A 57,671-nucleotide genomic window follows, 5' to 3' on the forward strand; every position below is an offset into this window, starting at 1 on the left:
ACGCTGGTGCAGTCGCTGGTTGTGCCGGTGGGGAAAGTGCGTGCAGCGGCTTTGAGTTTTTGTTCTAGCAGGCTAGGGCGGGTGGCGGCGGGGATGCTGCCATCGGTTAAATGTTCGTTGGCGGCTAACATTAACGCCAATACGCCGGAAACGTGCGGTGCTGCCATGCTGCTGCCGCTGTAACTGGCGTAGGCATTGTCGTTGAGGGGCGTGGTTTTGCCGCCATCCAATGTGGAATAGATGCTGACACCGGGGGCAGCAATATCCACCAGTGCGCCGCTGTTAGCAAAGTCGGCTTTGCTGCCGGTTTGCGTCAGCGCGGTTACGGCGACGACGTTTTGGCAGTTGGCGGGGCGGTGATTGCTGACATTGGTATTGGTATTGCCTGCCGCGCTGACGACGGTTGTGCCGCGTGCGGTGGCGGCATTAATGGCATCTTGATACGTGAACCCACATGCGCCCGTGCCGCCTAAACTGAGGTTGATAATGTGTGCGGGGGTGGGGTTAGTGACACCGTTCACGGTTTCGCCTGCCGCCCAACGGATGGCATCGCTAATATCCGATAAATAACCGCCGCATTTGCCCATCGTGCGGGCAACTAGCAACCGCGCATTCCAATCAACGCCGGTGACACCGATGGCATTGTTGCTGATTGCGCCAATCGTGCCCGCGACATGCGTGCCGTGCCAGGAGCTGTTACGCAAACTGCAATTGCTGAATTGACTGGTGGCAGTGTCTGTACTGCTAACCCAATCGCCTGTGTCAGACGGGTCGTTGTCACGCCCGTCACCGTCATTGCCATTGAGGGCATTGCTGATGAAATCATAACCCGCGAGTGTGGTTGTGCCGCCGGTCAAACGCGGGGCAAGGTCACGGTGATTGAGCACGCCCGTATCGACGACGGCGACAACGACATTGGCTGCACCCGTGGTTTCGCCCCACGCGCTCGGCAAGTTGGCTGAACCGGGAAACAAGGTGGGGGAGGCGTATTGCCATTGTCGATCAAACGCGGTGTCGTTGGGGATGAGATCCGCATCCAGAAACATTAATTGGTCGGGTTCGGCGTATTCCACCGTGGGGTCAGCCCGCAGAATCGTGGCGTAATCGCTGGCTTCTTGTAAAGTCATTGGAGCGGGCAGTTGGATAATATGCGCCCCGTTAGCCATGCTGCGTTTGTAGGTGGAATGAATGCCCATGCCAACGGAATCCACGGCTGCTTGTACCGCGCGGCGCGTATTGCTGGTGGTGGTGGGTTTTAGTTTGACAATGATCTGATCGGTGGTTTGCAGCGCCTGTGTCGGCGTGGGTGACGTTGCCGCCACCGTACCAGACGCGATACAGGACAAAAGTAGGCTGGGTAGAATCTTCTTTAGCATGGTTATCATCCTTGTGGAGAAGTTGTCATGCACATAGGATAAGAAGATGTTGTAAAGAAAGATTGCCAGCTATGGATAACTGAGTTTTATCCGCTGATCAGGTACTTTGTCGTATAAAAAAAACGGATGAATGGTTTTAGAAAAATGCGCTGTCTTGTTCCCACATCACATTCTTTTGTTTGGCGATGGCGGCTTTGAGCAATTGCAACAGCGGGTAGGCGCGAACATTGGGGCTAACGGCTTTGTCTTCGGCATCATCCACGGCGGTTTTGTTGGGGGCTTCTGTTTGGGCAGCTTCGGCTTTTAGGGCGGCTTCGAGGTGTTGCAGGGCGGTGGCAACGTCTTCAGCGCGGATGGCGCTGGGAATTGTGCCGCTATGTCCCATCAGGCGGATGAAGGTTTTCGCATCCTTTTCAAACATGGAAACGCTGGCGGCAGCAGGGCTGGTGAAGCGGATCATGGCTTGCTCCTTGTCAAAATCAGAAATATTGTGTGCCAATCATATACCGAAAGCGCGTCACACTGGCAGGTTTGTCACCCACTGACGTGATACCTGTCGTTTTCTGACAGCATTGCTAGGATACCAAGCTAATAGTGGCTAGAGTAAAACTTGTAATTGCCTATTTATCAATGGCTTGTTTTTGTGGTGTGCGTTGGCACAGGGGTTGCAATAGTTCTCTCAGTCAGAACAGCGAAACAACATAAAGCATTTATCAGCAAGCCCCAAGAGGCAGAGAGCAGGCTTAACTATCAATAACAATAAATTGCCTGACCATGCTTCGACTCCTCTAACCCCCGGCTCAATAGCGGGGGTATTTATTTTTCAGCTTCCAAAAAACCAACAAATCCCACCCTGTGATGACTTTTATCAAGTTCGATGTGATCGCTTTTATCGTTAAAGGTGAAAGCAGACTACACTGGAATTGTGGTGAGTCAGTGTGAAGTTTACGTTATGATGTGTGGCAACTCACTGATTAACAATGCTTATCTATAAGGGTGAATACAGGTGGACAGGTTTCGGTGGGGAATTTTTGGCACAGGTTTTGTTGCGAGCAAGTTTGCCTTGGGTCTTAAAGTGCTGGGTAATCACGAGGTAGTGGCGGTCGCTTCTCGGTCTCAAGAGAAAGCTAAAGCGTTTGCAGCAGGCTTAAAGGTGGATGCCGTGTGTGGCAGTTATGCAGAAATTGTCGGGCTTACAAACGTCGATGCGATTTACATCGCCACACCCCCCAACGTACATAAGCTACATGCGCTCATGTGTATTGCAGCCTCGAAAGCCGTGCTGCTTGAAAAACCCTTTGCGATGAATGCAGCCGAAGCGCAAGCGATTCGTGCAGCGGCGCAGGCAAACGGTGTTTTTTGCATGGAAGCGATGTGGACACGTTTTAACCCGGCTGTTCAACAGCTCAAAAACAGGGTGGATGCAGGTGAGTTGGGTGAAATACACCTACTCAATGGCAGTTTTGGCATACAGGAAGTGCATTCAGAATCCAATCATTTATTTAATAAAAGCATGGGCGGCGGTGCCTTGTTGGATCGTGGTGTTTACCTCTTGTCGCTAGCAATCTATTTATTGGGCAAACCGGATTACGTGAGTGGTGTACTTCGCTGTGTAGAGGGTGGGGTAGATGAGCAGGCCGCCATTACCCTCGGCTGGCAAGGTAAAACCACGGCGCAGTTCAGTGTAAGCCTTATTGCTGACCTGCCCAATAACCTGAGTGTTTCGGGAAGCAAAGCCCGCATTGAGTTGGATGCCCCGATTTATCGTCCTTCCCGCTTGAGGGTTTTTGCTTCACGCGCCAGTGTCCGTACACCTGTACAAGCACCCAGTAACAAGGATCACATCAGGGAATCGGGTGCATTGCACCAAATTCATCAGCATTTATTGCCACTGTTAATGGCAAAAGCAGGCAAAAAAGTGAATGCGCTTTATGCAGGTAACGCCTATCACTACCAAGCTGAAGAAGTCCGCCAGTGTGTGCAGAGTGGCAAGCTTGAAAGTGCCATCATGCCGCTGGCAGACAGTGTTGCAGTGATGGAAGTCGTTGATCGTTTGCTTGCTCAGTAGCGCCTTCCATTTTTAACTTAAGCGGGAGAGATACAGGTGAACATTGCCATCGTTGGTTGCGGTTACGTAGCAGACCCCTATATGGAGACACTGCATTATCACGCTAATTTAACCCTGTTGGGTGTTGCCGATTTGCAGCGCGAGCGTGCCGATATTCTGGCTAATTACTACAAAACCAGCGTGTACGACTCTACCGAAGCGCTAATGGCTGATCCAGCGGTACAGATTGTTGTCAATCTTACCGAACCTAAAAATCATCATCGCGTGAATATGATGGCGCTGAATGCGGGTAAGCACCTGTATTGTGAAAAGCCACTGGGCATGAATCTGGATGAGGCAAGGGAAGTGCTTGCATTGGCGGAAGAAAAAGGGCTGATGGTATCGGGCGCACCTTGCAGCGTGTTGAGTGAAACAGCGCAAACCCTGTGGAAAGCAGTAGAGGACGGCGCGATTGGTAAGCCGCGTATTGTGTATGCCGAACTCGATGACAACCCCATTTACCGGATGCACCCCGAAGGTTGGAAGAATGCCCGTGGCATTCGTTGGCCTTATTTGAACGAGTATGAAACAGGTTGCACACTGGAACATTCTGGGTATTACCTTACTTGGCTTTGCTCGATTTTCGGGCCAGCGCAGAGCATCAGCAGTTTTTCTTCCTGTGTTGTTCCCGATAAAACCGATCTACCTCTGAATCCAGCCAATACCCCTGATCTCGCTATTGCCTGTATCGTATTCGCATCCGGTGTGGTGGCACGCCTGACATGCAGTATCGTGGGTACTTATGATCACCGCATTCAAATGGTCGGCGATGAAGGTGTGTTAACTGCCAATGAGTGTTGGCACTACGCCGCGCCAGTTTATCTTGAGCGATTTTCTCAGTTGAGCCTGAATGCCCGTAAATTGCGCAGTGTGCGCGGCAGTAATTGGCTGAAGTGGGTGTTTGGCGTAGGCGGTAAGCAACAAAAACTGGTGACTAAACCCCTTTCGCAATATCCCGATCGTATTCGAGAATTTAAAAATAAAGAGCGTGGGATGTTGGGCTTACTCGTAAAAATGTTGAGTAAGCGAGAACTGGTATCGATGGATTTTTTCAGAGGCGTTGCTGAACTTGCGGAGGCTATAGAAAACAAGCGGCGTTGCCACCTTCCCGCTGATTTTGTCCTGCATGTGAATGAGCTGGCACTAGCGATGCAAACGGCGGGAGAAACCAGTGAACCCTACAAGCTGACCACTACGTTTGAGCCAGTGCGTCCTTTACAGCGTACTTTGGATTCTCAACAAAAATACGGTGGCGATTCACGCAACTTGTTAGCGTCCTTAATCGAAAAAATGATTGAACGCTTGCATAAGCATTAAGTTTGCTTGTCAGTTCTGTCACTCTCTGCCGTTATCCCTGTCGTTTTCTGACAGCATTGCTATGCCAATGTCTGTCAGTCTTGTCTGCTGAAAACAATAAATATTAAGTTTATTAATAATTTAGTTCTGGCTGTCAACGTTGGCACACCCATTGCAATATGTCTCTCAGTCAGAACAAGCGCAACAACATAAAGCATTTATCAGCAAGCCCCAAGAGGCAGAGAGCAGGCTTAAATATCAATAACAATAAATTGCCTGACCATGCTTCGACTCCTCTAACCCCCGTTCCGAAAGCGGGGGTATTTATTTGGGCAACTTTTCTAGTATCCTGCACACCTTGAAACCGTGCCATCCACGCCAGCAGGAATACCATGTATACCCACAACACTTGGAACATTGAAGCCGCCCGCCGTCTGTATAGCATCCAGCATTGGGGTGATGGCTATTTCGACATCAATAACGCTGGCAATGTTGCCATGTGTGTCCCCGGCAATCCTGCGCAACAAGTTGATTTACATGCCCTCGCCATGCGCGTCCACAACGAAGACGGAATGCGTTTCCCACTGTTAGTACGCTTCGTCAATGTATTGCATGATCGGGTGCAACGCTTACAAGGTGCTTTCAACCAAGCGATTGCCGATTGCGGGCAAAGCAGCCAATACACCGCGATTTACCCCATCAAAGTCAATCAGCAACGCAGTGTCGTCCAAGAAATCCTCAAGGGCGGCGGCGCACAAGTCGGTTTGGAAGCAGGCAGTAAACCCGAACTCATGGCAGTCCTCGGTTCAGCCCCCACCGGTAGCACCATTATTTGCAACGGCTACAAAGACCGCGAATACCTGCGCCTCGCCTTGATCGGGCGGCAAATGGGGCATCGCATTTTCATCGTCATCGAAAAGCCGTCTGAATTGCCGGAAACCCTCGAAGAAGCCGCCAAACTGGGTATCGAGCCGTTACTCGGCATTCGCACGCGTTTGTACACCCTCGGCAAAGGCAAGTGGCAAAACACGGGCGGCGAAAAATCCAAATTCGGTCTATCCGCCGCGCAAGCCTTGCACATGATCGAATACTTGCAAGCGGCGGGCAAACTCGATTGCTTGCAATTACTGCACTTCCACATGGGGTCGCAGATTGCCAATATCCAAGACATCCAACGTGGGATGCGCGAAGCCAGCCGTTATTTCGCGGAACTGCATCGCTTGGGTGCAAACATTCGTGTGGTCGATGTGGGCGGCGGTTTGGGCGTGGATTACGACGGCTCACGCTCGCGCAACGAATGCTCAATCAATTACAGCTTGCAGGAATACGCGAATACCATTGTGCGCAGCGTGCAGGATGTGTGCGAAGAATACGAACTGCCATTCCCCGATTTCATCTCCGAATCGGGGCGCGGGTTGACGGCGCATCACGCGGTATTAATTACCAACGTCATCGACACCGACCCCGAACAGCCGGAAACTGTGCCGGAATTGCGCGAACCCGATGATGCTGATCCGATGATCTTGCACAATCTGTTCCGCCTGTACCACAACCGCAAGCGCTTGCCGCCCTCGGAAATCTACCACGATGCGGCGTATTGGTTGGATGATGCCCACGGCATGTACGCGCACGGTTCAATCGACCTCAACCAACGGGCGCGTGCGGAAGAATTCCACCGCGCCATTTGCCGTAAACTGCTCAGCCAGCCTGAACTGTTTGAAGCCTTAGAGCCGGAAATTCAAACCAGTTTGCAGGAAAAACTTGCCGATAAATATTTCTGCAATTTTTCACTATTCCAGTCAATGCCGGATGCATGGGCAATCGAACAGATTTTCCCGATCATGCCGCTACACCGTTTGCAGGAAAATCCTGATCGGCGTGTCACGCTGCAAGATTTAACCTGCGATTCCGACGGTACAGTGTCGAATTACGTGGAAAGCGGGCGCTTAGAAACGACTTTAGCGCTGCATTCGCTGCAAAAAGGGCAGCCGTATTTGCTGGGTATTTTCATGGTAGGGGCGTATCAGGAAATCCTCGGCGATTTGCATAACTTGTTTGGTGACACCGATTCGATCAATGTGGAATTGTTGCCGGATGGTAGCTACAAGCTGTCCGAGCCGGAACGCGGTGACACCATTGATGAGTTATTGCGCTACGTGCATTTCGAGCCGAAAGATTTGCTGGCACAATGCCGCCGCAAACTGGCTGCCGCCGTGGAGAATCCTGAGCGACAAAAAATGCTATTGCGTGAAATAGAAGCAGGTTTAATCGGTTATACTTACCTCGAAGATTAATGTGGGGCGGATAGGAAAGTCATGGAATACGTATTGTTAGGCGTGCTGTTATTGGGCGCGGTGTTATTTTTATTGGGGTGGTTGGTAATGGCGGGGATTTGTTTCCAGCGTCATCCGGTCACGGGTTTGGTGGCGTTAATACCGGGGGTTAATCTGCTGACCTTACCTGCGATGTGGCATCGGGTCGGCGGTTGGGTTATTACTAGCTTTATCGGCGTGTTATTGGCAGCGGTAGCATGGTTTGCGGGTGCTAATCAGCATGTTTATCGCCATGCGCAAGCGATGGGCATTCCTATTACTGCCTCTGCGCCGTCAACAGAGCCAACAGCGCGGCAACCAGCGGACGCGGCACAGCCGATGGGTGTAACACACACGATTGAGATTCCACCTGCTGCGCGAACGACACCCGCTGGGGCGGTAACTGCCACAGCACCGGTAACACCTGTGGTTGCTTCTGCTCAACCTGCTGCGCCTAACCCAGCGGAATTGTTAGTCGGTGCGAAAGCATTGCCGAGCAGTGCGTTGTATCACGTCGTTTTCAATAGCATTGCCGTCAGTAAATTGGCTGATAATGCTGAGCAGTATGTGCGCATTGTGCAAAAAGACGGGCATCGCCGCGAAGGCAAGCTCATGACCGCCACTGCCAATGAAATTGGTTTGGAAGAGCGTATGGAAGGTGGGGCGGTCACGCGCACGATCAAATTATCCGAGATCCGTGAAGCTTTCCTCATGATGCACGAAAAGGGCAAGGAATAATCTTATGCAATGCTATGTATACCGTAGTCGCCGCAAACCCGGCTCGTTTTTATTGTTACCCGAAAAAGATAATTTTGCGCCTGTCCCGGACGTGCTGATGACTATCTTTGGTACACCGGAATTTTCGTTCGATTTCGATTTGAGTGCTGAACGCAAGTTGGTGCTCAAGGTCGAGGCTAGTGAGTTACAGCGCGTTATTACGACTAACGGTTTCTTTTTACAGTTGCCGCCCAGTGATGAACGCGTTAATCAGGATAAGGTGTGTTAGGTAAGCAAAGCTAACCTGCGACGCGAGAAAATCTCGCTTGTTGCAATGCAGCATTGCGGCTAACCTTGCCTCATTACATAACGATGAATGAGGCAAACACCATGAAAAGTATTATCAATATTGTGAACGATTTGTTTCACGCCAACAGTCCCGCTGCGAATACCGATGATGTCAAGAACGTCTCTGAGTTTGAAATTCGCCGTGCTATCCGTGAATTGGAAGCGTTAAGCGACCGTGATCTGAGCGATATGGGCTTGGCTCGCAGCGAAATCAAACACGCGGTGCGTTACGGTCGCAAAGCGGCGTAATGCGTGAGTTTTAAGGCGAGCATCGGTATATTGCGGTTTTAGCTGCGATACCGATGCTTGCATGAATACAACCCCTTGGCGCTGCCCACTCTGCCAGCAACCTCTCCACGCCGTTGCGCGTCAATTCACTTGTTCCAATCGCCACAGTTTCGACCAAGCCAAAGAAGGCTACGTGAACCTGTTGCCAGTTAATCGCAAACATTCTGCCGACCCCGGCGATAATAAAGCCATGTTGGACAGCCGCCGCTATTTTCTGCAACAGGGATTTTACGCCCCGCTTGCCAGCGCGTTGGCACATACCATTCGCACCTATTTTCCCGATACCCGCCAGCCGTTAACGCTGTTGGATGCGGGTTGTGGCGAAGGCTATTACCTCAACCAACTCGCGCAAGTCTTGGGTGAGAATGTGCAGTATTGCGGAACGGATATTTCGCGTTCCGCGATGCGGTTGGCGGCGAAACAATACCCTGCTATGCCGTTTGCGGTCGCGTCCAGCTTTGAGCTGCCGCTGGCGGACGCGTCGGTGGATGTGTTGGTGCGCGTGTTTGCGCCTGCGTCTGAAGCGGAGATTGTGCGGGTGTTGAAACCGGGCGGGTTGTATGTGTGGGCATACCCTGCCGCGCAGCATTTGTTTGAGTTGCGCACGCTGATTTATGACGACCCCAAACCGCACAGCGTGGAAGATTTACCACCGATGGTGGGGATGCTTGAACGTGAGCCAGTGCGCGTGAATGATGCGGTGACGTTGCCGAATCAGGCGAGTGTCGCGGCATTGCTGCACATGACCCCGTATTACTGGTCGGCGAGTGCCGCAAAACAAGCGCATTGCCAGCAATTAGACGCGCTGACAGTGACGCTCGATTTCGAGGTGCGGGTGATGTGTAAACAAGCAGAAGAGGCATAGCAGCATGAGCAGTATTCACGAGGTGATCGCGACGGTGCAACGCCGCAATGCGGGTGAACCAGAGTTCCAGCAAGCGGTACAAGAAGTCTTGGCATCGTTAGCCCCTGTTTTGGAACGTCGCCCTGAGTTGCGCGAGGCACGAATTTTAGAGCGCATGGTCGAGCCAGAACGCCAAATGATGTTCCGCGTGCCGTGGGTGGATGATGCGGGGCAGGTGCAGGTAAATCGCGGTTTTCGCATTCAATTCAATAGCGCGATTGGCGTGTACAAAGGCGGCTTGCGCTTTCACCCTAGCGTGAATGCTAGCATTTTGAAGTTTTTGGGATTTGAACAAGTCTTCAAAAATGCGCTAACGACGTTGCCATTGGGCGGTGGGAAAGGTGGGGCGGATTTTGACCCGAAAGGCAAATCGGATGCGGAAGTGATGCGTTTTTGCCAGTCGTTCATGACCGAATTGCAGCGGCATATTGGTGCGGATACCGATGTGCCAGCGGGTGATATTGGCGTGGGGGCGCGTGAAATTGGCTTTTTGTTTGGGCAATACCGCCGCATCCGCAATGACTTTACGGGGGTGTTGACGGGCAAAGGGGTAGGCTGGGGTGGTTCGTTGCTTCGCCCTGAAGCCACGGGCTACGGGGCCGTGTATTTCGCCGAGGAAATGCTCAAGACCCGCCAACAAGGTTTGGCGGGCAAAGTCTGCGCGGTATCCGGTGCGGGCAATGTCGCGCAATACACCGTGGAAAAACTTAACCAGTTGGGTGCAAAAGTGGTTACGCTGTCTGATTCCGGCGGCACGATTTACGACCCAGCGGGGATTGATGCCGAAAAGCTGGCATGGGTTATGGCGCTGAAAAATGTGCGGCGCGGGCGCATTAGTGAATATGCGCAAGTGTTCAACGCGGAATATTTGGCGGGAAAACGCCCGTGGGGGATTCCGTGCGATTGCGCATTCCCCAGTGCCACCCAGAATGAGATTGACGGTACGGATGCACAAACTTTGCTGGCAAATGGCTGTACGCTGGTTTGCGAAGGGGCAAATATGCCTTGTACCCCTGCTGCATTTGCACTGTTTCAGGCTGCGCATACGTTGTTAGCACCGAGTAAGGCGGCGAATGCGGGCGGGGTTGCTACCTCTGGCTTGGAGATGAGCCAGAATGCATTACGCATGGGCTGGACGCGGGAAGAAGTCGACGCTAAATTGCACGGCATTATGGTCAATATTCATCGAACTTGCTTCGAGACGGCAGCGGCTTACGGGCAAGCGGGCAATTACGTGGTGGGGGCGAATATTGCCGGTTTTGTGAAAGTAGCCGACGCGATGTTGGCACAAGGGATTATTTAATGTCGAAGAAACGTGAAATTCCGGTGTTTGCTCACCCCATCATCGAAACCCATTGCCATCTGGATTATCTGGAAGGCGACGCACTGGATGCAGCCTTGCAAGCTGCCCGCGAGGTCAATGTCGAGCGCATCATTACCATTGCGGTTTCCCCCGATAATCTGGAAAAGGTGATGACGCTGGCGCAGCATTACCCACAGGTGTGGGGTACGCAGGGGATTCACCCGCACGATGCCAACGATTACAGCGATGCGGTGGATGCGCAGATTCGTGCCAATGCCTTGCACGCCAAGATTCTGGCGATTGGCGAAATCGGGCTGGATTACCACTACGACTATTCCGACCGCGCCAAACAGCGTGAGGCGTTTGAGCGGCAGTTACAGATTGCGATTGATTTGGAATTGCCCATCGTGGTGCATACCCGTGAGTCGGATGCGGATATGGAAGCGATTTTGCGCAATTTCGTGGGGCAAATGCCGAAGCGCGGGGTGATTCACAGCTTTACCTCTGGGCAGGCGCTGGCGGAATACTGCCTTGGCGAAGGTTTTTGTCTGGGCTTTAACGGCATTAGCACGTTTAAGGCGGCGGAAAATGTACGCGAAATTATTCGCATCACGCCTATCGACAAAATCCTGTTTGAAACCGATGCACCGTATTTAACGCCGATTCCTTATCGTGGGCATAAGAATGAGCCGAAGTATTTGCCGTTTATTGCCGAGCAGGTGGCGGCGGTGAAAGGTGTGCCGTTGGAAACGTTGTTGCCGCAGGTGTGGAAGAATAGCGTGGAAGTGTTTTTTGGTGGGGTGTGAAAGCGGCGTTAAAAGCGGACATTTTGTTCTCTATTCGTGCGCCATTTTTCGCTTATTCTATTGTTTTTTATGATTCTTTGCCTTAAGTTGAGAGAAAATCAAAGCGGACATTTAAGCGGACATGACAATAGTACAAGACAGGGAGGAAATTCCCACACTCATGGAGCCGCTACGGCTGTCGGAAAGCTCGCGGCATCGCGCCGCACTGTCTGATTTGGCTTTGGAATTGGCGATGCAAGCCGCCAGCTTTCGTAGCAGTTTACCGAAAGTGATTCATGCCGCATTAGCTGATTTGGTACGGTCGATGAATTGCTATTACAGCAATTTGATTGAAGGGCATCACACCCATCCGGTCGATATTGAGCGGGCTTTGCACAATGATTACAGCCTAAATCCTGAAAAGCGCAACCTTCAGCTAGAAGCCAAAGCGCACATTTGCGGCAGCGCATCATCGTTTATTGTGGATTCACCCATTTTTGGATGGTAATGGGCGTGTAGCACGGTTGATGTCCCATGCCATGCTCATGGAAACGCTCGATAGTGGCAGTATTTGGTCGGTTGCGCGAGGGTTGGCGCGTCAGGAGCAGATCTACAAAATGCACTTAGCAAATTGTGATTTACCACGGCGCAATGCCTTGGATGGACGCGGTTATTTGAGTGAGGAAGCCTTGGCAACATTCACACGGTTTTTCCTCGAAACCTGTTTGGATCAAATCACTTTTATGCAAAGCCTCGTGCAACCGGAGCAATTGCGTAGCCGCATCTTGCATTGGGTTGAAGATGAAATGCGCCTCAACCGCTTGCCCAGCAAAACCGAGCGGATCATGGAGGCGTTATTGTATCGGGGCAGTTTGCCGCGCAGTGAAATCCCCACCATTTTGGATACGGGGGAGCGGCAAGCGCGGCGTATTGTGGCGGTGCTGAGTGAACAGGGGGTGATTACTTCGCCGACTTCGCGTGCGCCGCTGGCGTTGGCTTTCCCGGCGAAACTCGCTTCACGCTGGATGCCGGGGTTATTTCCAGCGGCGTAGGTGTAGGTTAAATGCTTTGCGGTCACAATCACCGCTATAATCCCCCCTCCCTCATCGACTGGAAGCGACCCCTTGAACCAAAAGCAAATCAAAGCCCTCGAAACGCAATTGTGGGATAGCGCCAACTCCTTACGCGCCAACTCCAAACTCACCGCTGCGGAGTACAAAGACCCGTTATTAGGTTTGATTTTGTTGCGTTATGCGCAAAACCGTTTTGAGCAAGCCAAGGCACGCATCGAAGCCAATTTACCGCCAGTTGCACCTGGTCGTACTCGCAAAGAACCTACCAAAGATCAATTCTTGAGTGAAGGTGCGATGCTCATTCCGCCACAAGCGCGTTATGACCACCTCGCAGCGTTGCCAGAAGATGAATCCATCAGCCAAGCGGTGAACACCGCCATGACGCTGATCGAAGCGGAATACCCAAATCTGAATGGCGTGTTGCCGAAGAATTACCACGAGCTGGGCGAAAAAGGGCAGAGTGAAACCCTGCTGCGGGAACTGATCCGCGTGTTTAATCAGGATGCGGTGAAGGGGCTGACCGGCGATGTGTTCGGGCGCATTTACGAATTTTTCCTGATGAAGTTTTCGATGGATGGCGCGGGGGCGCAGGAAGGCGGCGAGTTCTTCACGCCTCCCGCTTTGGTGCAATTGATTGTGAACTTGATCCAACCCGATCATGGGGTGATCCATGACCCGGCATGTGGTTCGGGCGGGATGTTCGTGCAGACCGGGCATTTCTTGGAGGAAAATCGGGGGGTGAAATCTGTTAATGCCGCGATTAAATGTTATGGCACGGAATTAAAATCCAACAACGTGCGTTTGGCGAAAATGAACCTTGCGATTCATGGGCTGGAAGGCAAGATTGCCGAGAACAACAGCTTTTACGCTGACCCGCATAATCTGGTGGGGCAATGCGATTTCGTGATGGCGAATCCACCGTTCAATGTGAAAAAGGTCGATAAAGACCGCCCCTATGTGAAAAACGACCCGCGTTTATTCGGTAAGGTCGAGATTGAAAGCGCGGATGAGGAGACGGATAAAAAGAAAAAGCCGGTGCCACGCCTTGGCATTCCTAACGCTGATAACGCTAACTACTTGTGGATTCAGTATTTCTACCACTATTTGAATGCTAAAGGGCGTGCCGGTTTTGTGATGGCGAGTTCGGCTACCGATGCGGGCAATAGCGAGAAGCTGATTCGCCAAGCCTTGATCGAAACGCAGGCGGTGGATTGCATTGTGTCGGTGGGGAATAACTTTTTCTACACGCGCTCGTTGCCGTGCCATGTGTGGTTTTTGGATAAGGGCAAACGGGCGGAGAATAAGCAACGTATTCTGATGATTGATGCGCGGAATACCTTCCGTGTGGTGACGAATACCATTAACGATTATTCGCCGGGGCAGTTGGTTAACTTCAGCGCGATGATGGAAGCGTATCGTGGTAAAGCGGACGCGATTCGTGAGGCAGCCGCACAACATGAAGCCAATATCGCGGATGTGGCAACGACGTTATTGGCAGAGGCTGAAGGGTTGCGGCGGGCGTGTTTGGCGGTGTTGAAAGAAGAGTCCCCCCTAGGGGAAAGTTTGGAGTGGGATATTGCTGAGTTGCAGGCTGAAATTATTGTTGATGAAGCGCTGACGTTGGCGAGTAGTCGTACTTTGTGTGGTGTGTTTGAACAGCCTGTTGCGGTGTTGAGTGGCTTGTTGGAAGGCTATCAAGCGCAGTGGGAACAGGCGCGTAAAGCGTTTGCTGCGTTGGAAAAATCCGCGCAAAACACCGATGACAACAAGGCGTTGAAGAAGCAACTGGATGCGCAAGGCAAGCAGTTAAAAGCGTTGTCCGTTTTGATCAAGGGCTATTTTGAGAAAAACAGCGAAGAGCTGGCGAGCTTGAAACAAGCGGTGAAGGATTGGCAGGCGTTGGAAGACTATTTCCCGGATGGTGTGTATCGGGATGTGGAGGGCTTGTGCAAAATCGTCGATTTGGCGGAAGTCGCCGCGAATGATTACAGCCTCACGCCGGGGCGGTATGTCGGCTACAGCGTTGATGTTAATGAAGCTTTTGATTATCAGAAACGCATCACCGAAATTCACGCTGAACTCTCAAATTTGAATCAACAGGCAAATAGCCTTATGTCATTTATCCAAGGTATAGATTTATGATTGAAAGTCATTCGGAAATAAATCTAGGCAGTGTAATAAGTACATTGAAGGGAAATGCTTTTAAGAGCAAGGATTACGCTGAAAATGGATTTCCCTTAATAAGGGTCTCTGATTTCACAAGTAACTCAGTTGGTAAGCAAGCCATTGTTTATGTTTCATATGAGGTGGCGGAGAAAAATTTAAAATATCAACTAAAAACTGGTGATATTTTAATTCAAACAGTTGGTTCTTGGCAGTATAATCCGGCATCAATCGTTGGAAAAGTTGTCAGAGTTCCGAAGAACTTAGATGGCGCATTACTTAATCAAAATGCTGTTAAACTAATTCCATCTCCATTGATTAATAAAGTATTTCTTTATTATAGATTAAAAGATGAATCATTTAAGTCGCATGTTATCGGTTGTGCGCAAGGTGCAGCTAACCAAGCCAGTATAACTCTTTCAACAATTAATGCTTTTCTGTTCTATTTACCACCGCTGCAAACACAGCAAAAAATCGCAGCGATTCTTTCGGCTTACGACGATCTTATCGAAAATAACCTGCAACGTATCAAGCTCTTGGAAGAAGTGGCGCAAATCACCTACGAAGAATGGTTTGTGCGGATGAAGTTTCCGGGGCATGAAACCGCGCAGTGGAATAAGGCAACGGGATTGCCAGAGGGGTGGGCAAAGATACCATTAGGCAATATGATGATCTTTCATTATGGCAAAGGCTTAAGAAGCCATGAGAAAAGAGAAGGCAACGTACCTATTTACAGTTCTGCTGGTATTTTTGGCTACCATGATACAAGTTTGGTTGATGTTCCCGGTATTATTGTTGGCAGAAAAGGTAATGTTGGCTCAGTATTTTGGAGTCAAGAGCCTTTTTTTCCGATGGATACAACTTACTACATTGAATCCAAGGAATCGCTTTACTTCGCTTATTTCGCACTCAAAGGTGTGGAGTTTATTAATAATGATGCTGCCGTGCCGGGATTAAATAGAAATGCTGCGTATGCCATGAAAATAATATCACCTGTTTCTGAACTCATCGAACTCTTTGAAGAGAAAGTTAAGCCTGCTTTTGTAACCATTTTTAACTTGAAAAAACAGAACGAGTTATTGCGCGAAGCGCGGGAGATTTTGTTGCCGCGTTTGATGACGGGCGTGATTGACGTGGATCAGGTGGAAGTGCCGGAGGCGTTGTTGGCGCGGGTGGCGTAACACCTCGCAAGTTGAGATTTGCTAATGCGTTGGCAGCGCGTTTTTCAAGCCCAAATGCTGATGGAACGGTTCAAAATCCTTATCAGCATGGAGCAGTGGCAACCCCTGCACAATACAAAAAGTCGCAATCAGCACATCGACCGTTTTCCGAACCGTTAGCCCCCGTTTGCGTAAGGCTCTAAAATTATCCGCACTCTGCAAAGCAATGTCAGTACTTAACATGGGTAATTGCTCCAGCGTCAGTAACAAGGTTTTCGCTTGTTGATAGTCCGCGTCATGGCGAAAACCTTGTAACACCTCGGTTAACACCAGCTCACCCGTCGCCACCAGTTGCGCTCCTAGCACGCTGTCCAACCAATCGGTTTGTGGCGTAATTTTGCCGTTGAAATAGTCAATCCACACGCTTGAATCAACAAAAATCATACCGTTGCCTGCCGACTAGCCTCTAAATCACCTTCCCACTGCAATTTACCGCGAAATTCACGGATACGCGCTTGGCGTGACAGACGCAACAGTAATTGCAAGCCCCGTTCGACCGCTTCACGCTTGGTTTTTAAGCCTGTTTCTTGCATTACACTTTGAATCAGCGTTTCGTCGATCACAATATTGGTACGCATCATGTGTATAGTTCCCGTATTTTATACACATGATCATAGGTGAAATAGTTTGGCTAGGCAACACAAGAGGGCTTTTAAGATGAAATGGTCACTATTGGCGCGGGTGGCGCATTAGCCCACCCAATTTTCAGCCACCAATTCCGGTACACGCTCAAATTCACGCAGATTATTCGTCACCAGCGTGATACCCAGCTCACGTGCATGAGCCGCAATCCACAAGTCATTATTGCCGATGGTAGTTCCCGCTTGCTCAAGGTGGCTGCGGATTTCGCCGTAATGTTGACCCACCGTATCGGCAAGTGGCAACGCCGGAATAAATGTCAGCAATTGCGCCAGTTTCTGTAATGCCACCGCCTGATGCTGACTTTTCATTGCGCCATTATACAACTCGCCATACGTCACCACCGACATGGCGACCTCGCCCGCCTCCAGTTCATTAAACCGTGCCAACACTTCAGGCGGTTTATGCTTGGCGATATAGATACAGATATTCGTATCCAGCAAATACTTCAACACCATGCTTCACGCTCTTGTGGCAAGCTGTCGTTACGCCCATCGGACATAAAGTCGTCTGGCATGGACGCTAACAGATGGAATGCATCCGTCAGCTTGCGGTGTAATTTACGCAATACCAGCTCATCCCCGCGCCGAAAAATTTCCACTTCGGCATCGTCCAGTCGAAACTCTTTGGGGATGTGTACCGCCTGCGAGTTCCCACTCATAAAAACCCGTGCAACGATCATATTCCTTGCTCCTGTTATGAATGTAATAACATTGAGTATATACATTTGCATGAAAAACGCAATCATCCAACTTGGTCACTATCCGCTACCATTCAGCACCAGATGCCGATAAAATCATCCTATTCAGCAACCTTGAGCAAGGCTGCACATGACTAGGGGCGGGCATGAGTTACGAGTATTCCGAAGACAAAGCGGTAGAAGATCCCGCCGAAGAGATTTTGCTGGACTTGCATTGGCAGGTTGTCACCGCATGGACTGAGCCGCTTTCCAAACTGCCCGACCGCAGCGACGGCTTATTAGGTCGTGCCAACCTTTCCGAAGTCATTTTGTACCGCCACCTGATGACTGCGCTCAAAGCACTCAACCCCGACTTGCCTCACGCCGCCTACCAAAGCGCGATTGACCAAATCCAACAAGCCGAAGCCGGAAAAAAGCTGGCGGACATCAACAAAACCAAACACGCGCTATTCATTCACGGGGTCGAAGTCAGCTACCAAGACGCAGATGGGATGCTGCAAACCCAAAAGCTCAAAGTGTTCAACTTTAACGAACCGGAACAAAATCACTTTCTAGCGGTGCGCCAATTAACCATCAAAGGCGCGTTGTACGAACGCCGCCCAGACATTATTGGTTTCGTGAACGGCATCCCCTTGGTGTTTTTCGAGCTGAAAGCTCCCGGTGTGGCATTGCGTAATGCCTACGATCAAAACCTCAGCGATTACACAGGCGGCAAAAATCACGATGGCGCGATTCCCACACTGTTTCACTACAACGCTTTCATTATCCTCAGCAACGGGGTGGATGCACGGGTCGGCACGATTACCAGCCCGTTCAAATTCTTTCAGGAATGGAAACGCTACGAAGAAGATGACGAAGGTGTTGTCGATATCGACACCCTAATTCGCGGCACGTGTGAGAAGGGGCGTTTGCTGGATTTGTTCGAGAATTTCCTGTTATTCGATGGTGACGGTGACGACATGGCCAAGATCATGGCGAAAAACCACCAGTTCCTCGGCGTAAACAAAGTGCTGAATCAAGCCCGCAATATTGCCGACCTGCAAGGCAAGCTCGGCGTGTTCTGGCATACCCAAGGGTCGGGCAAGTCGTATTCGATGGTGTTTATGTGCCAGAAATTGCTGCGAAAATTCGGTGGTAGTTACACCTTTTTACTGGTGACAGACCGCAGTGAACTGGAAAATCAGCTTTATGACACCTTCGCCAGTTGCAAGGCATTGCCGACTCAATTACCCAAACGCGGGGTACGTGCCAAAAGCCGCGAACATTTACGCGAATTGCTCACCGAAAACCACCGTTATGTATTCAGCCTGATTCACAAGTTTTCCATCGACCCGAAAAAGGAAACGGCGTACCCGCTGATTACTGAACGCGCCAATATCATTGTGATTTCTGACGAAGCTCATCGTACCCAAGGTGGCACGTTTGCCCGCAATATGCGTTTTCAGGCGATTCCCAATGCGTCGTATCTGGGGTTCACCGGCACGCCGTTGATTGATGAAGAGGTGGAGATTACCAAGAATATTTTCGGTGATTACGTGTCGGTGTATGACTTCAAAAAAGCCATTGACGACTACGCCACTTTGCCGCTGCGTTACCAAAACCGGGGAGAAAAGCTGGCACTGGACAACCCCAAGCTTGATGAACGCATGACTGCCATCATCAACTCGGAAGAATTGGACGCGGATCAACTCGCTAAACTCAAACGTGAGTTTGCCCGTGATTACCCCATCCTCACCGCTGAAGATCGCCTCAACGCCATTGCCAAGGATTTGGTGTGGCATTTCAATGAACGCGGTTATCAGGGCAAAGCCATGTATGTGGCTTTGGATAAACCTACCGCCGTGCGTATGTACAATTTGATCATGGAACATTGGCCTGAGTATGTGCAGACACTCGAACAGCGCCTGAAGCACGCTGAGGATGAGCAACAAGCGCAAAAACTCAAACGCCAGTTACAACGGGTGCAAACCACCGAAGTGTGTGTGGTGGTCAGCCCTGAACAAAACGAGCTGAAAAAATTCGCTGATTGGGGCTTGGATATTGAGCCACACCGCAAAAAGATGGTTGAGCGTGATCTGGAAACCGAATTTAAGGACGATGACAACCCGTTCCGTTTGGCAATTGTGTGCGCGATGTGGATCACTGGGTTTGATGCGCCGTGTGTATCCACGGTGTATCTGGATAAGCCGATTCAAGGTCATACCTTGATGCAAACCATTGCCCGTGCCAACCGGGTGTATGATGATGAAAAGGAAAACGGCCTGATCATTGATTACGGCAATGTCTACCAGCAGTTGGAGAAAGCCTATTCCGTCTACGGCAAAAGTGGCAAAAACACGGGTAAGGGTACAAAAGGCGGTGGTGATAAGCCAGTTGAAAAATTGGAGGAAATGGAAACTGAGTTGCGCAATGCGATTCTGACCGTGCGCAATCACCTACAAGAAGTCGGCTTTGAACTGGATACGTTGGTGAATCCTCCCAGTATATTGCACAAGTTAGCCAAGCTGAAAGAAGCGAGGAACGCCGTATCGCTGAATGCAACCACCCGTACTAAGTACGAGTTTTACGCCCGCGACGTATTCCGCAAATACAGTGCGCTTTGTCTAGAGCCATTGGTGAAACCTTACACGCCCGAATTCAACGCGATTGAAGCTATCTACGACCAGCTTAACCAGAAAAAGGCTGCGGCTGATATTACCGCTGTGATGCGCAGGCTTCAGCAAGAGGTGAACTTGAGCGTTACCACTTTAGAAAAAGCGGGTGATACAGATTGCCCCCACCCCGATGATGATTACGTTGATCTCAGCACCTTGGATTTTGACAAATTACGCGCCGCCTTCGCCAAATCCACCGAAAAGAACACTGTAGTGTTTGACCTGCAACAAGCAATAGCGCAACGGCTGGCGCAAATGATGCAGCAAAACCCCACCCGTTTAGTTTTTTACGAGAAGTACCAAGCCATTATCCAAGCCTACAACGATGGTAAAGACCTGCAAGCCGTGCAAAAAGCCTTTGATGAGTTGAATGTTTTCCTGAAAAAAGAGCTTACCCCAGAAACCGAACGCGCCATGCGTGAAGAGCTGGATGAGGAAACGCTAGCCATTTTTGATTTACTCAAAAAGCCAACGCTCAGCCTTGAGGAGCGCAAAAAGGTTAAGGCGGTCGCCAAAGAAACCCTCGACATCCTGAAAGCCGAGAAACTGAAAATTGAGCGCTGGCGTGAAAGCACCCAAGTTGCCGCGCAAGTGCGGGTGATCATTGATGAGCGCTTGCAGTGGCTACCGGCTGACAGTTACCCCGATGATGAGCTGGAAATCAGAGGCTTTCAGGTTTACCAGCATGTCTACAGCCATTACCAAGGGGGCGGGGTGAGTGCTTACGGACGGTTTTAGATCGTTAAAACCTGATCCTTCATCCAGTAACTGAGTTTTTCACGTAATTGCGCCACATTGAGCGGCTTGCTGAGGTAATCATTCATGCCTGCGTTCAGGCAGTTAGCGCGGGTTTCTTCCCCGACATCGGCGCTCAGGGCAATGATGGGGATGGGGCGGGCTTCGTCATCAGCAGCTTCGCGTTGGCGGATGGCACGGCTGGTTTCTTGCCCTGTCATACCCGGCATGTGTAAATCCATCAAGATCAGGTCAACGCTTTGTTGTTCCAAGGCAGCTAGTGCTTCTTTGCCATTTTCGGCAAGTATGACGTGCAGCCCAAGCTCTTCCAGCCATAAATGCGCCACTTCGGCATTGATGGGGTTATCTTCCACCAGCAACACCCGCCCAGCCAGATCACCACTCATTTCAGGCTGTTGCGTCAGTTCGGGTAAGGGTAGGGCAATATTGTCTGCGAGCGTAAACGGCAAGGTGAAATAGAACAGGCTGCCCAGACCGGGTTGGCTGCTCAGTTCCAGTTTGCCGTCCATGAGTGCTACCAAACGCGCTGCAATGGGTAGCCCCAGACCCGTGCCACCGAAACGCCGGGTAGTGGAGCCGTCTTCTTGGGTAAAGGCATCAAAAATGCGTTGTTGGGCATTTTCCTTGATGCCGATACCGGTATCTTTGACGCTGAACTGGATGAACACCTGATTTTGCTGGCACTGTTGCAGGCAAATATCGACGCTCACGGAGCCAATGGTGGTGAATTTGATGGCATTACCGAGCAGGTTAAACAGCACTTGGCGTAAACGGTGCGCATCGCCTTGCAGCTTGGTTTTGCCTTGCAAGTCGGTGTGCAATTGCAGGTAAAGCTGTTTGCTGCTGGCTTGTTCGCGCAGCACATCGACAATTTCTTCGGTCAGGATTTGCAGGTCAAAACTTTCTTGCTGTAGCTCGATTTTGTTGGCTTCAATTTTGGAAAAATCCAGAATGTCTTCGATAACACCGAGTAAATGGGTGCCGGAAGTGGCGATAATGTCGGTGTAATGACGTTGGTTTTTGCTCAGATTGGTGATTTTCAGGAGTTCGACCATACCCAGTACGCCATTCATCGGGGTGCGGATTTCATGGCTCATCACCGCGAGGAATTCGCTTTTGGCCTTGCTGGCGGCTTCGGCGGCATCTTTGGCGCGTTGCAGTTCCAGTTGCGCGTGTTTGGTTTCGGTAATATCGGCTACGCTGCCGACCATGCGTAACGGTTGCCCATCCGCACTCCATTCCACCACATTGCCGCGATCCCGTACCCAGATAATGCTGCCATCTTTGCGTCGCATCCGGTGTTCGTGGGAATACGCGCCTTTGCCTTGCAGACAGGTTTGAATCGCTGCCATGATGTCGGCACGGTCTTCTTCCAGCAGCAAGCAAGTGAAATCTTCCAGAGAATGCTCGACCTCATTGGTGCGAAAACCGAACAACTCACACCAGCGCACATTATTCACCAGATGGTTCGTGCCCACATACCAATCCCAAATGCCTTCAGCGGTGGCTTCCAGTACGTGTTTCAGGCGTTGTTCACTGGCTTCCGCACGGGTACGCGCCGCGTGCAGATCGGTGACATCATTGGCGAGAATGAGCAGGTTTTGTGTGCCATCCGGGCGCATGAACGGTTTTTTGATCGACTGGTAATGGCGTATTTCGCCAGAGCGGGCATCCGTGGCTTGTTCCATGACTACACGGGTTTCGCCCAAGCGTAAGGTTTTTTGCATATCCTGTTGATAAAACTCGACTTGCGCTTGGTTGTGGTTGAAGGCGCTGTCATCCTTGCCGATCAATTCACCCGGTGTCGTACCATACAGTTCTGCCAGAGTACGATTACCAAACAGGAACCGGCCTGCCTCGTCCTTGAGTAAGATGATGGAGGGGCTTTCATCCATAATGGTGCGTAACAGGTTCTCCCGCTCCTGCGCTTCCTGCTGACACCGGGTTTGACGGCTGTGTTGCCACCAAAGGAGGTAAGCCATTACGGTGATTACCAGAGCGGCGATGCAGACGATGCCAAGCAAGTAGCTCAGTGAAACCATTGGCAAACACTCATTAGTTTTATTGTTTAATAGATAATCTGAATATGCTTGATGATAGACCTATCGTTCAGGTATCCGCAACTACTAGCAGCAGGCGGAATTGTCGCTATAGGACAATAAAGTGCTACACTGTGTGCATACAATCAGACAGGAGTCGTTATATGCAAGCTGTCGAAGTCTACACCGCCCGCGATTTGCGCAACCGTTCCGGTGAGCTGCTGAAACATGCCCACGAAGGCAATATCAGCATCATTACCAAGCACGGCAAACCTTCCATCTTGGCAATCCCATTTGATGCGCATTTATTACAACATGGCATTCACCGCGTTATCGCTTTGCACATGGTGCAATCCCATCAGTTGACGTTGGCGCTGATTGGCTTGGCTTGGCAACAGCAGCTTGAGTGTATCTAGCTGAGTAAAATTGCCATTGAGAGCAACAGCAATGTCGCTAGCATTGTAATGAGTGCTACCGTTGTTTTTTTTCGCGGTGTAACTCGCAAGGCTAAACTTGTTGGCAATAATAGATAAATCAATACACAGCAAACCATCCAGCTTAGATCAAACGTGTTATACCAGTTTGCTTGGCAGGTTGTGACTTCGAGGGTAAACATTTCTGTACCCTCATAGCCAGTAGTAGCGAGTTGCTGCAATTGATCATCAGGGCATAGGTAAATCAGAAACTGTCCTAATGATGCAATGCCGAGAGCCAGTATGATACCAAAGACCCATGCGATTGTGACTTTAAGCCAATGTCGCATCTCTTAGATGCTCTGACTCTGCAACCACATCTCCAACGCCGCCATGTGCCACAGCTTGCTGCCCTGAATCCGCGTCAAATGCGCTTCAGGTTGAGCAATCACCTTGTCAATATAACTAGGCTGATACAAGCCCCGTTCCCGACACGCTTGCGAATCCAGCAAATCACGCATCATTTCCAGAAACTCGCCGCGCACAAACTTCAAGGCAGGCACAGGGAAATACCCCTTGGGGCGGTCAATCACGCTATCCGGCACTAGCCCCCGCGCAATTTGTTTCAGCACATACTTGCCGCCATCACGCAACTTCAATTCGGTCGGCATTTGCGCCGCCAGTTCCACCAGTTCGTGATCAAGGAATGGCACACGCGCTTCCAAGCCCCACGCCATCGTCATATTATCTACGCGCTTGACCGGATCATCGACGATGAAAGTGGTCACGTCGGCACGCAATACCGCATCCAGCGTGTCTTCCGCATCCGCTGATTCCAGCAATTCGCGCACCAATTCGCCCGTGTAATCGCGAGTCTGGAACGGGGTTTGCAACATTTCCGCCATCTCGCTGTGGTCGCGGTCGAAATAATACGGCGCGAGGCGTTGCAGCATGTCGGGGTTTTTGTCGGCGTGCGCTTGCGGATACCAGAAATAGCCGCCGAACACTTCATCCGCGCCTTGCCCGGATTGCACCACTTTTACATGCTTGGACACCTGTTCGGAGAGCAGGTAAAAGCCAATCGCATCCTGCCCGAACATCGGTTCTGCCATGTTCGCCACCGCTTCTGGCAGGCGTGACAGGGTTTGTTCGTTGGGGATGTGGAATTTGTGGTGTTTGGGTTGGAAGCGTTCCACCACCGCGTCGGAGTATTCGTATTCGCTGCCTTTTTCCTCCGGTTGGTCGTCGAAACCGATGGTGAAGGTGCGGATGTCCTTGATACCGATTTCAGACAGCAAACCAACCAGCAGGCTCGAATCCAAGCCGCCGGAAAGCAGTACGCCCACGGGTACGTCGGCGATATTGTTGCGGCGGCGCACGGCGGTTTTCAGCGATGCGTGTACTGCGTCGATCCACTCCTGTTCGGAACGCGCTTCGGCGGGGCGACGTGCCACCAGATTCCAGTAACGCTTCAGCTCTTGCCGCCCGTCAACGTGGATAGTGAGACTGTGCGCGGGTTGTAGCTTGCGGATGCCGTTCAGCACGGTGCGTGGTGCGGGCACAACCGCGTGCAGCGAAAACAGGTTGTGGATCGCCAGCGGGTCGAGGCTGGTATCAATCCTTGGCGTGGTCAGCAAGGCTTGCGTGTTGGAGGCAAAGCGGAAACTTTTACCGTCAGCGGCGTAGTACAGCGGCTTGATGCCCATGCGGTCACGCGCCACGAACAGCGTTTTCTTGCGCATATCCCAGATGGCAAAGGCGAACATGCCGAGCAAATGTTTGGGCGCATCTTCGCCCCATTCCGCGTAGGCTTTGAGGATGACTTCGGTATCGCCTTCGGAGAAGAAATGATGCCCACGAGCCTTCAATTCCGCCCGCAATTCGGGGTGGTTGTAGATCGTGCCGTTGAACACCAGCGCCAAGCCCGATTCGATGTCGACCATCGGCTGGCTGGATTTGTACGACAGGTCGATGATCGCCAAGCGGCGATGCCCAAACATCAAGCCGCCGTCGGAAAAGCTGCCCGCGTGGTCGGGGCCGCGCTTTTCCAGCTTCGCCATCATGCTGTTGAGGTATTTTAGTTCGGGGAGTTGCCCGTCGAGGCGTAGTTCACCGCAAATGCCGCACATAGGAGTTCCTTGTTATCCGTTAAACTTCTGCCATGCAGTGTGCCACAAATTGGTAAGCAAATCTAAAAGACCATGATTTACAAAAAAGTAAGCTATGCTTAAGAATATTATTGATAAGTATATGATTAATAGTGATTTTTTGTTAGGAGTGAACTGCGATTTTATGGCGTTATTGTTTTTAAATAGATTATCTCTCTCTAGAAGATGGTTCTGACTGTCTTTTATTGTTTTAATATCAGTATCTTCGCATGTACGGTTAGATAATGCTTCTATTGTTTTAGGTAGTAAAATTTTTTCAAAGAGATTTTGGCTAAGTTTTATTGAGTCGATGTCGTTTCCGTAGTTTGAATAAATTTCTAATTTCTCCAATACTTTAGATTCGAGGTCATTGCAGGTACTTATGATAAACTTGATTTCATTTCTAATAACATCAATTTGATTTGAGTTTGATAAGTTTTTTGAGATGTGAATGGTTTTCACAGTTTTATGTAGCTGATATATACTATCTTGTATAATTTGAATAGCTAGTTTTTTATGGTGATCATTTTTTGATATTTGATCTATTCGCATAATCATTTTCTTCTCGGACGATTTTAAATGATTAATTATGTCGGTTTTTAGTTTTTCAATTTTGATGTTATCAAAAGATAGCTCTTTTATTTTAAGTGATAAGTCGCTATTGGCTTGTTGTAAATTTATTTTTTCTTCTTTTATTATTTTAAGTAAATGTTGTTCTGTTTTTTCAATATTGCTCTGAACTTCGTCAGGGATGTCGCTGAATTTGAGTCTGTCAAATAAACTGTGTAACAAATTTTCATAGGGCGGAGAGCGGGACGCGCTCTTCGCCGAACATCAGTAAAAAGGTCTGCAAAGCAGGCTTCCAGTGGTGGATAACCGACCACTTTTGCGAGGCTTCGCGCACCGCCAAATACAGGCTTTTGAGGGCTGAACTCATCTCCTTATACACAAGTTCCCAAGCTGATGTAAGATAAGCAATTTACACCCATGAACTGGTCATCTAGCGAACTCACCGATCTTGATTTGGGAGACAAGCGCCTCGAAACACGCGCAGCCCATATTCTCAACGCCATGCTAAAAGTGCCCCAATCCAGTATCCCCAAGGCTTGCCAGAGTTGGTCAAGCACCTTGGCGACGTACCGTTTCTTCTGGAATGAAGCGGTGAGCCATGATGCTTTGATGGCATCCCACTTTGAAGCGACAGAGTGCCGAATTCGTCAACAAGACTCGCGGATTATCCTGTGTATTCAAGATACGACCGAACTGGACTTCAATGGACAGGAAACCGAGGGCTTGGGGCGGTTATCCTACGATAAGCAACGCGGGATGTACCTGCATCCGACCTTGTGTATTACCCCAGAACGTTTGCCGTTGGGCATCACCGATACGTGGATGTGGTCACGGGGATTGAGCAAAGCGGCCGACCAAGCCAACCCCAGCATCAAAGAAAGCCGTCGTTGGATTGAAGGGTATGAACGGGTAGCCGAACTGGCGGCACGCTGCCCTGAACACCGCTTCATCTATGCTGGCGACCGTGAAAGCGACTTTTACGACTTGCTCCAACGGGCGCAAGCCTTGAATTACCCGGCTGACCTGCTGATACGGGCGCAACATAACCGTGCATTAGGAGATGACCTCAAACTGTGGGATGCCATTGAGCAACAACAGGCGTTGACCCGTATCACCTTTACCAAACCGCGCAAGCAGGGTGAAAAGCCCCGCAAAGTGGTACAAGAAATCAAGGTGTTACGTTATACCTTGCGTCCCAAGAGTCAGCATCCGATGCTATTGACCTTGGTTCAAGCCAAAGAAATTAACCCACCCGCCGGAAAATCGCCCCTCATTTGGCGTTTAGTCACCAACCGTTGTGTGGAAACAGCCGATGCTGCCTGTGAACTTATCGACTGGTATCGAGCGCGTTGGGAAATCGAAATGTTTTTTGATGTCCTGAAAGTTGGCTGTCGCGTCGAAAAACTGCAACTGGAGACCAAAGAGCGCATCGAAAAAGCCCTCGCGCTCTACATCATGGTGGCTTGGCGGATTATGTTTCTGATGCGGTTGGGGCGTACCTGCCCAGAACTTCCGGCTGATCTGGTGTTTGACCCGCTGGAATGGAAAGTATCCTTCCGGCTCGGCAAAAAAGCACTACCCGATGGCATACCTACCCTCAATCAAGTGATCCGCAATCTGGCAGAACTGGGTGGCTTTTTGGGCAGAAAATCCGATGGCGAACCGGGGGCTAAAAGTATCTGGTTGGGCTATTCACGAGTGCTGGACTGTATTTATGGTATTCAGATGGCTAGTGAGTTGGGAATGGATTGATTTGTGTATAAGGAGATGGGCTGAACTGTCACTGGGGAAGATGCGCCGATTGCGGGTGAACTTGCGCAAACTCATGTTCAGGGACTCAATCGCATTGGTGGTGTAAATCACCTTGCGGATTTCGGGTTGGAACTGGAAGAAGGGGATGACATTCGCCCAGTTGCCGCGCCATAGACGCACGACCGCTTTGTATTTGTCGCCCCATTCAGTCTCCAGTGCTTCCAGTTCGCGTTCCGCTTCTTCAGCGGTACTGGATTGGTAAATGCGTTTGAGGGCTGCCACCACACCTTTGGTGTCTTTGGCAGTGACGTAGCGCAAGCTGGCGCGAACCATGTGTACCATGCACAACTGGGTCAATGTTTTGGGGAAGACGGCATTGACCGCTTCCGGCAAGCCGTTTAAGCCATCCATGCAAGCCACATAGATGTCCTGCACGCCCCGGTGGCGTAGTTCAGTCAACACCGACAGCCAGAACTTCGCCCCTTCATTTTCTGCTAACCAGATGCCCAACACGTCCTTTTCACCGCGTAGGTTGACCGCCAGCACCACATGCGCCGCTTTGTTGATGACCTGCTTATCTTGTTGAACTTTAACGATAATCCCATCAAGCCAGACAATCGGGTAGATGTTGTCTAATGCCCGTGATTGCCAAGCTTTGGCTTCGCCTTGGACGGCTTCAGTCACTTCGCTAATCAGCGTGTGCGAGATGTCGACCCCGTACAGCCGTTTAACCGTGTCTTCAATGTCGCGGGTGGTCATGCCTTTGGCATACAGTGTCAGGATGTGTTCTTCCATCCCTGCCAGCCGTATCTGGCGTTTCTGCACCAGCTTTGGCTCAAAGCTGCCGTCACGGTCACGCGGTGTTTCCACCTGCAACTCGCCAAACTCGCCTTTGATGGTCTTGTTGCCTTTACCGTTGCGGGTGTTGCTGCGCCGTTGCCCTATATCGCTACGCTCACCCTTGTCGTATTTCAGGTGCGCGTCCAGTTCGGCTTCGAGGCTGCGGTTGATCATCCGTTGCAGGAGCTGGCTGTAAAGGTTCTTTACATCAGCAGGCGTTTTGCAATCGGTTAATAGCTCATCCATCAGGACGGGATTCAGGGGTTCCATGTGACTGCTCCTTGGCGGGTGTTTCCGCTGTTATATAGCAGTTACACAGTTCAGTTTACAGTCTCCTGAATTTCTCAAATTGTGAAATAAGATCAGTTAGTGAGCTTTCAATAGTGCTTTCAATGGAATTCCTAAATTCTAAGTCTTTTTTAGGAAGGATGCTGATATGACTCTTAAACTCTTCTATTATGTCATTGATTTTTTCATTGTTATTATTTCCAAGTTTTATTTTTGAATTGCTGTTAATATTTTGTATTATTTGCTTGTCTATGCTAATGTTTAAAGAGAATAATGTATCCAATAGGCTTCCATAAAATTCATCACGGTAATTTTCTTTATTCTTTAAGTCTAACACTTCCTTATATAATTGATTTATTATTTCTTTTGTTTCTTTGTCTTCATTTTCATGGATAATAAAGTTAGCTATTTCTTTCGCTTCTATCTTGATATTATCAATTATATGTTTTTCAGATAGCAAGTTGATTTTTGGTATGATTTCTTCACGGATTGATTTGTGATTTTCATTATTCACTGATTTGTCTAAAAGCTCTAATGAAATCAAATAGAATTTAGTTGATTTTTCTTGAAGGTTTCTCGTTTCATAATAGAAATCAGCAAGTTTTTTATATTTGTGTATATATTGTTGTTCTTGATCATTATAATATAAATTTTCTAGATCTTTGCAGTAATTATTAACTTGAAGTTCTTTATTATTGTGTTCAGTAGTGTTAGGCTTTGTTTCTGTTGAGTTTATTTCTGTAATCGCTTCTTTGAGTAGTTTTATTCTTTCTGAACTATTCTTTTCTGATGCTATAATTTTTTTATATTTTTTGATTTTCTCTGAAAGAATTACTGGAGTCATTGCTTTTAATGCTTCTATGTCATTTTTTCTTTCAGCCCGTTCGTGAAGTAAAGCATGGATATGTTGAGGATTCCAATCAATTGCCTTGCTTAAATAAGATGTGGTTGCTGCTTTTAAGCCTTTTTCTTGTGCTAATATGGCTAAGTGTGCATATCTATATGAAAGTTCATCACACTGTTCATTAAGTTTTCTATTGCATTCAGAAAGTTGTAGTGACGTAGATTTTATATTTATATCACTTTCAGATTCCTTTGATAAAAAATCCAATAAATCTGAATTTAATCTGATTTTTTCCTTAAAATCTTCAAACTCGTTTAGTTCATTAAAACTTAGTTTTTCATTACTTAATATTATTGAGCTTGATGATTGTATTTCTGGATATTTTTCGTTAATTTTTAATATTCTATCATTGATTTTATCTAATAGTGTATTTATTCTTATTGCTTTAATTTCATTGAAGTTACTTGTGCCAAATGTTATTGAATGCAAATATGGCTTATGATTTTTCGATAGTAAAAATATTGGTGATCCAGATATTCCATTTAACTCTTCTTGATGGTTGTCAGATTCATCAAATCCAATAAATCCATTTTGATTTTTAAATATTGATTCAAAGTAAAAATCGCTACTATTTTGTGAAAATTCTAATTTATAATGAACAACTTCTTTTTCTCCTTTGAAATTTTTATAATGCGGGTAACCAAATAAACTATATCGAGTGTCATAGGTGTCAATTTTATTGTTATCATCTGGTACTGAAATGGTATCAATTAATAAGTCTTTTGAATCTTCATTGATGTCGACTATTAGTAGTGCTAAGTCTATATGTTTTTTAGAAGAGTCATCTAATATATCGGATTCAAAAAAATGAATCTCTTGGTTTTTTATATTTATGTTTTTACCAGACAATTCATGTGTTATTTCTATGGTAAATTTCTTTGTACTTAAGGATAGATCATTGGTGCTGTAACTTTTGTCTTCAAAGAAGTTATGTTTAGATGTTAAAATATATAAAATTATGGATTCGTCTTCTGGTTTGAAAATCGCACCAGTTCCGTAACGACCATCAATTTTTATTTTAACCAAATGGTTTTTTAGAAAATCAAAAGACATATCTTATCCTAGTGATCTATGTTAATCATAATAAAGTGGGGTTGTTAAGTTCAGTATTTCAAAATCGTATTTTTCCTTAATGTCATCTTTGAATTTGAGATGTTCACCAATTTTCTTTGTAACATGGAAATTTATTTTTCCTTGGTGTGTTTTTTTTCGGGCAAAGAAGACGATCTTTGCGTAACTGAACAGTCCCCCCTTACCCAAACGCACTAAATTTGCGACACTCCCCCGATGACCCAACAACTGAAAGACCACAGCCTCAAACAGCTTAACAGCCAGTACCTTGCCAAGCTCACGCCGGAGGAACTGCTGCACCTGTCGACCAAGTTGTTGCATGACCTGAAAGAAGCGCGGGAACAGATCAACCAAAACTCCAACAACTCCTCCAAACCACCCAGCAGCGGTTTCCCGTGGGAAACGTCACCCAAAACGGTGGCTTTGCCCGAAACAGAAGGGGTGGGTGCAGCCAGAGGAAAGCCAACCCCGGAACCAGAAGCTGTGGCGGGCACAAAGCCAGCCCAACCAGCCAAACGCAAAGCGGGTAAACAACCCGGCGCACCGGGTTATGGTCGGGTATGGCATCCGCCCATCAATGCAGACGAACACCATTACCCCAGCCGATGTGAAGCCTGTGGCAGGTCCCTGGATGCGGCTGTCTCCCGTATTTATACCGCCTATGACAGTGTGGACATCCAGTTTGGCACGGATGGGAACCCCGGACTGACCGTCATCACCACCCGCCACCACCTTCACGATAGCGTATGCACCTGCGGTCATGTGAGCCGCCATATCCCGCATCGCCAAGCTCCCGACCCGTTATACCCGGAGGTTGATGTGGGCGAGTGGCGGCTGATTGGGGGCAATCTGGCGGCACTTATTGTCCACCTACGGCTGCGCTCACGCTTGTCACTGCGTGGCACACAAGAACTGTTGCGGGAGGTGTTGGGCATTCCCCTAAGTGTCGGGGTGTTGCAGCAATGTTTTGAGGAAGCAGCCGCGAGTGCTTCTCCATTGGAAGATGCCTTGGTGGAAGGGCTGTTGGCAGAAGCCACCGCTGACGGCGGGGTGCTGTATATTGATGAAACCTCTTGGAAAGAGCGTGGCGAAGCCCTGTGGCTATGGACATTCGTCACCACCCTCAGCGTTTGTTTCTACGTAGGGCAGCGCACCATTGAAATGCTCGACAACGTGATTAGCCCCCACTTTGGGGGCTGGCTGATGAGTGATGGCTATGCCGCTTACCGCCACCACCCCAAACGCTTGCGTTGCTGGGCGCACCTGATCCGCAAAGCCCGTGGGCTGGCAGAATCACTGGACAAAGACGGGCGGACGTTTGGCAACTTCACCCTCGCTTGGCTGAGGGTATTACAGGACGACATTTACGCTTGGCGGGCAGCAGGCGGCACGGTGGGGACGCAAACCGACGTGATCCGTCAACGCCATCAGGCAAAACTCCTGGAATTCAGGGCATTATGCTTGATCCATGCCGTATCTGCCCATGACAAGACGGCGGCACTGGCGAAAGAGTTCATCAATGATTGGGATGCCATTTTCCGAATCCTTGACCACCCGTGGCTTCCCTTGACCAATAATGAGGCTGAGCGGGCGTTGCGCCATTGGGTGATCCTGCGCAAAACCAACCATGGCACAAAGAGTGCTACGGGGAGCCGTGCGTTTGCCATGCTGGCCAGCATCATCGGTACTTGCCGCAAACGTGGACAGTCTGCCTTGGCTTATCTTGCCAGTGTTATTACCGCTGCCCGCGCTGGCTTTGCCCTGCCCGCTTTACCGCAAGGGGTGGGGATGTGATCAATTACATCTTTGCTATGGTTTCTCTATCCGGTAAAGTAAAACTAGTGGATGATGATGAATTTCTACAAATGATATAGTTATTCGTGTTAACCATATCAATAAACTCTTCATTAATATTATGTTTACTGCCATGATGTGATAGCTTTATAAAATCAAATTTCAAATTGTGCTGCCCCATTTCTTTTAAAGATTTTAGTTCGGCAGTGATTTTGTCAATGTGAGCATCTCCCAATAAAAGGAAACTTCTTTTGTTGTGTTCAATGATAAAAGCGATGCTTGATTTATTTGGTAAGCTCTTATCGGGTTCAAACGGGAGTTGTGCTAATAGCTCAATACTTCCATCCCTATTATGTTCTGTAGCTGATCTTCGATCTTTATCTGGATGTTTTAGCTTCCAATCTCTATTTAATTCATAAAGAACTTGATAAGTAGGTGATAGTATGGTTATTTTTGAGTTTTTAATATTTGGCAAGAGTTTTGATGTATCAGTTTTTGTGTGAAAACTATTAATATGCTCAATGTGTGGAAGATTTCTGATATAAGTGCTAACTAGATTAGCTTGAGGTGCACTAGCTAAATTAGAGTCAATATTTTCAGTAAATATAACTGCTTCTTTTGGCTCATTAAATATTAAGAACTTAAGCTTTGAGGTGAAATTTTTATCGCTTAATAATTTTAGTATTCCATTTATATGATCATGGTCAATATGTGTAATTAATGCAATATTAATATCAGGTATATTTTTTTTGGTTTTTTTGAATTTACTTGAATTGAATGGATGACTGCTACCTCCATCCACTAATGCAGTAAATTCTTCAGTCGTAATTAAGATTGCCTCACCAGCATGAGGTAAAAACTCGAATTTGATTGACACTGCTAGCCCCTAAGTCACGTTGAATCATTCACACTTGTGCCCTATAGAGTGTCTAAATATAGCACAAGTGCTTTTCAATTTTGAATAGAAATATAGCGATTTTTCGCAAGTTGAGAATTTAACTTGCAGGCTGTGACCATCTTACCTATAGTTTATGTACATAATCACGTACAGGTTTGTTGGCCATGAACGCTATTTCCTACACCGCTGTGCGAGCGGATCTCGCCAAAACGATGGATCGGGTTTGCGAAGACCACGAACCCGTCATCATTACCCGTAACCGCGAGCAAGCCGTGGTGATGATTTCGCTGGAAGATTACAAAGCGATGGAAGAAACCGCGTATTTATTGCGTAGCCCTGCCAATGCCAGCCGCTTGCTGGAATCCATTGCGGAATTGGAGCGTGGTCAGGGGCAAGTGCGTGAGTTGCTGGAATGCGAATAATCTTTTCATCCAAAGCGTGGGAGGATTACGTGCATTGGCAACAAGCCGACAAGAAAATTCTCAAACGTATCAACGATTTGATCAAAGCCATTTCCCGCGATCCGTTTGAGGGTGTTGGTAAGCCCGAACCGTTGCGGCACGGGCTTTCTGGTTATTGGTCACGCCGGATCAATGATGAACACCGGCTCGTCTACAAGGTGGAAGGGGAAGACTTGCTGATAGCCATGTGTCGTTATCACTACTAATTATTTAAATGCTTCTGCAATTCTTCCTGCAACTTCTGCATCAACAGTTCCTCAACGGTTTGTTGTGGCGACTGTGGCTGTTGCTGTACTTGGGCAGGCGGAATGTTTTCTGGCGGTGGTGGTTCTTGCGGTGCTTGCGCTTGTCCGCTAACGCCCCGGATATTGAAGGTATGCGTGCTGATTTGCCCTGGTGTCACGGTTAAGGCTTTATGCCCTTGAAAGCCGTTCAAATCAAAGCTGACCACGATTTCTTGCGCGGGCAAAGTGAGTTCCGCTCTGGAAACGTTGCTAATGCTGTCAAGCACTGCGCCATCCAAGCCTGCGACCTTGAAATTGACCTTGATCGGTTTGCCGTCATCTGCTGAGAGCGCCATGATGCGCAATTTGCCTTCGCGTTGCGCCGTGTTTTGCGGGGCAGGAGCTGGTGCAGCTTGTGGCGGCGGGGCTTGGGGGACGGGTGCTGCGGGTGCAGTTGCCACAATCGCTGGTAAAGGGAATATCTCGTTGACCACCGCGCCTTGCGGTACGCTGATATTGCGTGACACGCTGGCGTAACCTTCGGCGCGTACTGTGATTTTGTATTTGCCGGGTTTCAGGGCAAATACGGCTTTATTGGTGTAGGTGGCTTTGTCGAGATTCGCGCCGTTGCTTTGCTGTATGTACACATTCGCCTTGAGGGGCTTGCCGCTTTCGGTTTGCGCCATGATTTCCAGTGTACCGGTATTGTTGACAGCGACGGGCGCAGGCGCGACAGGGGCGGGTGTGGGCGTAGCGGTGACTTCCGCCGCAGGGGGTTCGGGCACTGCTGCTGGGGGCGTAATCGGTTTTGTTGCTACCGGCGCAGGCGTTGCGGCTGGAGTGCGTGGTGGCGTGGCAGGTGTGGGTTTTTCTGCCGGGGCATCGGGTTCGCCGACCAATTCAACCTTGGTGTTGTCTTCTTCGGGTTTGTCGTTCAGCGGGCGCGTGAAACGGCTGGAGTCAATATTGTCTGCGGAAGGCAGGTTAGCATTCGGCATGACCAGCGGTTGCTCCCAACCTTGCGCACTCGGCGCTTGTTCTGCCGGATTGGGGGCAAACAGGCTTTTGATGCCCAGCAGGGCGAGGATGACCAGCACACCGCCAATGATCCATTTTGTGATTCCGCTCATCTTAAGTTCCAGTTGGTTGTGGATGTGGGGAGAATAGCAGAAAGTTACAGGTATTTTACCGCTACGGGTGTTCCGTGTTACACCTGCCGTTTCGACCACAGGATTGTTATGTTGTTACAAGCAACGCATCTTCATTACGCTTACCCCGAAGCCGGTCGCGAACACACGGTGCTGCGCGATGTCAGCCTGAGCTTGCAAGCGGGCGAACACGTTGCGCTGGTGGGCAGCAGCGGTTCGGGTAAGTCTACGCTGTTGAACCTGTTGGGGGGAATTGATGTTCCCGCCAGCGGTGAAATTCAGCTCGCCGGTAAGCTCTTTTCGCGCTTGCGTGAGCCGGAACTGACGCTGTTTCGCCGCCAACACATTGGGTTCATTTACCAGCAGTTCAACCTTATTCCCACATTGACGGTGGCGGAAAACATCATTTTGCCGCTGGCATTGTTGGGTATTACAGCAGATGAGCAGCAGCAACGCTTGCGCTATTGGTTGGAAGCGGTGCAATTGCCGACACGCGGCGCAGCGTTTCCCGATCAATTGTCCGGCGGGGAACAGCAGCGCGTAGCGATTGCGCGTGCCTTGATTCACCAACCCGCGTTGGTGCTGGCGGATGAGCCTACCGGCAATCTGGATGCGAAAACCGGCGCATTGGTGTTGGATTTGCTGTTTTCATTGGCAGATGCGGCACAACAAACCTTGCTGGTGGTGACGCACAGTCGCACCGTGGCAGAACGGGCGGGGCGTATTTTGGTGATGGTAGATGGTGGCATTAACGAGGGTATTTATGGCGAAATCACTACAACATTCGATTAACTCACACCGTGCCTTGCTCACGGATTTATTAGGCAACGCGCTCAACGAGTACGCAGGCAGAATCTTGCCGCAAATGGATGACGCTGAACGCCTAGATGAATGCTTGCGTAAAGCTTTTCGGGCGTTGGATTACTGCAAGTACGTGTACGTGCTGGATGCGCACGGGGTGCAACTCAGTTCCACGGTCAACCGTTACGGGGCAGACCCCGAAGGGCGCGGGCGTGACCGTTCGGAACGTCCGTACATGAAGCACATGCAGGATGCCAGCATCGACTTTAACTTGTCGGAAGCCTACATCAGCCGCAATAAAAAGCGCCCGTCGATTACGGCGATTCAAAGCATTTGGGATGGGAATGGGCAGCGCGTCGGGTTTTTGGGCGTGGATTACGACTTGCGCGAATTGCCGCATTCGGACGTGATTTACGAAGAGCCGAGTCAGTGGCGGCAAATCAAGGGCGATCCGGCGATTCGTAGCGGTTTGTTTGCGCAACAGCGTGCGGAAAGCGTGATGGATCGGCACATTGACGTGGTGCTGTCGGTGCATGAGGCACTGATTCTGGATCAGGGTGTGCACCATTTTCAGATTCATTTTTCCAGCAGCCGTACCACGATTTGGCATCGCGACGATCCGTATGTATACCGCATTCTGACCAATGAAGACTTGATCGACCCGAATATTTGCTTGGCTTACCCGCGTCGCCCGTATTTTGAGCGGGCGATTGTGCCGCCTGCGGATGTGGGCGTAACTGAACAGTCCCCCCTTACCCAAACGCACTAAATTTGCGACACTCCCCCGATGACCCAACAACTGAAAGACCACAGCCTCAAACAGCTTAACAGCCAGTACCTTGCCAAGCTCACGCCGGAGGAACTGCTGCACCTGTCGACCAAGTTGTTGCATGACCTGAAAGAAGCGCGGGAACAGATCAACCAAAACTCCAACAACTCCTCCAAACCACCCAGCAGCGGTTTCCCGTGGGAAACGTCACCCAAAACGGTGGCTTTGCCCGAAACAGAAGGGGTGGGTGCAGCCAGAGGAAAGCCAACCCCGGAACCAGAAGCTGTGGCGGGCACAAAGCCAGCCCAACCAGCCAAACGCAAAGCGGGTAAACAACCCGGCGCACCGGGTTATGGTCGGGTATGGCATCCGCCCATCAATGCAGACGAACACCATTACCCCAGCCGATGTGAAGCCTGTGGCAGGTCCCTGGATGCGGCTGTCTCCCGTATTTATACCGCCTATGACAGTGTGGACATCCAGTTTGGCACGGATGGGAACCCCGGACTGACCGTCATCACCACCCGCCACCACCTTCACGATAGCGTATGCACCTGCGGTCATGTGAGCCGCCATATCCCGCATCGCCAAGCTCCCGACCCGTTATACCCGGAGGTTGATGTGGGCGAGTGGCGGCTGATTGGGGGCAATCTGGCGGCACTTATTGTCCACCTACGGCTGCGCTCACGCTTGTCACTGCGTGGCACACAAGAACTGTTGCGGGAGGTGTTGGGCATTCCCCTAAGTGTCGGGGTGTTGCAGCAATGTTTTGAGGAAGCAGCCGCGAGTGCTTCTCCATTGGAAGATGCCTTGGTGGAAGGGCTGTTGGCAGAAGCCACCGCTGACGGCGGGGTGCTGTATATTGATGAAACCTCTTGGAAAGAGCGTGGCGAAGCCCTGTGGCTATGGACATTCGTCACCACCCTCAGCGTTTGTTTCTACGTAGGGCAGCGCACCATTGAAATGCTCGACAACGTGATTAGCCCCCACTTTGGGGCTGGCTGATGAGTGATGGCTATGCCGCTTACCGCCACCACCCCAAACGCTTGCGTTGCTGGGCGCACCTGATCCGCAAAGCCCGTGGGCTGGCAGAATCACTGGACAAAGACGGGCGGACGTTTGGCAACTTCACCCTCGCTTGGCTGAGGGTATTACAGGACGACATTTACGCTTGGCGGGCAGCAGGCGGCACGGTGGGGACGCAAACCGACGTGATCCGTCAACGCCATCAGGCAAAACTCCTGGAATTCAGGGCATTATGCTTGATCCATGCCGTATCTGCCCATGACAAGACGGCGGCACTGGCGAAAGAGTTCATCAATGATTGGGATGCCATTTTCCGAATCCTTGACCACCCGTGGCTTCCCTTGACCAATAATGAGGCTGAGCGGGCGTTGCGCCATTGGGTGATCCTGCGCAAAACCAACCATGGCACAAAGAGTGCTACGGGGAGCCGTGCGTTTGCCATGCTGGCCAGCATCATCGGTACTTGCCGCAAACGTGGACAGTCTGCCTTGGCTTATCTTGCCAGTGTTATTACCGCTGCCCGCGCTGGCTTTGCCCTGCCCGCTTTACCGCAAGGGGTGGGGATGTGATCAATTACATGTGGGCAGGGTTTTGAAGCAATTAAAAGCCTTGCGGTTTGCGGATGAAACCATTTACTTGCGTTCGGCTTCGTTAAATATTGTGAATGGCACGGTGGGGCTGAATTTCTCGTGTGACGGTTCGCATTACCTGAGTTACGACGAGTTTCTGTCCAAAGGCTTGGATTTTTGGTTTGGTGATAATAGCAGCATTGCGTCTGAAGTGGCGTGCGCGGTGCAAACACTCGATACGCACCGGCTGGACGCGGAGGTGGATGTGCTGGCGAGTCTGGGCTGTATCCAAGTGAATAAGTTGTTGTACGCCTTGGAAAAAGGTGATGTACCGGAGCGCGTGGCGGCGTTTAGTGTTGATGAACGTGATTACATTTACCGCGAACTGAAAGCGGTGATGGATGTGTACGAGGGCGGTGTATGCGGGTTGTAACGTGAGTAATACCTTGCTGGTACGTTCCAGTTGGCGCTTTTTCACCCGGCATCCTTGGCAGTTGTGGCTGACCCTGTTGAGCATTGCGCTGGGTACGGCGGTGATTATTGCGGTGGATTTGGCGAATCAAAGCGCGGGGCAATCGTTTCGTGCCTCGGTAAATGTGCTCTCCGGCACGATGACGCATGACATCACTGCGGTGCGTGGCACTGTTCCCGACGACTTTTACCGGCAGTTACGGGTGGAATGGGGGTATCGGGAGTCTGCGCCCGTGGTGGAAAAGACGCTGGTGCGCGACGGTGTGCAATATACGCTGCTGGGGATTGACCCGTTTGCCGCGCCGTTGCAGCAAGCCGCTGGGGTGAACATTGCCGCTGCTGAGGTCAAGCGCTTGCTGACTGAGCGGGGGGCGCAGGTGAAAATCAGTGATGAGTTATGGGTGGCGGATATTGCCACGGTGCAAGGTGATTCGCCCGGTTTAACGCGCATCCAACTCAAGTTAACGGAAGCGCGAGCCGCTGAACTTCAAGCCCGCCTGCCGCCGACCCTCAAACTCGAATCCTTTGATTCCCGCCAACAAGTGTTCACCCAGATGACGCAAGCGTTTAGCACCAATTTGCTGGCAATGAGTTTGCTGGCGATGCTGGTGGGGGCGTTTTTGGTCTACAACACCATGACGTTTTCGGTATTGCAGCGGCGGCAGGCGTTTGCGATTGGGCGCATGGTCGGGGTAACGGGTGGGCAGTTGTTCCGCCATTTGTTGCTGGAAGCTTTGGTGTTGGGGGTGGTCGGTAGCGTGTTGGGTGTGCTGCTCGGCGTATTGCTGGGGCAGGGCTTGCTGGTGTTGGTGACACAAACCATCAGCGATTTGTACGTGAGTGTGCGGGCGACGGATTTGTTGCTGACTCCGGCGGTATTGCTGAAAGGCGTGGGCATTACTTTGCTAGCGGTATTGGTGGCAACGTTAGCGCCTGCGTGGGAAGCGGCGCAGGTGTCGCCGGTGCAAGTGCAACGGCAATCGACGTTGGAACAGGGCAATCAGCGTAGGGGGACGGGCTTGGCGGTGGTAGGCGTGGTGTTGATGTTGGCGAGTGCGGGGTTGATTGGCTATTCCGGTAAGCAGTTGGTGACGGGGTTTTTCGGACTGTTTTTGCTGATTGTGGGGTATAGCTTGGGTGTGCCGCTGGTATTGCGCGTGGCGTTGCACGGTTTGCAACGGTTGCGGTTGAGTTTGTTGCCGCGTATGGCGATACGCGGGGTGCAGGCGAGTTTGAGCCGTACCAGCTTGGCGATTATTGCGCTGACCGTGGCGGTGTCGGCAACGGTGGGCGTGAGCATTATGATCGGCTCGTTTCGGGCGAGTGTGGCGGAATGGCTGGAAATGACGCTTGCCAGCGATTTGTATGTGTCGGCGACTTCGCAGGAGGCGTCGCGGGTGGATGGTTCATTGCATCCCGATTGGTTGGCACGGGTGCAAGGGTTGGCTGGTGTTGAGGCGGTGAGTACGGGGCGCACGACGCGGTTGACGGTGGAAGATTTTCCGATGCCTGCGTTGGTGTTGCAGCCGAGTCGTCATAGCGGGCGCGGGTTTGCGTTTTTGGAGGGGGATGCGGCGGCGATTTGGCGGCGGTTTCTGGCGGGCGAAGGGCTGCTGGTGTCTGAGCCGTTTGCGTATCATCGGGGCAAGCGGCGCGGTGATACAGTGCAGGTGACGACGGAAGTGGCGGGCAAGGTGAATTTGCCGGTGTTGGGGGTGTTTCGCGATTACAGTGCAACGCAGGGCATGGTGGTGTTGCCGCGTGGGTTGTACGAGCGTTATTGGGCGGATCGGGGGATTTCGTCGATTGGGTTGCAAGCGGCGGCGGGAGCGGATGTGGCGGGGCTGAAGCGGCAATTGCAAATCTGGGCGGGTGAATTGCAGCAGGCGGGGCAGCCGTTGGTGGTGCGTTCTAACCGGGATATTCGCGAGTTTTCCTTGCAGGTGTTTGACCGGACGTTTGCGATTACCAATGTGTTGCGGCTGCTGGTGATTATTGTGGCGTTCGTGGGCGTGTTCAGTGCGTTGATGGCGTTGTTTTTGGAAAAGGGGCGTGAGTTTGCGATTTTGCGGGCGACCGGATTTACGCCGCAGCAATTGCAGCGCTTGGTGCTGGGGCAGGCGGCGTTGATTGGGTTGCTGGCGGGGCTGTTATCGTTGCCGCTGGGGTGGTTGCTGTCGGTGGTGTTGATCGAGATTATTAACCAGCGTTCGTTTGGGTGGACGATGCAAACGCATGTGTTCGTGTTTGTGCCCTTGCAGGCGGTTGCACTGGCGTTGGTCGCGGCGTTGCTGGCAAGTCTTTATCCGGTGCGGCGCATGGGGCGAGCCTCGGTGCGGGAGGGGTTGGATGCACGGTAAATGGTGGTTGGGGTTGTTGTTGGTGGTGGTGTTGATGGGGTGTAGCAAAGCGCCAGAGCCGGATGCGTTTGATTTGAATGCGGCATTGGGTGGGGTGGCGGATGCGCGGTTCACCCGTGTGCTTGCGCCACGCGCTTTTCAGTTTCCGCAAGATCACGCGGCGCATCCCGATTTTCGTAACGAATGGTGGTATGTGACGGGCAATGTGCAAACCGATGACGGGCGGCAGTTCGGCTATCAGGTGACGTGGTTTCGGATTGCATTAACGCCGGATAAGCCCGTGAGTGTTTCACCGTGGGCAAGTAATCAGGTGTGGATGGCGCATGTGGCGTTGACGGATGTACAAGCGGGTGAGCACTTGCATGAGCAGCGGTTGGCGCGGGGTGCGGCTGGGTTGGCGGGGCAATCCGTGCAACCTTTCCGTGTGTGGTTGGAAGATTGGCAGATGGTGGGCGACGGTGCGGGAGAATTTCCGTGGGCGATTGCGGTGAAGGCCAAAGATTTCACGCTGAATTTGCAATTGCGCCCGCAAAAGCCGCCAGTGTTGCAAGGTGATCAGGGATTGAGCCAGAAAAGCAGCGAGGTGGGCAATGCCTCGTATTATTACTCGCTGACGCGCTTGCAGACGTTGGGGGAAATTTACCGCGATGGGCAGCGTTTCACCGTGACGGGCGAATCGTGGTTGGATCGGGAATGGAGTACCAGTGCGCTGGGGACGGATCAGGCGGGGTGGGATTGGTTTTCGCTGCAATTGCACGATGGGCATGAGGTGATGTTTTACCGTTTGCGCAAAAAGTCCGGGGAAACGGATGCGCACAGTGCGGGGAAGTGGGTGTTGCCGGAGGGTGCGGCGCAAACGCTTGCCAGTGATGATGTAAAGCTGAAACCGTTGCGTTATTGGCAGGCGGCAAGTGGAGCGCGTTATCCGGTGGCGTGGGAGATGTCTTTGCGGCAGCAAGGAAAACGCTGGCGAATTGAAGCGGTGGTGGATGATCAGTTGATGGAGACGGGGATTACGTACTGGGAAGGCGCGGTGCGGGTGGTGGATGCTGACAACGGCAAGTTGCTGGGGCAAGGGTATTTGGAGATGTCAGGTTATCAATGACACGACGATGACAATCCACTCAGTGAACACGGGCTTATTGCGCCGCACGCCCAAAATGCCCTATCTTACGCGCTGTACATAAATCCTAACCATTAGAGGAGTAACGACACATGGCTCATACCCTGCCAGAACTGCCTTTCGCGAAAGACGCACTCGTTCCACACATGTCGGCTGAAACGCTGGAATTTCACCACGACAAGCACCACAACGCTTACGTGACCAACCTGAACAACCTGATTCCGGGTACTCAGTTTGAAAGCATGAGTTTGGAAGAGATCGTGAAATCCGCACCGGCTGGTGGCGTTTACAATAACGCAGCACAGGTTTGGAACCACACCTTCTTCTGGAACTGCCTATCTCCTAACGGCGGCGGCGCACCAACAGGCGCACTGGCTGATGCCATTGATGCGAAATGGGGTTCTTTCGACGCCTTCAAAACTGCATTCACCGCTTCTGCCGTGGGTAACTTCGGTTCTGCGTGGACTTGGTTGGTCAAGAAAGCTGACGGTTCTGTAGACATCGTGAACATGGGCGCGGCTGGCACACCGTTGACTACTGGCGATACAGCCCTGCTGTGCGTAGACGTGTGGGAACATGCGTACTACATCGACTACCGCAACCTGCGTCCTAAATTCGTTGAGACCTTCCTCAACAATCTGGCGAACTGGGAGTTTGCTGCCGCGAATTTCGCTGCGTAATTTCCGCGTTGTTGAAGGCAAAAAGTCGAGCTTGTCTCGGCTTTTTGCGTTTGGGGGCGCGTTATTGTAATTCTTGACGAATGCTCTCTGCCACCGTCGCTGGTGTCATGTTATGCGGCAGGATGGTCACAAACTTACCTGCCTTGCTGATCAAATACGTGTTCGAGGTGTGATCCACCAAATACCCCATCGCCGATTTGCTGGGCACTTTGGCGTAAAATGCGCCGTATTGACGCGTCGCTTGCTGCACCTCTGCCGCTGTGCCGGTAATGCCGATGAGGTTGGGGTGAAAGTGTTGTGCGTAGTTCATCAGGGTATCGCCCCCATCGCGCTCTGGGTCAACACTGATAAAGATCGGCTGCACTTGTGCCAATTCCTCTGCCGTCAACGTTTTTAGCCCTGCGCTGATGATCGCTAAGCTGGTGGGGCAAATGTCTGGGCATGAGCTGTAACCGAAATACACCATGACCACTTTATCTTGAAAATCGCTTAATTTAACGGGTTTGCCCTGTTGGGTGAGGGTGAAATCGCCACCGAATGTGCCTGCTACCACTGGAACGCGTGTACCCGTCTGGACGCTAGCGGGGCTAGGGCTGGGTTTGGCACTGAGTAGGTATTGCGCGGTAATAATGCCGACAACAAAAGCAAACAGGGCAATGAGGATGGGCGTTTTTTTCAAGGGTGTCTCTCCGGTGTAAGTCATTCAGGCATACAATACATGCTATCACCATAAGGGATAAATACCGATGACACTCGCTACATTCATCGCTATGCAGCCGGAACGCTGGGAATGCTGAGTGGTGTTTGCGTTGCCATTGGTGGTGGCAACCTCACATACTTTGGTAGCGGCGTTATTGCTGTTGGCGGTATTGGCGTTGAATCATTGCTTGTATTCGCGCCACTAATACCTCCTGATCAGGGTATGTTAGAAACCCCTTGACAACGCACTAATTTGGTGATTGACAAGCAAAGAGTGATTGCCTATAGTCTTTCGCTTTCTCGCAAAGGCAGCCTGTTTTGGCTGCCTTTCGCATTTATGGCTGTTGTGGCGGATTTTTTGGAGGTTTTGCCGTGACCAATGCAGTAATGCCGACGTATGCACGTTTGCCCGTCACTTTCGCGAAAGGCGAAGGTGCTCTCCTGTGGGATACCGCAGGCAAACAATACTTGGATGCCCTGAGCGGCATTTCCGTTTGTAACGTGGGTCATGCACGACGCGAAGTCGCGGACGCTATTTGTGCGCAGGCACATGAATTGCTGCATACCTCGAATCTGTATCAGATCGAACACCAACAAGCCTTGGCGGAAAAGCTGTGTGCGCTATCGGGTTTCGATAACGTGTTTTTTGGCAATTCTGGCGCGGAAGCGAATGAAGCGGCGATCAAGATTGCCCGTTTGTACGGTCACAATAAAGGCGTGGCAATCCCGACCATTATCGTGATGAGCAATGCGTTTCACGGGCGCACGATGGCAACTGTGACCGCGACGGGCAATCCGAAAGCACAATTAGGTTTTGCCCCGTTGGTGGAAGGGTTTGTGCGCGTCGAATACGGTGATGCCGATGCGGTTGCGGCGTTGGCTGGTAATGCCAATATCGTGGCAGTCTTGGTCGAGCCAGTGCAGGGCGAAGGCGGAATTCGGATTCCGGCGGATGATTACTTGCCGCGTTTACGCGCCATTTGTGATGCCAACGACTGGTTGCTGATGGTGGATGAAATCCAATCCGGCATGGCGCGTACTGGCAAGTGGTTTGCGTTCCAGCACACCGGCATTCAGCCGGATGTGATGACCTTGGCAAAAGCCTTGGGCAACGGCGTGCCGATTGGCGCGTGTTTAGCGGGTGGCAAAGCAGCCAACGTCTTCGGCCCCGGTAATCATGGCTCTACTTTTGGTGGCAATCCGCTGGCGTGTCGTGCGGCGCGTGCCGTTATTGCTGTTATGGAACAAGAAAATCTGACCGCTAGAGCGGCGGAGTTAGGTGATTACTTCGTGTCGCAATTCCGTACCAAACTGTCCGGTGAGACAGGGGTGCGCGAGATTCGAGGCAAAGGTTTAATGCTGGGTATAGAGTTAGAACGTGATTGTGGTGAGTTGGTGAAGCAAGCCTTGGAGCAGGGGTTGTTGCTCAACGTGACGGCGGGTAATGTTATCCGCTTGTTACCGCCATTAATCATTACGCAGGCACAAGCCGACCAAATAATAACTATGGTAACTGAGTTGGTGCAGGCATTCTTGCACCCCGCTGTTGGAGAGAGAAACGCATGAAGAATACGCCGGTCAGACATTTTCTGACCCTCAGTGATTTTACCCCGGTTGAGCTGATAGGCTTGATTGGGCGAGCCATTGAACTTAAAGCGATGTGGAAACGTGGCGACGCGCATGAGCCGCTGCATTTACGCACCTTAGCAATGATTTTCGAGAAATCGTCCACCCGTACCCGCGTTTCCTTTGAAGCAGGGATGACGCAATTGGGCGGGCATTCGATGTTTTTGTCACCGAACGATACCCAATTGGGGCGGGGTGAGCCGATTGAGGATTCCGCTCGCGTGATTTCGCGTATGGTGGATGTGGTAATGATTCGCACCTTCGAGCAGGAAAAAGTGGAGCTGTTCGCAGCGCATTCCCGCGTGCCGGTCATTAATGCGTTGACCGACAAACATCACCCCTGCCAATTGCTGGCAGATATGATGACGTGGATCGAACAGCGTGGCTTACCCAACGGCAAAACCGTGGCGTGGATTGGCGATGGCAATAATATGTGCCATTCGTGGATGGAAGCAGCGAAACTGTTTGGTTTCCACCTAAACGTGGCTTGCCCCGAAGGTTATGACCCTGATGGGGATATGGTTGCGGCAACCTTAGGTTCGGTGACATTTTTCCGTGACCCAATTGAAGCAGCTAAAGGTGCGGAAGTGGTTGTTACCGATACGTGGGCAAGTATGGGGCAAGAAGCGGAAAAGAAAATCCGTGAGACAGCCTTTGCTGGCTACCAAGTCACTACCGAGATGATGCAACTGGCACAACCGGATGCACTATTTATGCACTGCCTGCCTGCGTATCGCGGTTTGGAAGTATCGGCGGAAGTGATGGATGGCGCACAAAGCGTGGTCTGGGATGAAGCTGAAAATCGCTTGCACGCCCAAAAAGCGCTGCTGGAAGTGCTGGTGTGCGGCTTCCCTGCGGGTGTTTCTGAGGCGGCATGAGAATTATCTCCGCTAATACCAACGGCATCCGTTCTGCTGCGAAAAAAGGCTTCTTCGATTGGATGAAGCAGCAGCAGGCGGATGTCGTGTGCATCCAAGAAACCAAGGCGCAAATCCACCAGTTGGAAGCCGACCGCGCCGTGTTTTTTCCTGAAGGCTATTACTGCTATTACCATGATGCTGAAAAAAAGGGTTATAGTGGGGTGGCAATTTATGCCCGTACTGAGCCGGATACGGTGATTAGGGGGATGGGGTGCGCTGAATTTGATGCGGAAGGGCGTTACATTGAAGCGCGTTTCGGCAATCTTAGCGTGATTTCCTTATATTTGCCGTCAGGTTCATCTGGGGAAGAGCGTCAGCAGGCTAAATACCGTTGCATGGATTACTTTCTGCCACATTTGGTGCAAATGAAAGCGGATGGGCGGGATGTAGTGATTTGCGGCGATTGGAACATTGCGCATCAAAATATTGACATTAAAAACTGGAAAGGCAACCTGAAAAACTCCGGTTTCTTGCCAGACGAACGCGCTTGGTTGGATAAGCTGTTCCATGAATTGGAGTTCGTGGATGGTTTCCGTGAAGTGAATCAGGCAGCCGAGCAGTATACGTGGTGGTCGAATCGTGGGCAGGCGTGGGCAAAAAACGTTGGCTGGCGGATTGATTACCAGATTCTTTCGCCATCACTGAAGGGCAAGGTGAGCGCGGCGGCGATTTATAAGGATGAACGCTTCTCCGATCACGCTCCCCTGAGCTTAGATTATGTTTTTGAAATCCCTTGTCGCACTGTGCTTGGTGTTGAGTCTCTCGAAGGCTAACGCAGCCGAAACCCCGCATCGCCCCAAAATTGGTCTGGTACTCGGTGGCGGTGGTGCTGCCGGTGTCGCCCACGTTGGAGTGCTGAAAGTCTTGGAAGCCAATAACATTCCCATTGATGTGATTGCGGGCAATAGCATGGGGGCGATTATTGGCAGTTTGTATGCCTCCGGTATGAGTGCCGCCGAAATCGAGAAGGTGGTGCACGATCTGGATTGGATCAGCTTGTTCCGCGATGACCCCTCCCACGAAATCAAGTCTTACCAACAAAAACAGCAAAGTGCGGACTTTTTCAGTGCGTTCAGCGTTGGCGTGTCTAAAGACGGGGTGAAATTGCCCAGTGGCTTGATTGACGGACAACGCCTGATGTTTGAATTGCGGCGTTTGCTGAAACCAGTGGAGCGGGTGAGTAATTTTGACCTGTTGCCGATTCCGTTTCGGGCGGTGGCGACGGATATTCGCACGGGCGCGGCGGTGACATTGAAGCAGGGTAATCTGGCGACAGCAGTACGGGCGAGTATGTCGATTCCGGGGTTGTTTGCGCCGGTTACTATCGACAACCGTTTGCTGGTGGATGGCTTGGTGTCGAATAATTTGCCGGTGGATTTGGCTAAGCAGATGGGGGCGGATATTGTCATTGTGTCCAGTATTCCACCGGAAACCAACCGCACATTAGATTCGGCGCTGGATATTAGCTTGCAGTCGATGGATTTATTGATGCGCAAAAGTAGCGCCAGCCAGTTGGCGTTGATGCGTACCGGCAAGCATATTTTGATCGAGCCGCCCGTGGGCGATATTGGCAATTTGGCGTTTGATCGGGTGGCGGAAACCATTCCGCGTGGGGTGCAAGGGGCGCAAGCACAGTTGGCAGCATTAAAAGAACTCGCACTGCCTGCAGGAACGATACCTCGACAGACACAAGCGCACCTTAAAGATACCCCGATTCGTGTGGCACGGGTACAGCTTGAAAATGAGTCATCTCTGCGCGATACCTTGGTGCAGGAAAAACTCGGTATTCAGGCGGGCGATGTGTTGGACGACCAGCGTTTGCAAGCAGGGTTGGATCGCGTTTACAGCTTGGGGTATTTCAGTTTGGTGGATTATCACCTGACGCAACGTAGCGATGGTGATTATGACCTCAATGTGATGGCGCGTAAGGCAGCGCAGGGAGATCAGCGCGTCAGTGCCGGGTTTGCATTGAGCGATGATTTCAATGGTGATACGGGGTATCAGGCAGGGGTGAAATACGTGCGGCAGGGCTTGACGGATAAGGGTACGGAATTACGGCTGCAAGGTGTGATTGGGGAACGCATCCTTGGATCGGCGGAATTGCATCACCCGTTACAGGATAATAATGCGACGTTTATTGCGCCGCGTGCGTGGTATCAGGAACGGGATGCCAGCATCGTGAGTGATGCGCAGCAAGTCGCCGAATTGCGGGCGACCGAAGCGGGTGCGCAACTCGATGTCGGGCGGGCGTTGGGCGATAGTGCTGAAGCGCGAGCGGGCGTGTTTTACCAGCGCATAGAACCGGAGGTGAAGACGGGAACGCTTACCTTACCGGGGGATTCGCTAACCGAAGCGGGGCTGAAAGTGCAATATCAGGCGGATACCTTGGATTCGGTGAATTTCCCCACCACTGGCGGACGGGTGAAGGCGGCGTATACGCACGGCTTGAAAGCCTTGGGTGGCGATAGCCATTTTTCCCGCGTGGAGTTGGAAGGTGAGCGGGTGTGGAGCAAAGAAAAGCATCGTTTGATTGCGAGTGGGCGGCTGGAGGCGACTGCCAATAACGAAGAAGGTTTGTTGTATAACACGGGCACGGTACTGCAAACCGGGCGTTTGGCGTTTACGGATAATGATCAGTTGATTGGCAATTTCACGCTGGATGGCTCGTTGACGTACATGCGTCAATTGGCGGAAGTGCCACAAATTGCCAAGGTGCATGTCGGCGCATCCGTGGGGGCGCGGCAAGCGTGGCAGGAAGCGGCAGATGTAAAGCCGGGTGATTTGCGGGCAACAGGTTCGGTGTTTGTCGGCGGGGAAACGCCAGTGGGTCCTGCGTTTATTGGCGTGCGCAAAACTCAGGGCTTGGATCAGGAAGCGTATTTTAATTTCGGGCGGGATTTTTAAAGACCCTCACCCCAACCCCTCTCCCGAAGGTGGAGGGGCTTAGAAAGGATTGGATTATTTCTTTACGCCTTCGATTGATAGGATCATTTCGACTTCTTTGGAGGCTGGCCCCAAATCCTTCTCAATGCCGAAGTCGGCTAGGGCAAACTTGGTGCTGCCTTCAAAGCCACGGCGTGAACCACCCCACGGGTCAGGGCCTGCACCGATTTCTTTCACGTCAATTGTAATGGGCTTGGTAATACCGTGCAGGGTCAGATTGCCTTCGAGCTTGCCGCTGCTGTATTTGGTGCTGACGAATTTGGCTTCAGGGAATTTGGTAACGTCTAAGAAATCTTCACCGCTTAAGTGCTTGTCGCGCTCGGCGTGGTTGCTATTAACGCTGGTGGTGTCAATGGTGACTTCTACCTTCGCAGCGTCGGGCGTTTTCTCGTCGTAACTGAAGTTGCCGCTGAATTTGTCGAAGCGCCCATACAACCAGCTATAGCCCAAGTGCTTGATGCGGAATTGAATGAAGGCGTGCATCCCTTCGGTGTCGATGGTGTAGTCTTCCGCGTGTGCGGTGTTGCCTGTCAGTAAACCCAGCGTCAGCAGTGAGGTGGCGATGATTTTTTTCATGAGTGTTTCCTTGGTGTGCATGATTAGCCCTTGCCCAACATACGGGTGAGGGTGTTGTCTTTCCAATAAAAGTGGTGGATGAAAGCAGCCAGCGCATGGATGCTGACCAGTAATATAAACAGTGTTCCGGCAATGGCGTGAATATCGCCTGCCAGTTCACCGCGTGCTTTGTCCGCCGCTAACAGGGCGGGTAGCTCGAACAGGTCGAAGACATTGATACCATGCCCTTTCGCTGTCGAAATCAGGTAGCCGCTGCTCAACATCACGAGCAGTAAGCCGTATAACGCCAGATGACCGAGTTTGCCTGCCAGATGGGTAATGGCGGGGGCGTTGCTAATGCTGGGCAAAGGGCGTGTTTGGGAATACAGCCACGCCAAGCGTACCAGTAGTAAGCTACCCATGATTACCCCAACGGCTTTATGCAGGCTTGGCAAGGTGTGATACAAGCTGTCGTAATATTCCAAATCGACCATGTAATTGCCACTGAAGTACATGCCGATCAGCGCGACCGCCATGACCCAATGTAGCAGGATCGAAACCCAGCCGTAGGTGTATGGGGTGTTACGTATTTGCATGGCGATTCCTCTATTAGGGCAAATCAAACAGCAAAAATTCGGCTGTTGTAGCAGTGGTAAAGGTTAGCTCGACCTCGGTGCGAATAGCGACGGCATCACCTGCTTGCAGTGTCTCGCCATTCAGTTGAAGCTGTCCGCGTGCAATATGTACATACACCGCCCGATTGTCCGGTTTGACGTAGCTGATCGTTGCGCCATTTTCCAGAATACTGGCGTACAAGTTTGTATCGGTATTCATGCTTAACGAGCCATCGCGCCCATCGGGAGATACCAACAGTTGCAACTGATTGCGCCGTTGTGCCAGCGGGAAATGTTCTTGCGCGTAACTGGGTTGGATGCCAGTGAATGTCGGCAGCATCCAGATTTGCAGCAAATGCACGGTTTCCGTGTCCGAATGGTTGAATTCGGAGTGCAAAATCCCGCGCCCGGCACTCATGCGCTGCACATCACCGGGGCGGATGGTGCTGCCATTGCCGAGGCTGTCTTTGTGCGACAATGCGCCTTCCATCACGTAAGTGACGATTTCCATGTCACGATGCCCGTGCAGGGGAAAGCCACCCTTTGCCGCTACCCAATCTTCATTGATGACCCGCAGGGATGAAAAATTCATGCGCTCAGGGTTATAGTATTCGCTAAACGAGAAACTGTGGCGGCTGTCTAGCCATTCATTGGTGAACGCGCCGCGTGAGTTTGCACTGATCCGTTCCATGTGTTGCTCCAGATGACTTGTTTTTATCTGAGTAAAAGCATAGGGTTTAATCTTAGGTTTATAAAGACACTAAATATGAATTAACTATCAACTTGAGGTTTACAATGAGTCGACTGGAATCCATGAGCCATTTTGTTGCTGTGGTGGAAACAGGGAGTATTACGGCTGCCGCTGATCGCTTGGAATTGACGGTCGCAGCAGTGAGTAAACGCTTGAAATTATTGGAAGCGGATTTGGGCGTGCGCTTGTTGACCCGCAATACGCGCCAGCTTGCCTTGACGGAAGCGGGGCATTATTACTACCAACATTGCCGTGAAATTCAGGAAGAAGTGTCGAGGGTCGATCAGCATTTGTTAGCCATGCAGGGCAGGTTGAGTGGCTCGTTACGCATCAATATGCCAATGACTTATGGTAAATTACGTTTGTCAAAATGGCTGATTCGCTTTTTGCAGGAATACCCTGATATTCACCTCACCGCGCATTTGGATGATGCTTATACCGATGCGGCGAGTGGCGATTACGACGTGGTGATTCGGATTGGGGTGTTGGAAGATTCGCGTTTGGTGGCGCGTAAGCTGGAAAACGTTTACTTGATGCCAGTCGCCGCGCCTGCGTATTTGCAACAACACGGCACGCCGCAAACCCCTGCTGAATTAGCGCAGCACCAATGCCTGCACTACACCAATGTTAGTCACCGCGAGGGCTGGATGTTTTATGATCCATCTGGCACGGCACACAATGTGCAAATCCGTGGGCAACTGTGCGCTAACAACGGTGAAATACTGAAACAAGCAGCTATTGCTGGTATGGGCATTGTGCTGTTACCGGATTTTGAATTGATAGATTCGCTGGAAAACGGTGAGTTGGTACGCATTCTGCCGGATTATTCAGCTCAAACGGTGTCCGTCTATGCGGTTTATCCCAGTCGTCAGTTTCTACCGGAAAAGACGCGCGTGTTGGTGGAATTTCTGATTCACGCTTTACAGCTTTGAGCAGATTGATTTTTATCAGACACAATCTTGATATTGATCATTAGGTAACACTAATATTCTTATGTACAATTCTTTTCATGGTTATTTAAAGCGATTTCTCGTGCCACTTTATGAGCGCTGGAGAGTGAGATGAATTACGAAGCATTGTTTGAGCAGTTCAGTACTGGCGAAATATCTGCCATGCTGGGGGCATTGGTGGGGTTGGTTTTCGGCATTTTTGCCCAACAAAGCCGTTTTTGTTTGCGAGCGGCTTGTGTGGAATTCTGGCGTGGGCAAACGGGTGCGAAGTTCGCCATTTGGTTGCTGGCGTTTGGTGCGGCAATGCTTGCTACGCAATATTTCATTGAAACAGGGGCGGTCGATGTTAAGCAAATTCGCCAGTTGAATAATGTGGGTTCTATGTCGGGCGCAATTATCGGGGGCTTGCTGTTCGGTGCGGGCATGGTATTAGCAGGTGGGTGTGCTAGTCGCCTGTTGGTATTATCCGCTACAGGTAATATGCGCACAATGGTGGCGGGTTTGGTGGTGACGATTGTGGCGCAAGCGTCATTACGAGGCGGGTTGTCACCGCTGCGTGAGGAAATATCGTCGTGGTGGTTGGTGGATGCGGAATCGCGTGGTTTTGCGGATTGGTTGCCGCCTTACGGTGGACTGATGTTGGGCGCAGTATTTTTGTTAGTCGCGTTGTGGTTTGCGCAACGTCATAACGTGAATAAATGGTGGCGTTTTGCTGCCATGATGACCGGTTTGAGTGTAGCGCTGGGGTGGTGGTTGACCAGTTGGCACGCAGCGAATTCCTTCGACATTGTGCAAGTCAAGAGTGTGAGTTTCACAGGGTCTTCGGCGGATACTTTGATGGGGCTAATCAATCAACCGCATTTACCGTTGAGCTTTGATGTGGGTTTAGTACCTGGCGTGTTCCTCGGTTCATTGCTGGCGGCGTTGGTGACACGCGAATTCAAATGGCAGAAATTCACGGAAGACAGTGGTTTTACGCGCTTTTTCGTTGGTGCAAGCCTGATGGGATTCGGTGGTATGTTGGCGGGTGGTTGTGCGGTCGGTGCAGGGGTAACGGGTGGGGTAGTGTTGGTCATTACCGCATGGGTTGCCTTGTTTAGCATGTGGATTGGCGCAGGTTTCACCGATTGGTTGGTGGACAGGAAAGCAGATGAGGCAAAAGCCGCCGCCGCGAATGCGGTTCAGGAGACAGCGAAACCCCTACCTCAGTTTGCCAAAGCACCTTATTTGGTGCGGTCAAACTGAGGCAGGTGTCTACTATCTTACGTTGATTGGCGTTTTTGCCAGAGGTAGTAACCCACTAGCACCAACGCCACAAACCCTAGGGTGGCCAGTACAATCAGTGTTTTGTTTTCTTCAATCACGGATTGGCTGCCGCCGATAAAATAGCCAAACAAGGCGAGTACGATTGACCACAGCCCTGCACCAACGGTGGTGTAGAAGGCAAATGAAGCAAAATTCATACGCACCAATCCGGCGGGCAAGGAAATCAGGTGACGAATCCCAGGAATCAAGCGCCCTGTGAATGTCGAAATTGCGCCGTGCTTGGTGAAGAAAATATCCGTCTTATGCAGTAGAGCCGGGCGCACAAAGAAGTACTTGCCGTACTTTTCCAAGAAGGGGCGACCTACCCACATCGCAAACACGTAGTTGAGCGTTGCCCCCAGCAAGCTGCCAGCGGTAGAGGCTAAGATGACCAGCGACAGATTGAGTTTGCCTTGATACGCCAACATACCCGCCGGAATCACCACCAGTTCGCTCGGCACGGGAAATACGGTGGATTCCAGTGTCATCGCGAAGAAAATGCCCCAATAGCCCCACGTTTCTACCGTGACGAGTATCCAATTAATAAAATCGTACAACATGCTTAGTCCTTTCGTTGTCGTTTTTCATAGATGATCAGAAGCGTAATCTGCCAAACGCGAACGTTCGCCGCGTTGCAGGGTGACATGCCCGCCGTGTTCCCAGCCCTTGAAACGATCCACCACATACGTCAAACCCGACGACGTTTCAGTGAGATACGGTGTATCAATTTGCGCAATATTCCCCAAGCACACCACTTTTGTGCCCGGCCCTGCACGGGTGATCAGGGTTTTCATCTGTTTGGGGGTGAGATTTTGCGCTTCGTCGATAATGATATAACGGTTTAGGAAGGTTCGACCACGCATAAAATTGAGTGATTTGATCTTGATTTTGCTCATTAGGAATTCATCCGTAGCGCTGCGTCCCCATTTGCTGCCGTTGGCGGGTTGAGTGAGCACTTCGAGGTTATCCATGAGCGCACCCATCCACGGTGCCATTTTTTCCTCTTCTGTGCCGGGTAAGAAACCAATGTCTTCACCGACGGGTACAGTCACGCGGGTCATAATGATTTCTTTGTAGAGCTGTTCGTCCAGCAATTGTGCCAAGCCTGCGGCGAGGGTCAGCAAGGTTTTGCCCGTACCTGCTGCACCCAGCAAGGTCACGAAATCAATATCGGGGTCCATCAGCAAATTCAGGGCAAAATTCTGTTCACGGTTACGGGCGGTAATGCCCCACACGGCATGGCGCGGCTCGGTGAAATCGCGGATGGTTTCAATCACGACGTGATCAGCCGTTTTCTTGCGTACAATCGCTTGGAATGGCTGATCACCCGGTAAGGCGAGAAAATGCCCCGGTAGCCATTCTTGCGTCAACGGGCCAAACAGCTTGTAGAAGGTATGCCCGTGTTCTTTCCACGATTCCATTTCTTTATTGTGCGCTTCCCAGAAATCGGGCGGCAGTTCGTGGAAGCCAGTGGGTAAGAGGTCGGCATCATCCAGCACTTGGTCGTTGAAATAATCCTCGGCTTTTAAACCGACGATGGTGGCTTTAATACGCAGATTGATGTCTTTGGAAACCAGAATCACGTCACGTTCGGGGTATTTATCCTGCAAACTCAAGGCGACCGTGAGGATGGTGTTATCTGGCGAATCGCCCGGCAAGCCAGTGGGGGCGGGGTAATCCAGTGCTTCGGTTTGAAACATCAGGTTGCCGCTGGGTACTTTGCCCTTGCCATATTGCGTGTTGCTGGATAGCGGCACGCCTGCGTGGATAGCATCAGCACCTGCGGCTGAAATCAAATCATCCATGAAGCGGCTAACTTGGCGCACATTGCGGGCGACTTCGGAGACACCTTTCTTGCTGTGATCGAGTTCTTCCAGCACCACCATTGGCAGGAAAATATCGTGTTCTTGGAAGCGGAAGAGGGCAGTGGGGTCGTGCATCAGCACATTGGTGTCGAGGACAAATAAGCGTTTTTCGTGTGTATGCGTGGCTGGTATTTTGCTCATATTATTCCTGATGGTTGTTAGCGTTAGGTGAGTGCCTGTGCCGCCGTGAGTACGGCTTCCACATGACCTTTAACAGAAACCTTGCGCCATTCATGGCGGAGAATTCCCTGCTTGTCGATTAAGAAAGTGCTACGTTCAATGCCGAGCACCTGTTTACCGTACATATTTTTCAATTTGATGACAGCGAATAATTGGCACACCACTTCCTCGGTATCGGCTAATAATTCAAACGGAAACGCTTGCTTCGCTTTAAAGTTTTCATGCGATTTTAGGCTATCGCGGGAGATGCCGAAAATAACCGTGTCGCTTGCCTGAAACTGGGTATATGCATCGCGGAAATCTTGACCTTCTGTGGTACAACCGGGTGTACTATCCTTAGGATAAAAGTAGAGGACGACATTGGCTTTGTCCTTGAAATCAGACAGGCGGAAGCTTATACCGGAAGTAGCGGGTAAGTTGAAATCATCGACAGCGTTTCCGAGTGTGGGTGTGGTCATGGTGGTCTCCTGTTAGTGTGGGCTAGGGTGGTAATCGTGTAATGCTTGTGTTTCATTAACCGCCTCAGTAGTATGCTGTCAAATCATTTTTTGGAGGATTGCATGTTTCGCGGCAGTATGGTGGCACTCATTACCCCGATGACAGCCAACGGGGATGTGGATGAGGCGGCGCTGGAAGCGCTTGTAGCCTTTCATCTAGAAAACGGTACCGATGCTATTGTAGCAGTCGGCACTACCGGCGAGTCGGCAACTTTGGATTACAAAGAACACCGTCATGTCATGAAACGTGTGATTCAATTAGTGGCAGGAAAAGTCCCTGTCATTGCAGGCACCGGCTCGAATAGCACGGCGGAAGCGATTGAAATGACGCAAATCGCGATGCAAGATGGTGCAGACGCGTGTTTGCTGGTCACACCGTATTACAATAAACCCACGCAGGAAGGTTTGTATCAACATCATAAGTTGATCGCTGAACGCGTGGCGATTCCGCAAATCCTTTATAACGTGCCTGGTCGTACCGCGTGCGATATGTTGCCGGAGACGGTGGAACGTCTTGCGCACATTTCCAATATCATTGGGATTAAGGAAGCGACGGGTAATCTGGAACGTGCGGCAGATATTCTGCAACGTTGTGGTGAGCGTATCGACTTGTATAGCGGTGATGATGCGACGGCGATGGAGCTGATCCTGATGGGCGGCAAAGGCGATATTTCGGTGACTGCCAATGTTGCACCGAAAGCCATGCACGAAATGTGTGCGGCGGCGTTAGTCGGTGATCGCGCCACCGCCAGCCGTATTAATGCGACGCTGGAAGATTTGCATAAAGATTTGTTCCTCGAACCCAACCCAATGCCGGTGAAATGGGCATTAGCCAAGATGGGTTTTGGGGATGAGCGCGGTATTCGTTTACCGCTTGTACCGTGTTCTGATGCCATTAAGCCCCAAGTGCTGGCAGCGATGCGTAAAGCGGGTATTGAGTGTTAGTTTTCTAAACGGAATAGACAATGAGCCCCATGAATATTCTTTCTCTATCACGCCCTGTGGTGGTTATTAGTGCATCACTGGCGTTAGCAGCTTGTTCTGGCTTGAACATTGATGCGGTTGGCGAGCGGGTGGATTACAAAAACAATAAAAGCATCAATGCGCTGGAAGTGCCGCCGGATTTGAAAGCCCCGGATTATGATTCGACCTATGCCACTATTCCCGGTGGTTCGGTGAGTGCTTCGGCACTAGCGCGTGGTGATGCGCAACAAGGCAGTGCGGTGGTATTGCCGACGAATGCGGGTATTCAACTGATGCGCGAAGGTAATGTGCGTTGGTTGCAGGTGAATGCACCCGCCGAGGCGGTGTGGCCGAAGTTGCAGGAATACTGGCGTGCCATGGGTGTTGAGATCAAGCGCGATGAACCGCGTGTTGGCATTATGGAAACCGATTGGGCGGAGAATAAGGCGGAAATTCCGTTGGATTTCATCCGCAAAACCATCGGCAAAGCCTTTGAAGGCATGTATGACGCGGGTAGCCGCGACCGTTTCAAGATTCGTTTGGAACGCCCTAGCGCTGCAACGACTAATGTTTACCTGAGCCACGAACGGGCGGAAGAGTCCGTGAGTGCTACGGGGTCAAAATGGCAATACGTGCCTGCTAGACCGGAGCTGGAAGCTGAAATGCTCAACCGCTTGATGGTCTTTTTCCAAGGTGGCGATGCTACTGCCACTGCGCAACCTGTTGCAGAATCCAAGCTCACGGCTGCGCCAGTTGCTATGACGCAGTTAGAAGGTGGACAGCCTGCGTTGGTGGTGGGCGGTGCGGCGAATGA

55 protein-coding genes and 1 pseudogene (2 of these 56 running past the window's edge) are annotated in these 57,671 nt (G+C 50.8%); 35 read left to right on the forward strand and 21 right to left on the reverse strand.

The window, feature by feature from the left end:
- Together J1836_RS14865 and J1836_RS14870 are read right to left on the reverse strand one after the other, a co-directional pair.
- Nucleotides 1-1,376, reverse strand: the 5' end (the start) of a protein-coding gene (locus J1836_RS14865) for a S8 family peptidase (protein WP_207251931.1). The gene continues 1,417 nt to the left of window position 1, outside the view; the window shows 1,376 of its 2,793 coding nt (coding positions 1-1,376); the start codon lies at nt 1,374-1,376; its stop codon lies beyond the left edge, outside the window.
- Between the two features lie 136 nt (nt 1,377-1,512).
- Nucleotides 1,513-1,836, reverse strand: a complete 324-nt coding sequence (locus tag J1836_RS14870; protein WP_207251932.1) for a DUF1840 domain-containing protein — start codon at nt 1,834-1,836, stop codon at nt 1,513-1,515.
- Between the two features lie 546 nt (nt 1,837-2,382).
- Between J1836_RS14870 and J1836_RS14875 the strand changes: the two genes are divergently transcribed.
- The 13 genes from J1836_RS14875 to J1836_RS14935 all read left to right on the forward strand — a co-directional run bounded on the left by J1836_RS14875 (nt 2,383) and on the right by J1836_RS14935 (nt 15,853).
- On the forward strand, nt 2,383-3,444 hold the full coding sequence (locus tag J1836_RS14875; protein WP_207251933.1) for a Gfo/Idh/MocA family protein: 1,062 nt from the start codon (nt 2,383-2,385) through the stop codon (nt 3,442-3,444).
- 36 nt (nt 3,445-3,480) lie between these two features.
- Entirely contained in the window at nt 3,481-4,800 is a 1,320-nt protein-coding gene (locus J1836_RS14880; RefSeq protein WP_207251934.1) for a Gfo/Idh/MocA family protein, read from the forward strand.
- A gap of 371 nt (nt 4,801-5,171) precedes the next feature.
- Nucleotides 5,172-7,073 (forward strand): biosynthetic arginine decarboxylase, encoded by a 1,902-nt coding sequence (speA, locus tag J1836_RS14885; protein WP_207251935.1) that lies wholly within the window; start codon nt 5,172-5,174, stop codon nt 7,071-7,073.
- Nucleotides 7,074-7,094: 21 nt separating this feature from the next.
- Nucleotides 7,095-7,829 carry a RodZ family helix-turn-helix domain-containing protein gene (locus tag J1836_RS14890; RefSeq protein ID WP_207251936.1) on the forward strand — a complete coding sequence of 245 codons (735 nt, stop codon included), beginning with the start codon at nt 7,095-7,097 and terminating at the stop codon, nt 7,827-7,829.
- Nucleotides 7,830-7,833: 4 nt separating this feature from the next.
- Nucleotides 7,834-8,097, forward strand: coding sequence for a YcgL domain-containing protein (locus tag J1836_RS14895; protein ID WP_207251937.1), 264 nt, complete (start codon nt 7,834-7,836; stop codon nt 8,095-8,097).
- Nucleotides 8,098-8,198: 101 nt separating this feature from the next.
- Nucleotides 8,199-8,405 (forward strand): DUF1127 domain-containing protein, encoded by a 207-nt coding sequence (locus J1836_RS14900; protein WP_207251938.1) that lies wholly within the window; start codon nt 8,199-8,201, stop codon nt 8,403-8,405.
- Nucleotides 8,406-8,466: 61 nt separating this feature from the next.
- On the forward strand, nt 8,467-9,309 hold the full coding sequence (locus J1836_RS14905) for a putative RNA methyltransferase (protein WP_207251939.1): 843 nt from the start codon (nt 8,467-8,469) through the stop codon (nt 9,307-9,309).
- A 4-nt stretch (nt 9,310-9,313) separates the two neighbouring features.
- Nucleotides 9,314-10,651, forward strand: coding sequence for an NADP-specific glutamate dehydrogenase (gdhA, locus tag J1836_RS14910; RefSeq protein WP_207251940.1), 1,338 nt, complete (start codon nt 9,314-9,316; stop codon nt 10,649-10,651).
- Complete coding sequence (locus tag J1836_RS14915) at nt 10,651-11,457, forward strand: TatD family hydrolase (protein WP_207251941.1); 807 nt, start codon at nt 10,651-10,653, stop codon at nt 11,455-11,457. Before gdhA ends, J1836_RS14915 begins: the two co-directional genes overlap by 1 nt.
- 121 nt (nt 11,458-11,578) lie before the next feature.
- A complete protein-coding gene (locus tag J1836_RS14920) occupies nt 11,579-11,944 on the forward strand; it encodes a Fic family protein (protein WP_207251942.1) in 366 nt (121 codons plus the stop codon).
- Entirely contained in the window at nt 11,934-12,488 is a 555-nt protein-coding gene (locus tag J1836_RS14925; protein WP_372447691.1) for a Fic family protein, read from the forward strand. Before J1836_RS14920 ends, J1836_RS14925 begins: the two co-directional genes overlap by 11 nt.
- Nucleotides 12,489-12,560: 72 nt before the next feature.
- Nucleotides 12,561-14,651, forward strand: coding sequence for a type I restriction-modification system subunit M (locus J1836_RS14930; RefSeq protein WP_207251944.1), 2,091 nt, complete (start codon nt 12,561-12,563; stop codon nt 14,649-14,651).
- A complete protein-coding gene (locus J1836_RS14935) occupies nt 14,648-15,853 on the forward strand; it encodes a restriction endonuclease subunit S (RefSeq protein ID WP_207251945.1) in 1,206 nt (401 codons plus the stop codon). The genes J1836_RS14930 and J1836_RS14935 overlap by 4 nt, the downstream gene beginning before the upstream one ends.
- 21 nt (nt 15,854-15,874) lie before the next feature.
- Here the strand turns inward: J1836_RS14935 and vapC (J1836_RS14940) are convergent, their stop codons facing one another.
- From vapC (J1836_RS14940) to J1836_RS14955, 4 genes are all read right to left on the reverse strand, one after another.
- Nucleotides 15,875-16,276: a type II toxin-antitoxin system VapC family toxin gene (gene vapC, locus J1836_RS14940; protein ID WP_207251946.1), complete on the reverse strand. Its 402-nt coding sequence runs from the start codon at nt 16,274-16,276 to the stop codon at nt 15,875-15,877.
- The gene (locus J1836_RS14945; RefSeq protein ID WP_242632868.1) at nt 16,273-16,473 is read right to left on the reverse strand and encodes a type II toxin-antitoxin system VapB family antitoxin; all 201 of its coding nucleotides are present in this window, start codon (nt 16,471-16,473) and stop codon (nt 16,273-16,275) included. The genes vapC (J1836_RS14940) and J1836_RS14945 overlap by 4 nt, the downstream gene beginning before the upstream one ends.
- 108 nt (nt 16,474-16,581) lie before the next feature.
- Nucleotides 16,582-16,989, reverse strand: coding sequence for a type II toxin-antitoxin system tRNA(fMet)-specific endonuclease VapC (gene vapC, locus J1836_RS14950; RefSeq protein WP_207251947.1), 408 nt, complete (start codon nt 16,987-16,989; stop codon nt 16,582-16,584).
- A complete protein-coding gene (locus J1836_RS14955; protein ID WP_242632869.1) occupies nt 16,980-17,192 on the reverse strand; it encodes an antitoxin in 213 nt (70 codons plus the stop codon). Before J1836_RS14955 ends, vapC (J1836_RS14950) begins: the two co-directional genes overlap by 10 nt.
- A 185-nt stretch (nt 17,193-17,377) precedes the next feature.
- Between J1836_RS14955 and J1836_RS14960 the strand changes: the two genes are divergently transcribed.
- Nucleotides 17,378-20,623: a type I restriction endonuclease subunit R gene (locus tag J1836_RS14960; protein ID WP_207251949.1), complete on the forward strand. Its 3,246-nt coding sequence runs from the start codon at nt 17,378-17,380 to the stop codon at nt 20,621-20,623.
- On the opposite strand, the gene J1836_RS14965 is transcribed toward J1836_RS14960, so the two are convergent.
- Nucleotides 20,620-22,623: a hybrid sensor histidine kinase/response regulator gene (locus J1836_RS14965; protein WP_207251950.1), complete on the reverse strand. Its 2,004-nt coding sequence runs from the start codon at nt 22,621-22,623 to the stop codon at nt 20,620-20,622. The two genes, J1836_RS14960 and J1836_RS14965, sit on opposite strands and share 4 nt — an antisense overlap.
- Before the next feature lie 221 nt (nt 22,624-22,844).
- Between J1836_RS14965 and J1836_RS14970 the strand changes: the two genes are divergently transcribed.
- A complete protein-coding gene (locus tag J1836_RS14970) occupies nt 22,845-23,096 on the forward strand; it encodes a type II toxin-antitoxin system Phd/YefM family antitoxin (RefSeq protein ID WP_207251951.1) in 252 nt (83 codons plus the stop codon).
- A gap of 350 nt (nt 23,097-23,446) precedes the next feature.
- Here the strand turns inward: J1836_RS14970 and J1836_RS14975 are convergent, their stop codons facing one another.
- From J1836_RS14975 to J1836_RS14985, 3 genes and pseudogenes are all read right to left on the reverse strand, one after another.
- Nucleotides 23,447-25,222 (reverse strand): N-acetylglutaminylglutamine amidotransferase, encoded by a 1,776-nt coding sequence (locus tag J1836_RS14975; protein WP_207251952.1) that lies wholly within the window; start codon nt 25,220-25,222, stop codon nt 23,447-23,449.
- 12 nt (nt 25,223-25,234) lie between these two features.
- Complete coding sequence (locus tag J1836_RS14980) at nt 25,235-26,032, reverse strand: hypothetical protein (RefSeq protein WP_207251953.1); 798 nt, start codon at nt 26,030-26,032, stop codon at nt 25,235-25,237.
- Between the two features lie 4 nt (nt 26,033-26,036).
- A pseudogene (locus J1836_RS14985) lies at nt 26,037-26,174 on the reverse strand (IS256 family transposase); the annotation flags it as partial.
- Nucleotides 26,175-26,227: 53 nt separating this feature from the next.
- On the opposite strand from J1836_RS14985, the gene J1836_RS14990 reads away from it, so the two are divergent.
- A complete protein-coding gene (locus J1836_RS14990; protein ID WP_207249434.1) occupies nt 26,228-27,562 on the forward strand; it encodes an IS4 family transposase in 1,335 nt (444 codons plus the stop codon).
- On the opposite strand, the gene J1836_RS14995 is transcribed toward J1836_RS14990, so the two are convergent.
- Both J1836_RS14995 and J1836_RS15000 read right to left on the reverse strand, forming a co-directional pair.
- Complete coding sequence (locus tag J1836_RS14995) at nt 27,503-28,651, reverse strand: IS256 family transposase (RefSeq protein WP_307792595.1); 1,149 nt, start codon at nt 28,649-28,651, stop codon at nt 27,503-27,505. The genes J1836_RS14990 and J1836_RS14995 overlap by 60 nt on opposite strands.
- Nucleotides 28,652-28,727: 76 nt before the next feature.
- Nucleotides 28,728-30,647: a hypothetical protein gene (locus J1836_RS15000; protein ID WP_207251954.1), complete on the reverse strand. Its 1,920-nt coding sequence runs from the start codon at nt 30,645-30,647 to the stop codon at nt 28,728-28,730.
- Nucleotides 30,648-30,881: 234 nt separating this feature from the next.
- Between J1836_RS15000 and tnpC the strand changes: the two genes are divergently transcribed.
- Nucleotides 30,882-32,459, forward strand: a complete 1,578-nt coding sequence (gene tnpC / locus J1836_RS15005) for an IS66 family transposase (protein WP_242632653.1) — start codon at nt 30,882-30,884, stop codon at nt 32,457-32,459.
- 4 nt (nt 32,460-32,463) lie between these two features.
- Here the strand turns inward: tnpC and J1836_RS15010 are convergent, their stop codons facing one another.
- A complete protein-coding gene (locus J1836_RS15010) occupies nt 32,464-33,336 on the reverse strand; it encodes an MBL fold metallo-hydrolase (protein WP_207251955.1) in 873 nt (290 codons plus the stop codon).
- Nucleotides 33,337-33,521: 185 nt separating this feature from the next.
- Between J1836_RS15010 and J1836_RS15015 the strand changes: the two genes are divergently transcribed.
- Nucleotides 33,522-33,779 carry a type II toxin-antitoxin system Phd/YefM family antitoxin gene (locus J1836_RS15015; protein WP_207251956.1) on the forward strand — a complete coding sequence of 86 codons (258 nt, stop codon included), beginning with the start codon at nt 33,522-33,524 and terminating at the stop codon, nt 33,777-33,779.
- Nucleotides 33,770-34,024 carry a Txe/YoeB family addiction module toxin gene (locus J1836_RS15020; RefSeq protein ID WP_207251957.1) on the forward strand — a complete coding sequence of 85 codons (255 nt, stop codon included), beginning with the start codon at nt 33,770-33,772 and terminating at the stop codon, nt 34,022-34,024. Before J1836_RS15015 ends, J1836_RS15020 begins: the two co-directional genes overlap by 10 nt.
- On the opposite strand, the gene J1836_RS15025 is transcribed toward J1836_RS15020, so the two are convergent.
- A complete protein-coding gene (locus tag J1836_RS15025; RefSeq protein ID WP_207251958.1) occupies nt 34,021-35,172 on the reverse strand; it encodes a PEGA domain-containing protein in 1,152 nt (383 codons plus the stop codon). The two genes, J1836_RS15020 and J1836_RS15025, sit on opposite strands and share 4 nt — an antisense overlap.
- Before the next feature lie 108 nt (nt 35,173-35,280).
- On the opposite strand from J1836_RS15025, the gene J1836_RS15030 reads away from it, so the two are divergent.
- The 8 genes from J1836_RS15030 to J1836_RS15060 all read left to right on the forward strand — a co-directional run bounded on the left by J1836_RS15030 (nt 35,281) and on the right by J1836_RS15060 (nt 42,989).
- Nucleotides 35,281-35,982: an ABC transporter ATP-binding protein gene (locus J1836_RS15030; protein WP_242632870.1), complete on the forward strand. Its 702-nt coding sequence runs from the start codon at nt 35,281-35,283 to the stop codon at nt 35,980-35,982.
- A complete protein-coding gene (locus J1836_RS15035; protein ID WP_207251959.1) occupies nt 35,954-36,760 on the forward strand; it encodes a PDC sensor domain-containing protein in 807 nt (268 codons plus the stop codon). The genes J1836_RS15030 and J1836_RS15035 overlap by 29 nt, the downstream gene beginning before the upstream one ends.
- Before the next feature lie 18 nt (nt 36,761-36,778).
- On the forward strand, nt 36,779-37,765 hold the full coding sequence (locus J1836_RS21840; protein WP_278189503.1) for an IS66 family transposase: 987 nt from the start codon (nt 36,779-36,781) through the stop codon (nt 37,763-37,765).
- Entirely contained in the window at nt 37,765-38,355 is a 591-nt protein-coding gene (locus tag J1836_RS21845; protein WP_278189504.1) for an IS66 family transposase, read from the forward strand. Before J1836_RS21840 ends, J1836_RS21845 begins: the two co-directional genes overlap by 1 nt.
- A 22-nt stretch (nt 38,356-38,377) precedes the next feature.
- Nucleotides 38,378-38,788, forward strand: coding sequence for a hypothetical protein (locus J1836_RS15045; RefSeq protein ID WP_207251960.1), 411 nt, complete (start codon nt 38,378-38,380; stop codon nt 38,786-38,788).
- A 1-nt stretch (nt 38,789) separates the two neighbouring features.
- Nucleotides 38,790-41,186, forward strand: coding sequence for an FtsX-like permease family protein (locus tag J1836_RS15050; RefSeq protein ID WP_207251961.1), 2,397 nt, complete (start codon nt 38,790-38,792; stop codon nt 41,184-41,186).
- Nucleotides 41,176-42,291, forward strand: coding sequence for a lipocalin-like domain-containing protein (locus J1836_RS15055; protein WP_207251962.1), 1,116 nt, complete (start codon nt 41,176-41,178; stop codon nt 42,289-42,291). Before J1836_RS15050 ends, J1836_RS15055 begins: the two co-directional genes overlap by 11 nt.
- A 110-nt stretch (nt 42,292-42,401) precedes the next feature.
- Nucleotides 42,402-42,989, forward strand: coding sequence for a superoxide dismutase (locus tag J1836_RS15060; protein WP_207251963.1), 588 nt, complete (start codon nt 42,402-42,404; stop codon nt 42,987-42,989).
- A 61-nt stretch (nt 42,990-43,050) separates the two neighbouring features.
- On the opposite strand, the gene J1836_RS15065 is transcribed toward J1836_RS15060, so the two are convergent.
- Entirely contained in the window at nt 43,051-43,668 is a 618-nt protein-coding gene (locus tag J1836_RS15065; RefSeq protein WP_207251964.1) for an SCO family protein, read from the reverse strand.
- Between the two features lie 392 nt (nt 43,669-44,060).
- Here J1836_RS15065 and J1836_RS15070 point away from each other — a divergent pair, with 392 nt between their 5' ends.
- Genes J1836_RS15070 through J1836_RS15085 form a run of 4 tightly spaced genes read left to right on the forward strand, consistent with a single transcriptional unit; the run spans nt 44,061 to nt 49,138 of the window.
- Entirely contained in the window at nt 44,061-45,254 is a 1,194-nt protein-coding gene (locus J1836_RS15070) for an aspartate aminotransferase family protein (protein WP_242632871.1), read from the forward strand.
- Complete coding sequence (gene argF, locus J1836_RS15075) at nt 45,251-46,192, forward strand: ornithine carbamoyltransferase (RefSeq protein WP_207251965.1); 942 nt, start codon at nt 45,251-45,253, stop codon at nt 46,190-46,192. The genes J1836_RS15070 and argF overlap by 4 nt, the downstream gene beginning before the upstream one ends.
- Nucleotides 46,189-47,007 (forward strand): exodeoxyribonuclease III, encoded by an 819-nt coding sequence (locus J1836_RS15080; protein ID WP_207251966.1) that lies wholly within the window; start codon nt 46,189-46,191, stop codon nt 47,005-47,007. Before argF ends, J1836_RS15080 begins: the two co-directional genes overlap by 4 nt.
- A complete protein-coding gene (locus J1836_RS15085) occupies nt 46,952-49,138 on the forward strand; it encodes a patatin-like phospholipase family protein (RefSeq protein ID WP_207251967.1) in 2,187 nt (728 codons plus the stop codon). Before J1836_RS15080 ends, J1836_RS15085 begins: the two co-directional genes overlap by 56 nt.
- A gap of 54 nt (nt 49,139-49,192) precedes the next feature.
- Here J1836_RS15085 and J1836_RS15090 read toward each other — a convergent pair whose 3' ends face one another.
- From J1836_RS15090 to J1836_RS15100, 3 genes are read right to left on the reverse strand one after another with little or no spacing between them, the layout of a single operon-like run.
- On the reverse strand, nt 49,193-49,753 hold the full coding sequence (locus tag J1836_RS15090) for a YceI family protein (protein ID WP_207251968.1): 561 nt from the start codon (nt 49,751-49,753) through the stop codon (nt 49,193-49,195).
- A gap of 23 nt (nt 49,754-49,776) precedes the next feature.
- Complete coding sequence (locus J1836_RS15095) at nt 49,777-50,328, reverse strand: cytochrome b (RefSeq protein ID WP_207251969.1); 552 nt, start codon at nt 50,326-50,328, stop codon at nt 49,777-49,779.
- Nucleotides 50,329-50,341: 13 nt separating this feature from the next.
- The gene (locus J1836_RS15100) at nt 50,342-51,037 is read right to left on the reverse strand and encodes a pirin family protein (RefSeq protein ID WP_207251970.1); all 696 of its coding nucleotides are present in this window, start codon (nt 51,035-51,037) and stop codon (nt 50,342-50,344) included.
- A 104-nt stretch (nt 51,038-51,141) separates the two neighbouring features.
- On the opposite strand from J1836_RS15100, the gene J1836_RS15105 reads away from it, so the two are divergent.
- Complete coding sequence (locus J1836_RS15105; RefSeq protein WP_207251971.1) at nt 51,142-52,029, forward strand: LysR family transcriptional regulator; 888 nt, start codon at nt 51,142-51,144, stop codon at nt 52,027-52,029.
- A 129-nt stretch (nt 52,030-52,158) separates the two neighbouring features.
- The gene (locus J1836_RS15110; protein WP_207251972.1) at nt 52,159-53,292 is read left to right on the forward strand and encodes a YeeE/YedE family protein; all 1,134 of its coding nucleotides are present in this window, start codon (nt 52,159-52,161) and stop codon (nt 53,290-53,292) included.
- Between the two features lie 17 nt (nt 53,293-53,309).
- Here the strand turns inward: J1836_RS15110 and J1836_RS15115 are convergent, their stop codons facing one another.
- Genes J1836_RS15115 through J1836_RS15125 form a run of 3 tightly spaced genes read right to left on the reverse strand, consistent with a single transcriptional unit; the run spans nt 53,310 to nt 55,855 of the window.
- Entirely contained in the window at nt 53,310-53,912 is a 603-nt protein-coding gene (locus J1836_RS15115; protein ID WP_207251973.1) for a DedA family protein, read from the reverse strand.
- Between the two features lie 24 nt (nt 53,913-53,936).
- A complete protein-coding gene (locus tag J1836_RS15120; RefSeq protein WP_207251974.1) occupies nt 53,937-55,358 on the reverse strand; it encodes a PhoH family protein in 1,422 nt (473 codons plus the stop codon).
- Between the two features lie 23 nt (nt 55,359-55,381).
- Nucleotides 55,382-55,855: a peroxiredoxin gene (locus tag J1836_RS15125; protein WP_207251975.1), complete on the reverse strand. Its 474-nt coding sequence runs from the start codon at nt 55,853-55,855 to the stop codon at nt 55,382-55,384.
- A 102-nt stretch (nt 55,856-55,957) separates the two neighbouring features.
- On the opposite strand from J1836_RS15125, the gene dapA reads away from it, so the two are divergent.
- Nucleotides 55,958-56,839, forward strand: a complete 882-nt coding sequence (gene dapA, locus J1836_RS15130) for a 4-hydroxy-tetrahydrodipicolinate synthase (RefSeq protein ID WP_207251976.1) — start codon at nt 55,958-55,960, stop codon at nt 56,837-56,839.
- A gap of 29 nt (nt 56,840-56,868) precedes the next feature.
- A protein-coding gene (bamC, locus tag J1836_RS15135; RefSeq protein WP_207251977.1) for an NlpB/DapX family lipoprotein crosses the window boundary here: on the forward strand, nt 56,869-57,671 show its 5' portion. 301 nt of this gene lie beyond the right edge of the window; 803 of the gene's 1,104 nt are visible here — the first part of the coding sequence; it begins with the start codon at nt 56,869-56,871; the stop codon falls past the right edge of the window.

It is taken from the genome of Thiothrix fructosivorans (genome assembly GCF_017349355.1).
Classification (GTDB): domain Bacteria; phylum Pseudomonadota; class Gammaproteobacteria; order Thiotrichales; family Thiotrichaceae; genus Thiothrix; species Thiothrix fructosivorans.

What these genes read in the sequence shown, in the direction of transcription:
- J1836_RS14870 (WP_207251932.1), bottom strand. Translation starts at nt 1,836, where the DNA reads ATGATCCGCTTCACCAGCCCTGCTGCCGCCAGCGTTTCCATGTTTGAA.
- speA (WP_207251935.1), top strand. Translation starts at nt 5,172, where the DNA reads ATGTATACCCACAACACTTGGAACATTGAAGCCGCCCGCCGTCTGTAT.
- J1836_RS14890 (WP_207251936.1), top strand. Translation starts at nt 7,095, where the DNA reads ATGGAATACGTATTGTTAGGCGTGCTGTTATTGGGCGCGGTGTTATTT.
- J1836_RS14895 (WP_207251937.1), top strand. Translation starts at nt 7,834, where the DNA reads ATGCAATGCTATGTATACCGTAGTCGCCGCAAACCCGGCTCGTTTTTA.
- J1836_RS14900 (WP_207251938.1), top strand. Translation starts at nt 8,199, where the DNA reads ATGAAAAGTATTATCAATATTGTGAACGATTTGTTTCACGCCAACAGT.
- J1836_RS14905 (WP_207251939.1), top strand. Translation starts at nt 8,467, where the DNA reads ATGAATACAACCCCTTGGCGCTGCCCACTCTGCCAGCAACCTCTCCAC.
- gdhA (WP_207251940.1), top strand. Translation starts at nt 9,314, where the DNA reads ATGAGCAGTATTCACGAGGTGATCGCGACGGTGCAACGCCGCAATGCG.
- J1836_RS14915 (WP_207251941.1), top strand. Translation starts at nt 10,651, where the DNA reads ATGTCGAAGAAACGTGAAATTCCGGTGTTTGCTCACCCCATCATCGAA.
- J1836_RS14920 (WP_207251942.1), top strand. Translation starts at nt 11,579, where the DNA reads ATGACAATAGTACAAGACAGGGAGGAAATTCCCACACTCATGGAGCCG.
- J1836_RS14935 (WP_207251945.1), top strand. Translation starts at nt 14,648, where the DNA reads ATGATTGAAAGTCATTCGGAAATAAATCTAGGCAGTGTAATAAGTACA.
- vapC (WP_207251946.1), bottom strand. Translation starts at nt 16,276, where the DNA reads ATGATTTTTGTTGATTCAAGCGTGTGGATTGACTATTTCAACGGCAAA.
- J1836_RS14945 (WP_242632868.1), bottom strand. Translation starts at nt 16,473, where the DNA reads ATGATGCGTACCAATATTGTGATCGACGAAACGCTGATTCAAAGTGTA.
- vapC (WP_207251947.1), bottom strand. Translation starts at nt 16,989, where the DNA reads ATGGTGTTGAAGTATTTGCTGGATACGAATATCTGTATCTATATCGCC.
- J1836_RS14955 (WP_242632869.1), bottom strand. Translation starts at nt 17,192, where the DNA reads ATGAGTGGGAACTCGCAGGCGGTACACATCCCCAAAGAGTTTCGACTG.
- J1836_RS14960 (WP_207251949.1), top strand. Translation starts at nt 17,378, where the DNA reads ATGAGTTACGAGTATTCCGAAGACAAAGCGGTAGAAGATCCCGCCGAA.
- J1836_RS14965 (WP_207251950.1), bottom strand. Translation starts at nt 22,623, where the DNA reads ATGGCTTACCTCCTTTGGTGGCAACACAGCCGTCAAACCCGGTGTCAG.
- J1836_RS14970 (WP_207251951.1), top strand. Translation starts at nt 22,845, where the DNA reads ATGCAAGCTGTCGAAGTCTACACCGCCCGCGATTTGCGCAACCGTTCC.
- J1836_RS14975 (WP_207251952.1), bottom strand. Translation starts at nt 25,222, where the DNA reads ATGTGCGGCATTTGCGGTGAACTACGCCTCGACGGGCAACTCCCCGAA.
- J1836_RS14990 (WP_207249434.1), top strand. Translation starts at nt 26,228, where the DNA reads ATGAACTGGTCATCTAGCGAACTCACCGATCTTGATTTGGGAGACAAG.
- J1836_RS15000 (WP_207251954.1), bottom strand. Translation starts at nt 30,647, where the DNA reads ATGTCTTTTGATTTTCTAAAAAACCATTTGGTTAAAATAAAAATTGAT.
- tnpC (WP_242632653.1), top strand. Translation starts at nt 30,882, where the DNA reads ATGACCCAACAACTGAAAGACCACAGCCTCAAACAGCTTAACAGCCAG.
- J1836_RS15015 (WP_207251956.1), top strand. Translation starts at nt 33,522, where the DNA reads ATGAACGCTATTTCCTACACCGCTGTGCGAGCGGATCTCGCCAAAACG.
- J1836_RS15020 (WP_207251957.1), top strand. Translation starts at nt 33,770, where the DNA reads ATGCGAATAATCTTTTCATCCAAAGCGTGGGAGGATTACGTGCATTGG.
- J1836_RS15025 (WP_207251958.1), bottom strand. Translation starts at nt 35,172, where the DNA reads ATGAGCGGAATCACAAAATGGATCATTGGCGGTGTGCTGGTCATCCTC.
- J1836_RS15030 (WP_242632870.1), top strand. Translation starts at nt 35,281, where the DNA reads ATGTTGTTACAAGCAACGCATCTTCATTACGCTTACCCCGAAGCCGGT.
- J1836_RS15035 (WP_207251959.1), top strand. Translation starts at nt 35,954, where the DNA reads ATGGCGAAATCACTACAACATTCGATTAACTCACACCGTGCCTTGCTC.
- J1836_RS21840 (WP_278189503.1), top strand. Translation starts at nt 36,779, where the DNA reads ATGACCCAACAACTGAAAGACCACAGCCTCAAACAGCTTAACAGCCAG.
- J1836_RS21845 (WP_278189504.1), top strand. Translation starts at nt 37,765, where the DNA reads ATGAGTGATGGCTATGCCGCTTACCGCCACCACCCCAAACGCTTGCGT.
- J1836_RS15055 (WP_207251962.1), top strand. Translation starts at nt 41,176, where the DNA reads ATGCACGGTAAATGGTGGTTGGGGTTGTTGTTGGTGGTGGTGTTGATG.
- J1836_RS15060 (WP_207251963.1), top strand. Translation starts at nt 42,402, where the DNA reads ATGGCTCATACCCTGCCAGAACTGCCTTTCGCGAAAGACGCACTCGTT.
- argF (WP_207251965.1), top strand. Translation starts at nt 45,251, where the DNA reads ATGAAGAATACGCCGGTCAGACATTTTCTGACCCTCAGTGATTTTACC.
- J1836_RS15080 (WP_207251966.1), top strand. Translation starts at nt 46,189, where the DNA reads ATGAGAATTATCTCCGCTAATACCAACGGCATCCGTTCTGCTGCGAAA.
- J1836_RS15085 (WP_207251967.1), top strand. Translation starts at nt 46,952, where the DNA reads ATGTTTTTGAAATCCCTTGTCGCACTGTGCTTGGTGTTGAGTCTCTCG.
- J1836_RS15090 (WP_207251968.1), bottom strand. Translation starts at nt 49,753, where the DNA reads ATGAAAAAAATCATCGCCACCTCACTGCTGACGCTGGGTTTACTGACA.
- J1836_RS15095 (WP_207251969.1), bottom strand. Translation starts at nt 50,328, where the DNA reads ATGCAAATACGTAACACCCCATACACCTACGGCTGGGTTTCGATCCTG.
- J1836_RS15100 (WP_207251970.1), bottom strand. Translation starts at nt 51,037, where the DNA reads ATGGAACGGATCAGTGCAAACTCACGCGGCGCGTTCACCAATGAATGG.
- J1836_RS15105 (WP_207251971.1), top strand. Translation starts at nt 51,142, where the DNA reads ATGAGTCGACTGGAATCCATGAGCCATTTTGTTGCTGTGGTGGAAACA.
- J1836_RS15110 (WP_207251972.1), top strand. Translation starts at nt 52,159, where the DNA reads ATGAATTACGAAGCATTGTTTGAGCAGTTCAGTACTGGCGAAATATCT.
- J1836_RS15115 (WP_207251973.1), bottom strand. Translation starts at nt 53,912, where the DNA reads ATGTTGTACGATTTTATTAATTGGATACTCGTCACGGTAGAAACGTGG.
- J1836_RS15120 (WP_207251974.1), bottom strand. Translation starts at nt 55,358, where the DNA reads ATGAGCAAAATACCAGCCACGCATACACACGAAAAACGCTTATTTGTC.
- J1836_RS15125 (WP_207251975.1), bottom strand. Translation starts at nt 55,855, where the DNA reads ATGACCACACCCACACTCGGAAACGCTGTCGATGATTTCAACTTACCC.
- dapA (WP_207251976.1), top strand. Translation starts at nt 55,958, where the DNA reads ATGTTTCGCGGCAGTATGGTGGCACTCATTACCCCGATGACAGCCAAC.